The sequence below is a fragment of the Actinoplanes couchii genome, assembly GCF_016862075.1.
GTDB lineage: Bacteria > Actinomycetota > Actinomycetes > Mycobacteriales > Micromonosporaceae > Actinoplanes > Actinoplanes couchii.
On the sequence record NZ_BOMG01000080.1, the window covers coordinates 1 to 56348 of the forward strand.

The following is a 56348-nucleotide window of genomic DNA, read 5'->3' on the forward strand; positions in this document are numbered from 1 at the left end:
GGGGGGCGGCGGGCGGCGGGCGGCGGGCGGCGGGCGGCGGGCGGCGGGCGGCGGGCGGCGGGGACCGGAGGGTCGGAGTGGGGCTGCCGGGAGGGGTTATGGGGATGAGCGTTGTTTGCCGGCTGTTCGGGGGCGTGGGCGGCCTGCCACCGAGACGCAGATGCCGTGCACCCGGGGATGGCCGGTCCAGCCGTTGACCCGCCCGCGGTTGTTGCTGATCTGGACCCGGGATCGCTGGTGATCGATGGCGGACACCAGGTGCAGGTATGTGGTGCCGGCCACCCGGGCCAGGACGATGTCGCCGACCTCCAGGGCCGCAGGCCGCACGGGGGCGACGGTCACCGGGTCACCGCTGTTGATCAAAGGGATCATGGAGTTGCCCCGGGGGCGGAACGTGACGGTCTCGCCGGCGGTGACGCGGCGGGCCACGGAGTCGAGAGCTCCCATCGGCCCAGGCTGGCAGCGTTGTCGATGCACAGCAAGCGAATATCGTCAAGCTGTCCGTTCGGCCGGAGAACACCTAGGTTTGGATCATGAAGAACGTCCGGGAGTGGCTGCGTGAGCGTGGCACGGAGAGTGTCACGCATCCGGGTGGGACGCTCTATGCGCACCTGTGTCGGGTCGAGGAGCGGCTGGCGGCGATCGGCTACGACCCGGTGGTCCAGTCCGCGGGCCTGGCGCATGCCGCGTACGGGACGGACGGTTTCGATCTTGCCCTGGTCTTCTGGCAGGACCGGCAGACGCTGTCCGATCTGATCGGCCGGGACGCGGAGGAGCTAGTCTATCTGTACGGTTCGTGTGATCGCAAGGCGAGCTGGCCGGACCTGGCGGCGACGCACCGGGTGACGGATCGGTTCACCGGCGGGGTGGTCCGGCTGGCGGACTGGCAGGTGACGCCGTTCGTGGACCTGTCGGTGGTCAACGAGCTGGATGTCCTGGAGCACGATCCGGCGCTGCTGGCGAAGCACCGCGAATACTTCACCGACCTGTTCGCGTCGTGGGAGCCGATGATGTCCCCGGCGGTGGCGACCGAGGCCGCCCGCCTGTTCAGATAGCACTAAATCGTAAAATGTCCGAAAAATGTTTGAGCTGAGCCTCCCGCACCACCGCCGACTGCCCCTGCACCAGCAGGAACAGAGCCGACCGGGCATGCAACTGCGCGACGTCGTCATCGGCCAGCCCCCGCCCGGACCGCGCCGCCACGAGCGCGCGGGTGACCGTACCCAAGGCCTCCCCGATGTCGATTTTGATCCGCAGCCGTAGATCGAGCGCCCCGCCGGAATCGGTGAGCCGGTAGGCGTCGGCCCGCAGCCGCTCGATCCGGGGTCGCCAGGCAGCGGCGACGTCCCGGGCGAGCGGGTCGGCCGATGCGTCGAGTTCGCGAAGAACAGCGGCGGCCAGCCCGAAATGATGCGGTTTGGCATCACTGCTGTGCGCGAGGTCGGCGGCCCGCCAGGACGCCAGGTCCTGAACCGACAGCACATGCTCCTCGGGCACGACGACGCCGTCCAGGAGAACCCGCCAGGTGTGACTCCCGGTGACCGCACTCAACCGCAGCGGACTGGCCACCATCCGCGGCGTGACCGGCACCAGCGCGGTGATCACGCTGTCCTGGGCGGGGTCGACGGCGGCGACGGCGAGTGACCGGTTGAGTCCCCACCCGCTGACCCACGAGACCTGCCCGTCGAAGATCCACCCGTCAGGCGTGCGGGCGGCCTTGATGAACCGCTCCGGGTACCGCCGCACGTCACTGACGGCCGCCCCGACAAGCTCCTGTCCGCGAACGATCAGCGACGCCAGTTCACTGCGGGGTTCACCGATGCGCCCGGCGATCGGCGCGTGCTGAGCCCAGACGAGCCACGTGTTGAGACAGGCGCCCGCGATGATCTCGTGCAGGTGCCGGTCCCCGTGCACGTCGAGGCCGGCCCCGCCGTACGACTCGGGCGCCAGATGGTTGAGCGCCCCGATCTCGCCCAGCGCGCTGACGACGTCGGGTGAGACCCCGTCCCGATCGGTCTCCAGTGCTCTCGGTCGTAGCCGTGTGTCAGCGAACGCTTGCACGCGGTCGAGAAAACTACCAGTGGCGCCAGTCACGATTTAATCCTATCTTCTCTATAGGCTTTATAGTCTACGGCACACGCTGAACCTCGGGAGACATCTATGTCCGACCTCCGTAGTTCCATCGAGACAGCCGAATCCGGCCGCCGCAGATGGCCCTGGATAACCGGCGCCTCCGTGCTCGCCGTGTTGCTCGTGGCCGGCATCGGATTCGCTGTCACCCGCGGCGGCGAGGCCGGTGCCGCCGCCGGTGACAGCGGCGCTCCGGTCCGCGGCGGCACCCTCCAGTTCGCCCTGATCGACTACCAGCGCAGCCCCGACATCCACTGGGGCACCAACTACGCCGAATCGCTGATCGGCAACAACGTCACCGACAAACTGACCTGGCAGGACCCGCGGACCGGCGAGATCACCCCGTGGCTCGCCGAGAAGTGGGAGTACAACATCGACCTCACCGAGTACACCTTCCACCTGCGCAGGGATGTCACGTTCAGCGACGGCACCCCGTTCGACGCGGCGGCGGTCAAGGCCAATTTCGATCAGTACGTGCACGGCGACGAGAAGCTCGGCATCAACCCCAACGGCGCCGTCCTGCTGCCGGGTTACGTCGAGACGGCCACCCCGGATGCGTACACGGCGGTCGTGAAGTTCGAAAAGCCCCTGGCCAGTTTCCTGCAGGCGTCCAGTTTCACCGCGAACGCGCAGCCCGGTTTCCTGTCGCTGAACACGCTCGAGCTCAGCGCCGAGCAGCGCACCGACCCGACGAAGATCATCGGAACCGGCCCGTTCGTGTACGAGTCGTGGGAGGAGCAGGTCAAGACGGTCCTGGTGAAGCGGCCCGGCTACCACTGGGCGCCGCCGGCCATCGGGCACACCGGCGAGGCGTACCTCGACCGGATCGTCTTCAACACCATCCCGGAAGCCAGCGTCCGCACCGGCAGCCTCGCCTCCGGCACCGTCGACGCGACCCTGGACGTCGGCACCACCGACGAGAAGCCGCTGGCCGACCAGGGCTTCACCATCATTTCCAGGGGCGTCTCCGGTACGGCGATCTACTTCAACTTCAACTCGCAGTTGTTCCCGACCAACGACATCGCCGTCCGCAAGGCCATCCAACTCGGCTGGGACCGGACCGCCGTCGAGAAGACCGTGCTGACCGGCTCCTACCGGATCGCCACCTCGGTGCTGGCCGATTCCGTTCAGGGTTACGCCGACTACAGCAACAGCGTCCTCAAGTACGACCCGGCCGCCGCCGAGAAACTCCTCGACGACGCCGGCTGGGTCGAGGGCACCGACGGCATCCGCGCCAAGGACGGCAAACGCCTGCAGCTCAAGCTCCTCGGCATCAACAACCTGGTGGTCAACAAACCCGCCTACGAGTCGGTCCAGCAGGACCTGCAGAAGATCGGCATCGACCTGCAGCTGACCGTCGTCCCGATCCCCGATTACGCCGCCCAGATCGCCAAGGCCGAGACCGACTGGAACATCACCGCCGCCAACCGGTCCCGCAACGACCCGGCCGCCCTCAACCTGGTCTACGCCCCGACGCTCGGCAACAGCAGCTACCTGGCGGAGGGCAAGTCGACAGGCATCGACATCGCCGAGGTCAGCGACACCCTCGCCAAGCTGGAGACCACCCTCGACAAGACCCGGCGCGACGCCTACACCAAGGCCGCCCAGGACCTGCTCCTGGAGAAATACGCCCTGGTCAACCCGATCTACAACCCGTCCCAGGTGATCGCCCACTCGCCGAAGGTGCACGGGATCATCTTCGACGCCCAGTCCCGCAACCACTTCGTCGACGCCTGGAAGACCAAGTAGATGCTGCGCTACGTCACGTTGAAGGTCGGCCGGGCCTTGTTCGTGGTCTGGGCCGCGTTCACGGTCACCTTCGTCCTGCTCTTCGTCCTCCCGGCCAACCCGGTGGACCTGCTCTTCGACCCGGCGGAGATCAACAGCATTCCCGCTGAGGTACGCGAGCGGGTCGCCGAGAACTACGGGTTCAACAAGCCCGTCATCCTGCAGTACCTGGACCGGCTCGGGCACGCCCTGACCGGAGACTTCGGCAACTCGGTGCAGTCCGGCCGGCCCGTGGTCACCGCGATCACCGACGTGCTGCCCAGCACCCTGGTGCTCGCCGCCGCGGCGCTGGTGCTGGCCGTCCTGATCGCCTTCGGCATCGCCCTGGTCGCGACCGCCACCCGCCGGCCGTGGCTGCGCGACCTGGTCGAGGCGTGGCCGTCCGGGGCGGTGTCGGTGCCGGTGTTCCTGTCCGGGATCCTGATGCTGCAAATCTTCTCGTTCCGGCTCGGCTGGTTCCCGTCGTTCGGCGACGACGGCTGGCGCAGCCTGATCCTGCCGCTGGTCACCCTCGCCGTCCCGGTCGCCGGGCCGATCGCGCAGTTGCTGGTCCGCAGTTTCCGCACCGAGTTCGCCGCCGGTTACGTCACCACCAGCTGGGCCAAAGGCGCCACCCGCTCCGGGATCATCGTGCGCGACGTGTTCCGCAACGCCGCCCTGCCCGCGCTGACCATCGCCGGTGTCACGTTCGGCAACCTGATCGCCGGCAGTGTCATCACCGAGACGGTCTTCGCCCGCAAGGGCATCGGCCGGATGACCCAGACCGCCATCAACACCCTCGACGTGCCCCTGGTCGCCGGGATCGTGGTGCTGGTGGCGGCCACGTTCGCCCTGATCAACCTGATCGTCGACCTGATCTGTCCGGTCCTCGACCCGCGGCTGCGTGCCGCCCTCACCGCCGGAGCCCCGGCATGATCGCCCGCCGGCCGTTCCTGCTGCTGTCCTGGCTGGTCGTGCTCGTCGCGGTCGGCTGGGCGATCGCCCCGGGCCTGTTCACCTCGTTCGATCCGCTGTCCGGGGACTCGGCGGCCAGTTTCGCCCCGCCGAGCGCCGAGCACTGGTTCGGCACCGACCGCCTCGGCCGTGACCTGTTCGCCCGCAGTGTCCACGGCGCCCGCACCACCCTCACCGCCACCCTCCTCGCCGTCCTGATCGCTTTCGGCCTCGGTGCGGTCGTGGGCTTGGCCGCCGGGTTCGCCGGGGGAGTGGTGGACACCGCGATCATGCGGGTCGTCGACGTCTTCCTGGCCATCCCGAGCCTGCTGCTGGCGATGGTGGTGGTGTCGGTGCTCGGCTACTCCACCCACAACATCGCCCTCGCCGTCGGTATCTCGTCGATCGCGTCGTTCGCCCGGGTGATGCGCTCGCAGGTGCTGACGGTGGTCAACCAGGACTACGTGAAGGCCGCGTACGGGCTGGGGGTCGGCCGGTTCGCGGTGATGTGGCGGCACGTGGTCCCGAACTCGCTCAGCTCGGTGGTGGCGCTGGCCGCCCTCGAGGTCGGCGCCGGAGTCCTGGCGGTGGCGTCGCTCGGGTTCCTCGGCTACGGCGCGCCACCACCGCAGCCGGAGTGGGGGCTGCTGGTGGCCGAGGGCCGCGACTACGTGGCGGTCCACCCGTGGGCGTCGATCCTGCCCGGCCTGGCGCTGGCCGCCGTGGTCATCGCCACCCACCGCATCAGCACCTCGTTCCGTAGGGAGGCCGGCCGATGACCACATCGACGGACCAGTTGTTGACCGTCGGCGCGCTGGCCGTCGACTACCGCACCGGCCGGCAGTGGACCCCGGCGGTGCGCGGGGTGAGCCTGACCGTGCGGGCCGGCGAGTTCGTGTCGCTGGTCGGCGAGTCGGGCTCCGGCAAGACCACCCTCATCCAGGGCGCGCTCGGGCTGCTGCCGGACGCGGCGCGGATCACCGGCGGGTCGATCGCCTACGCCGACGTGGACGTGACCGGCTGGAACGACCGGAAGATGGCGCTCGTACGCGGCAATTACGTGGGTTTTGTCCCGCAGGATCCGAACACGTCACTGAACCCGGTCAAGCGCATCGGCACGCAGGTCCTCGAGGCGGTCCGGTTCAACCGGCCCCGCAACGACGCCACCGCTTACCGCGAGGCGGCTCTGGAGAGTCTGCGCACCGCCGGGCTGACCGACGCGGAACGGGTCTTCCACCAGTATCCGCACGAGCTGTCCGGCGGCATGAAACAGCGGGCCCTGATCGCGATCGCCCTGGCCGGCCAGCCGAGGATCATCGTCGCGGACGAGCCGACCAGCGCCCTGGACGTCACCGTCCAGAAACGGATCCTGGACCACCTGGCCGGTCTGCGTGAGCGGCTCGGCATCGGGATCCTGCTGGTCACCCACGATCTCGGGGTCGCGCTGGAACGCTCCGACCGGATCCTGGTCATGCAGTCCGGCGAGATCGTCGAAGAAGGCCCGGTCGCGCAGGTTCTCGCCGGGGCGACCAGCGACTACACGCGACGGTTGCTCGATGCGGCGCCCTCCCGGCACGCCGGCCGGCTTCAACCCCGCTTGCCGGTACGCCCGGCCGGCCCCGCCGGCGGCCCGGTGCTGCGGGCCGACGGGCTGACCCGTACGTACCGGCTGCACGGCGGCCGGCAGTTGCGGGCCCTCGACGACGCCGGCCTGATCGTGCGCCCGGGCACCACGCACGCGATCGTCGGGGAGTCCGGCGCCGGCAAGTCCACCCTCGCCGGGATCCTCGCCGGATTCCACCGGCCCGACACCGGGACCGTGCACGCCGGCGACCACGAGATCACCGCGCTGGGCCGCAAGCAGTTGCGGGACGTACGGCGGGATCTGCAGTTCGTCTTCCAGAACCCGTTCACCTCGCTGGATCCGCGGTTCACCGTGCGGCGGCTGATCGAGGAGCCGCTGAAGGCGTTCGGGTTGCCCACCGGCGACCGGGTCGGGGAACTGCTGCGGGCGGTGGCGCTCGACGAGGCGTTCGCCGACCGGCGGCCCGGCCAGCTGTCCGGCGGGCAACGGCAGCGGGTGGCGATCGCCCGCGCCCTGGCCCTGAACCCACGGATCATCGTGCTGGACGAGGCGGTCAGCGCGCTGGACGTGTCCGTACAGGCGCAGATCCTGCAGTTGCTCGTCGATCTTCAAGCCGAACGCGGCCTGAGTTACGTCTTCGTCACCCACGACCTGGGCGTGGTGCGGCTGGTCGCCGACGACGTCACGGTGATGAAGGACGGCCGGGTCGTGGAGACCGGGCCGGTCGGCACCGTCTTCCGTGAACCCGCGCACGACTACACACGGCAGCTGCTCGCGGCCGTTCCCGGGGCGGGCCTGACACCCGCCGGCCAGGTCTGAGGAGGCCCCGTGCTGCACATCAACGTCAACATCCTCAACGCCGGGGTCTTCGGCGGCTCGTGGCGCTACCCGGGCACCGACGGGCTGGCCGCGTACGGCATCGACCACTACACGAACATCGCCCGCAAGGCCGAGCAGGCGAAACTCGACGCGGTGTTCCTCGCCGACGGGCCGGTCCTGGACCCGAGCGTGCGGCACCGGCCGGGCAACAGCCTGGAACCGACCACGGTGCTGGCCCGGATCGCGGCGCGCACCGACCGGATCGGCCTGATCGGCACCCTGTCGTCGTCGTACAACGACCCGGTCGAGGTGGCCCGCCGCCTCGGCGACCTCGACCACGTCAGCGGCGGCCGGTTCGGCTGGAACATCGTCACCACCGCCGGGCCGGTCGCCGCCCGCAACTTCGGCCGCACCACCGAACCCGACCACGGCTGGCGCTACCGGCGGGCCGCGCAGTTCGCCGCCCAGGTCGTCGGGGCCTGGTCGCGGCGCACCGATCTGCCGTCGCCGCAGGGCCGGCCGGTGGTGGTGCAGGCCGGCGGCTCGAGCGACGGCCGGCGCCTGGCGTCCCGGGTCGGGGAGGTGATCTTCTCCGCCGACCAGGATCTGGACCACGCCCGCCGGTTCCGGCAGGAGATCCGGGCCGGGGCCGCCGCGTTCGGCCGCGACCCGGCCGAGATCGTGGTGCTGCCCGGGCTGTCCACGGTGGTCGGCAGCACCGAGGCCGAGGCCCGGTCCCGCCGGGAGCTTCTCGACGATCTTCTGCCCGCGGCGTACGGCCGGGGCCGGCTGTCCGCCCAGCTGGGTATCAGCCTCGACGGGCTGTCCGACGACGAACCGATCCCCGCCGCCCTGCTACCCGAACCGGACGACGCCGGGGGTTCGCAGACCTTCTACCGGGTGGTCAAGGACATCATCGACCGGGAGCAGCCCACCCTCGGTCAACTGCTGAAACGGCTGTCCGGCGGGGCCGGGCACCGGATCGTCACCGGCACCCCGGAACAGATCGCCGACGACATCGAGACCTGGTACCGGGCCGGCGCCGCCGACGGGTTCAACGTCATGCCCGACGTGCTGCCGTCCGGGTTCGACGACTTCGCCGACCACGTCGTCCCCGAACTGCAGCGCCGGGGCCTGTTCCGCACCGAGTACGAGAGCGCCACCCTGCGCGGCCACCTCGGACTCGGCCTGCCCGCTCCCGTGGAGGTGCCCGCATGACCGTCATCCAGCTCGCCCTCGCCGTCGGTGGCCCCGGTCTGCTGTCGCTCGCCGACGCCGGGATCATCGCGGCCGCCGCCGAACAGGCCGGTGTCGCCGCGATCCGGCTCGCCGACCACTCCCCGGCCGGAGCCGTCCTCGACCCGACGGTGACCGCCGCCTACCTGGCCGGACGGCACGGCGGCGTCGGCTACCTGCCGGAACTGCCGACCACCGGCAACGCCCCCTACAACGCGGCCCGCCGCCTGCTGTCGCTGGACCGGGCCACCGGCGGCCGCGCCGGGGTGGTCCTGCGCCCCGGCCACGGCGACGAGGTCAGCGAGGCGACCGTGCCCGACCCGGGCGCCACCGACCCGGTCCGGCGCTGGACCGAGTACGCCCTGGTCCTGACCCGCCTGTGGGAGAGCTTCCCGAGAACCGCCCTGATCGGCGACCAGCGCGGCGCGGTGGTCGCCGACGACAGCCGGATCGTCCCGGTCCGGCACGAGGGCACGTTCTACCGGGTCGCCGGGCCCCTCGACGGGCCGTCGTCGGTGCAGGGCCGGCCGCTGATCGTCGCCGACCTGGCCGACCTGGACGCCCCCGCGGTCGCGTCGGCCGCCGACGTGGTCGTCGTCGACCAGCACGTCGCCGCCGGCGCCGACGCGGTGCTGACCCAGGCGCTGCGGCACGCCGGCCGGTCCCGCGGCGAGGTGGCCCTGCTCGGGCGGATCCCGGTCACCGGCGTCGACGCGGCCGGCGGCCTGGACACCCGGCTGCGGGCCTGGGCCGACGAACATCTGCTCGACGGGTTCGAACTGGCCACTACCGGCGACGTCGACGCCGTCGTGGCGGTCCTGAGATCGCTGACCCCACGGGCGCCGGCACCCACCCTGCGCACCGCGTACGCCCTGCACGACCGGACGGCGGTCCCGGCATGACCGCCCCGGTGGTCGACAGCTGGACCGTCGCCGGGATCCGGGCGGCGACCACGCCGATCCTGGCCCGGCTCGCCGCGGACGCCGCCCGCCGCGAGGCCGGCCGGGACTACGCCTTCGACGACGTGCGCGCCCTGGCCGCGCAGCGGATCACCCTCACCGGGATCGCCGTCGCCGACGGCGGAGCCGGTGGAAGCCTGCGCGACGTGGTCGAACTGGTCGTGGACATCGCCCGCGCCGACTCCAACGTCGCCCAGGCGCTGCGGTCCAGTTTCCTCACCGCCAACCAGGTCGCCGGCCGGACCGACCTGCCGCACCGGGCGACCGTGCTGGCCCGGCTGCGGGCCGGGGAACTGTTCGCCGGCACCAACAACGAACGCAACGGCGGCGCCAACGGCACCATCAGCACCCGGATCCGCCGCGACGGCGACGGCTGGATCGTCGACGGGGAGAAGTTCTACTCCACCGGCGGGCTGTACGCGTCCTGGTTCACCGGGTCGGCCACCGGCGACGACGGCAGCGTGTACGGGTTCACCGTGCCGGTGGACCGGGACGGGGTGCAGCGGCTCGACGACTTCGACGCGATCGGGCAGCGGCTCACCGCCTCCGGCACCACCCGCCTGCACCGGGTGCGGGTCACCGACGACGAGGTGGTGCCCCGCGACTCACACCGGCTGGACAGCCCGTGGCTCGGATCGTTCGCGCAGCTGTACCTGGCCGCCGTGGAAGCCGGGATCGCCGCCGCGGCCCTCGACGACGCGGTCCGGTTCGTGCGCGAGAAGGCCCGGCCGATCAAACACAGCACCGCCACGCGCAGCACCGACGATCCGTACGTGCGGACCACGGTCGGCGAGATCGCGGCGCGTGCGCACACCGCCCGGTCGGTGGTGCTGGTCGCCGCCGAGCAGCTGGAACCCGTCCGGCATCTGCACGGGGACCGGGCCCGGGCCGCGGGCGCGGCAGCGGCGGTGACCGTCGCCCAGACCGGCGTGATCGCCATCGAATCGGCGTTGCGCGCCGCCGAACTGCTCTTCGACGTCGGCGGCGCCACCGCCACCGACCGTGCCCTCGGCTTCGACAGGCACTGGCGCAACGCCCGCACCGTCGCCAACCACAACCCCCGCCAGTGGAAGGCCGCCGTCGCCGGCGCGCACCTGTTGACCGGCGAGGAACCACCCACCACCGGCCTGTTCTGAGGAGACCCGCATGAGCATCGACATCGACCGCGTCCTCGGGCGCACCGGGGTCCGGCTGACCCCGCTGACGCTCGGCACCATGAACTTCGGCCGGCACCAGGGCGAAGACGAGAGCGTCCGGATCATCCACGCCGCCCTGGACGCCGGGATCACCGCGATCGACACCGCCGACGTGTACGGGCAGGGCGCCTCCGAGGAGATCACCGGCCGGGCGCTGAAAGGGCGCCGCGACGACGTGTTCCTGGCGACCAAGTTCCACAACCAGATCGGTGACGACCCGCGGCACGCCGGGAACTCCCGCGCCTGGATCGTCCGGGCCGTCGAGGACAGCCTGCGCCGGCTCGGCACCGACCACATCGACCTCTACCAGGCCCACCGGCCCGACCCCGGCACCGATCTGCTGGAGACACTGCAGACCCTCACCGATCTGGTACGGGCGGGCAAGATCCGTTACTACGGGACGTCGGTGTTCCCCGCCCATCAGCTGGTCGAAGCCCACTGGCTGGCCGAGAAGCACCACCTGATCGCCCCGCACACCGAACAGCTGCCGTACTCGCCCCTGGTCCGCGGCGCGGAACGGGAGGTCTTTCCGGTCGTACGCAAACATGGGGTGGGGGTGTTGAGTTACGGGCCTTTGGCGGCGGGGTGGCTGTCCGGGAAGTACCGGCTCGGGGCCGCACAGCCGCAGTCCGCGCGCGCCGACCTGATCCCCGGCCGCTTCGACGTCACCCTCGACCGGAACCAGCGCAAGCTCGCCGCCGCCGACGCGCTCGCGGTGCTCGCCGAACAGCACGGGCTGACCCTGATCGACCTGTCGGTGGCGTTCGCGCTGAACCATCCGGCGATCAGCAGCGTCATCATCGGCCCGCGGACCGCCGACCATCTCGACGCCTACGTCGACGCCGCCGGGGTGCGGCTGTCCGCGGAGATCCTGGACCGCATCGACGAGATCGTCGACCCGGGCACCCAGTTCCTGGAACGTGACACCGGCCGCGACACCCCGTCGCTGCAACCGGCCCAGCTGCGGCGGCCGTGACATGGCGCTCGGGCAGCCGTTCCGGCTCGGGTTCCTGCTGCATCTCGACGGTGACCTGCCGCCGGCCCGCGCCTACCGGCAGGCGATCGAGCTGTTCGTCGCCGCCGAGGAACTCGGGTACGACTCGGGCTGGGTGATCCACCGGCACTTCCGGCAAGGGAAGGAGCACGTGTCGTCGCCGCTGGTGCTGCTGGCGGCGATCGCCGAACACACCCGGCGGATCCGGCTCGGCACCGGCGTGTACGTGCTGCCGCTGGAGGATCCGCTCAAAGTCGCCGAGGACGCCGCCACCCTCGACGAACTCAGCGGCGGGCGCCTCGAACTGGGGGTCGGGTCCGGGCCGTTCCCCGGGGCCTGGGAGGCGTTCGGCAAGGATCTGGCCGACCGGCACCGGCTGTGGGACGTGGCGGTGGGACGGCTGCACGAGATCCTCGACGGATCGCCGGTCAACACTTTCGGTGAGGTGCTGCATCCGCCCGGGTCCGGCGTACGGCAGCGGCTCTGGCAGGCCACCACCAGCGATCCGCGGCATGCCCATGCCGCCGCGGCGGCGGCCGGGAAGGCCGGTGACGGGCTGCAACTGTCGCGGGCCACCACCTGGCGTGGTGGCACACTGCGGGAGGCGCAGCAGCGCAACGCCGACTGGATCGACACGTATCTGGCGGCGTTCGACGACCCGGTGCGGGCGCCTCGGGTGCAGGTGTCCCGGGCCGTCTACCCGCACCACGACCGGGACGAAGCCATCCGGCTGGTCACCCCGGGTGTGCGGCGGTGGCAGAGTTGGCTGCCCGCCGCGGCCGGGCCCGGCGTCTCCTCCGGCGGCCGCGCCGCCTCCTCGGCCGGCCTCAGTGTGGCCTCCCCGGCGGGCCTCAGTGTGGCCTCCCCGGCGGGCCTCAGCGTCGCCGACTACCTGCGGGCTGATCATGCTCTGCTCGGGCCGCCGGAGATCATCGCGGCCGCCCTGTCCGAGGATCCGGCGCTGGAACGGATCACCGACCTGCTGGTCAGCTTCGTGCCCGGTGTGCCCGCACTCGGCGAACACCTGCGACTGCTCACGACCACCGCCCGGGACCTGGCGCCCCGGCTCGGCTGGAGGCCGGCATGACCTTCCACCTCAACGTCTCGCTGATGACCCCCGGACATTTCCGGCACGCGTGGCGGCTGCCGCACGCCGACCCGCTCGCCTACCTCGACATCGACCACTTCGTCCGGCTCGCCCGGATCGCCGAAGAAGCACACATCGACGCGGTGTTCCTCGGCGACGGACCGGCCCTGCGCGGCGAGATCCAGGACGCGCCCGGCACCGGACTCGACCCGCTCGTGCTGCTCGGCCACCTCGCCGCGGTCACCTCGAACCTCGGCGTGGTGATCACCAGCTCGACCACGTACAACTCGCCGTACAACCTGGCCCGCCGTTTCCAGGCCCTCGACCACGTCACCAAGGGCCGGGCCGCGGTCAACATCGTCACCACCGGCACCCCGGCCGCCGCCGCCAACTTCGGGCTCGCCGAACACCCCGGCAAGGAGACCCGCTACCGGCGCGCCCACGAATTCCTCGACGTCGTCACCCGGCTGTGGGACTCGTGGGAACCCGGCGCGATCATCGCCGACAAGGCCACCGGCCGGTACGCGGTCCCGGAGAAGATCCACCGCATCGACCACGACGGCGAGTTCTTCACCGTCGCCGGGCCGCTGCCGGTACCCGCCGGGCCACAGGGCCGGCCGGTGATCGTCCAGGCCGGCGGCTCACCCGGCGGACTGTCACTGGCCGCCCGGTACGCCGACGTGGTGTTCACCGTCGCCCAGACCCGGGACCGGGCGGTCGCGTTCCGTGACGACATCCGGGCCCGGGCGGTGGCGGCCGGGCGGCGCGCCGACGACGTCAAGGTGTCCCTCGGTGTGGTGGTGCTGGTCGACGAACAGGACGGTCACCGGGAACGGGAACTGCATACGACGCTGCCGATCGAGAAGCTCAGCGCGGCGTTGACCGCCAACCTGGGGCTGCCGGCGGGACGGTTCGGGCCGGACGATCCGATCAGCGCCGCCGACCTGCCCGCCGGCGCGGCCGGCTTCTCCACCGGGTTCGCCGATTCCACCCGGGCGCTGATCGCCGAGGCGCCGATCACCGCGCGTGAGCTGGTTCAGCGCGGGGCGGGCGGCGCCGGTCACCGTCTGCTGTCCGGCTCACCCGAACAGATCGCCGACGACCTGCAACTGTGGTACGAGTCCGGAGCAGCCGACGGATTCACCATCATGCCGGCCGACACCACCGTCGACCTGCCCCGCTTCGCCCGCTCGGTGGTGCCACTGCTGCAGAAACGCGGGCTGTTCCCCACGGACTGGACCCATCCCACGTACCGCGGCCGGCTCGGTCTTTCTTGATCTGGCTCAGAGATCCACCTGGACCTCGACGCGGCCTTTCGGGGTGCGGCGGGCGACGGCGTGACCGGTTCTGATCTCGCCGTCCAGGCGCACGGACAGGGGGCCGCCGTCGCCGGTGAAATTGCGCCACCAGTTCTTGGCGTCCGGCATCATCACGTCGATCCGGACGCCGCCCGGGCGCCGGAAATAGGCGACCGGAATGCTGAACTCGCGGCCCGATTTGCGGCCGGTGTAGGTGACCACGGTCATCTTGCGGTTCACCAGTCTCCCGACCCGCGGTGAATCCTGCAGGGCCACCACACACCTGTTGAACCGGTTGACGGCCGTCCTCACTGAGCTGTGCATGACGGCGACCGTAGCGCGTGGCCGCCGGGCCGGGCCGCAAGTGACAGCGCAACCCGGTCCAGCGTCTCCACTTACGCGTTCTACGTTCTCTACGTCAGGGCTGCCTACGTCAGGGCTCTCTACGTCAGGGTGATCGACTCGAACAGCCTGGTGAACTCGCGCTGCTTTTCGGCGGTGTCCAGGTCGACGTAGTAGTGCAGCTTCGCGTAGTCGGCGTCGCTCGGGAACACCACCGGGCTGTCCGCCACCGCCAGCATCTCCGGGTCGCCGGCCGCGTCCGTGCGGATCCGCTCCCGCGCCGCCGGGACCGGGCACACGTAGTTGATGTACTCGGTCAGCGTCGCCGCGTTCTCCACCTCGTAGAAGAAATCGATCAGCGCAATCGCGTCCACCGGGTTCACGGCCGTCACCGGAATGGCGAAGTTGTCGGTCCAGATCGTGCCGCCCTCCTGCGGGATCACGAACTTCAGATTCGTGCCGTCGGACAGGTTCTTCTGGAAGATGTCACCCGACCAGGCCTGGCAGATCCAGATCTCACCCTTGCCGAGCGCGTCCAGATAATCCTGCTCGTAATAGTTGCGGACCAGTCCGGCGTCCTTCTGCTCCATCAGCTTGCCGGCCGCTTTCGCCCAGTCGTCGGCATCCGACCTGGCCGGGTCCAGGCCGCTGGCGAGCAGCCCGAAGTTCGCCAGTTCGGTCGGATCCGACAGCATGCCCACCTTGCCCTTGAACGCCGGATCCCACAGATCCGCCAGGCTGGTGATCGGCCGTTTGATCTTGGCCGGGTCGTAGGCGATGCCGGTGATCCCGGACGCCCACGGCACGCTGAACCGGTTACCCGGGTCGAAGGTTTCCTCGGTGTACTTGGGCGCCACGTTCTTGGCGAAGTTCGGCAGCCGCGCATGATCCAGCGGGGCCAGGAACCCGGAAGACTTGAACTGCCCGAACTGAATCCCGTTGGTGATCACCATCAGGTCGTAGCCGATCGGATCCCGTGCCGAAAGCTGCGGCTGCACCTTCGAGAACCAGGGCCCCATCTCCTGGATGACCTCGGAGTAGTTGACCCGGATCCCGGTCTTCCTGGTGAACCTGGCAAGCTCCGGCTTGGAAGGATCCATGTAGAGCGGCCAGTTGGCGAAGTCGACTTTCCCGTTCTGCGTACGCCCGTTCCAGAAGCTCTCCACCGACTCGGCCGACGCCGTGTTCCGGGGTGTACCGCGGCCTTGCACCCCGCAGGCGGCGAGGGCCGACCCGAGCGCGGACAGGCCGCCGATCCGCAGAGCGTCCCGCCGTCCGAGGCGCCTGCTGGTCAGGCCGCGGAGCAGGGCGGGGTCGGTGGTGGTGCGGTGGAACATCGTTCTCCGATCAGCGGGGGCCTTTTCATGATCAATCTATGCGGTCGGGTTCGCCGTGCCCGCGGGGATCCCCCTTTAGTTGATCTTGGGAGATGCCCGGTTCTGCAACCCGGCGGGCCGATCATGGGCGGGTGGCCCTCATCAGCCTGGACCATCGGCCCGTCTTCCGGGCGAGATGGCCGGTCGTCGCCGGTGCGGCCCTCGTTCTGATCCATCTCGGGTGTGCGCTGGCCGGCGCGCCGCCGGTGGTCACCGCGACGGTGTTCGTCGCCGGCACCGGGTCGGCCGCTCTGGCGATCTGCCTCGGGATCCGCCGGTATCGGCCCGCCACCCGGCTGCCGTGGGCCCTGATCGCCGCCGGCGCCGCGCTCAACGCCGCCGGCGACTTCCTGGTCTCGCTGTATCCGCTGCTGTTCGGCCCGCTGCCCGACATGCAGTGGGTGAACGTGCCGTACCTGCTGCGGTTTCCACCCCTTGCCGCGGGCATCGTCATCCTGGTCCGCAGCCGGACACCCGGCCGCTCCCTGCCCGCGATCATCGACGGCACCGTTCTGGCGGTCGCGGTGTCGCTGGTGAGCTGGGTTTTCGTGATCGCGCCGGTCCGCGATTCGATGGCCGGGACCGCGGTCGAGCCGCTGGTGGTTGCCGAGTCGATGGCGTACCCCGCGGGCGACCTGTTGCTGATCGTGCTCGGCCTGCGGCTGATGCTCGGCGGCGGGCCGTACCTACCGGCACTGCGGTTGTTCGGCGCCTACCTGGCGCTGTTCTGCGGCGCCGACACGTGGTACACGATCCGGCTGTTGGACGGGCAGATCGACTACGAGTGGGGCCTGCAGAGCGCCTGGATCATCGCGGCGGTGCTGCTCGGGCTCGCCGGTCTGCACCCTTCGATGCGGCTGCTGGGCGACCGCGGTGGCGCGGCCGGCCACAGCGTGTCGATGGGCCGTCTCGCCCTGCTCGCCGGCGCCGCCATGCTCGCCCCGGCCACCATGGTCGTCCAGCACCTGACCGGCGGAGAACCGCACGTGCTCGTCGTCGCCGGCTGCTGTGCCGTGCTGTTCCTCCTGGTGGTGGCCCGGCTCGCCGGGCTGGTGCGGGAGCAGCGCCGGGTCGCCATCACCGACGCGCTGACCGGCCTGTACACCCGTGGCTACCTCACCGAGGTGCTGCGCGCCGAATGTGCCCGCGCCCATCGCGGCGGCGAGCCGCTGACCATGATCCTGCTGGACGTCGACCACTTCAAGCGGGTCAACGACTCGTACGGCCACACCGCCGGCGACCGCGTCCTGGCCGAGGTCGCGAGCCGGTTGCGTGCCTCGGTCCGCGCCGGTGACGTGGTGGCCCGCTACGGCGGCGAGGAGTTCGCGGTCCTGCTGCCCCGCACCGGCTCCGGCGACGCCGCCCGCACCGCCGAACGGCTCCGCCTGGAGATCATGCGTCACGGCGTGGTCATCGGCCCCACCGACGTGATCACGGTGACCGTTTCGCTGGGCCTGGCCACCGTGCCCACCCAGGCGGGAACTCCCGACGAGTTGGTCGACCTGGCCGACGAGTTGCTCTACCAGAGCAAACGCTCCGGCCGGAACCGCCTGACCGTGCTGCCGGGATGACACCCGGCCGGGCCGGCCGGGTGCCCCGCGTCCCGGCAGCCCATCCCGGCAGATCCGTTGTCATCCAGGCCGGAGGAACGCGAGCCGGGCGGCGCCCGGGGGAAGGCCGCCGAGGTGCGGTGCGGGATCAACGGGGTCAGCGAGTAGGGGATGGTCGCCGAGGTGCGGTGCGGGGTCAGCGGGGTCAGCGAGTAGGGGATGGCCGCCGAGGTGCCGGGTCAGCCGATGGGCGGCCGGTGGAGCCGATTGGGGCTCGGGGCGCCCGGTGGCGGCCGGGTGCCCCGAGCCGGATCAGGTCTGGCGGTTCAGGCGGCGGTAGACCGGGGCCAGACGTTGGTGCAGGTCCTGATAGATGTCGTAGATCTCCAGGTAACGGTCTTGGTCGGGGCCCGGCGTGAAGACGTGGTCGTTGCGGGTCAGGGCCGGGATGTCGGCGAACGCGATCATGCCGGCGCCCACCGCTCCGATCCAGCCCGCGCCCCGGGCGTTCACCGTCACGGGGGCGGCGTCGCGGCGGATCTCCACGCCCAGGACGTCAGCGAAGATCTGGCACCAGGAATCCGAGCGGGCCGCGCCTCCGGTGATCACCATCGAGGACACGGGACTACCCAGGAACTTGTCCACCGCCTTGGCCAGCCAGCGGGTGTTCAGTGCCACCCCCTCGAACACCGCCCTCAGCAGGTCCGAGCGGTTGGTGTCCAAGGAGATGTTCAGGAACGCCGCCCGCAGGTGCGGGTCGTCCACGGGAGCGCGTTCGCCGTAGAGCCACGGGGTGTAGATGACGCCGTTGGCACCGGCCGGGACCGTGGGGATGATCTTGTCGAAGGCGTCGAAGATGGTGCCCTCGTCGCGGGTCACGTGGCCGGCGCTGACGATCGGGTCGTCGAACTCGACGATCTTGTCGCGCAGCCAGGTCAGGTTGGCGCCCGCGGTGGCCTGCAGCGCGGTCATCAGGTAGCGGTCCGGGATCGCGCACGGGATGGACGCGATCCCGGTGACGACGTCGGTCTTCTTGCGCGGCACGTGTGCGGCGATCCACGACGACGTACCCAGGTAGAGGTGGGTCTCGTTGTCCTTGATCGTGCCGGCGCCGATGGCGGCCGCGGTGTTGTCGATGGCCCCGGCCGCCACCTGGATGTCGCGGGGCAGACCGAGGTGATCGGCGGCATGGGGGGCCAATGCGCCGATCACCTCGGTGCAGGCCACGATCGGCGGGAACTTGTCGGCGTCGATCCCGCTGGCGGAGACCAAAGCGGGGGAGTACCGGATGGAGGGGGCCTTCCGGTTGTCCGTCACCCACGAGGTCAGGATCGAATCGACGGTCGCCACCGTGCGGCCGGTCAGCTTCAGATTGATCCAGTCGAGGACGTTGAGGAAGGTTTTGGTCTTTTCGTAAACGTCCGGCATCTCGTCCCGGACGAACAGCATGTGCGCAGCCGGGTCTTTTCCGGTCACCGAGGGCATTCCGCCCGTCAGGCGCAACCAGTTTGCGATCTTGACGACCGACAGCCCGTTGTACGCCGGGAACCCGCCGAACTGCCGCCGCAGGTGACCGGCCCCGCGCATGTCGAGCCAGCTGATGCACCGGGTCAGCGGCTCACCGGCCGCGTCCACCGCGATGGTGCCCTCGCCCTGGGTGGACGAGCAGATCGTCGTCACCGCCCGCAGGTGGTCGGGGAACGCCCGGCCGAGGTCGGCGACCACCTCGGCCAGGGCGTCCCACCAGGCGACCGGGTCCTGTTCGGCCCCGCCGCCGGGAATGACGATCAGCGGCACCGGGCGCTCGGCCCAGCCGGTGACAGTGCCGTCGGCCGCGACCAGTGCGGCCTTCATCCCGGACGTGCCGAGGTCGATCGCCAGGACCTGCGGGGCGATGGCCAACGTCAGACTCCCTCGACCTGCGCGAAGACCTGGTCGAAGCGGGACAGCGCGTCGTCGATGACCTCGTCGGTGTCGGCCATCGACGTGTACATCCGCGAGCCGGCCAAGGTGATGATGCCGTGCGCGGCGTACGCGGCGCCCATCTGCTCCATCAGCTGCTTGCGGCCCTTGTTCTCCTTGAGCAGCTTGATCGGGTTGCGCATGTCCAGCAGCATGACGCCGCTGGACTCCAGGTGCACGATCGAACCCTGGTTGTACGCCACGTAGGGCAGCCCGTACTTGTCGATCAGTTTCTGCAGGCCGCGGGTGAGCCGGTCACCGGCCTTGCCGGCGATCACCGGCGCGTTGGTGCGGGCCATCTCCTGGATCGCGAAGTAACCGGCCGCGCAGGACAGCGGGTTGGCCGACAGGGTGCCGCCGACCTGGATGTGCGCGCCGCTCTTGCCGTCCAGGCCGGAGCCGAACACCGACATCACCCCGGCCTTGCCGCCGACCCCACCGGCCATCGGGTAGCCGCCGGAGACCGCCTTGCCGAAGACCGTCAGGTCGGGGGTGACCCCGAAGTAGCCGGCCGCGCCGCCCAGGCCGGTGCGGAACCCGGTCACCACCTCGTCGAAGATCAGCATCGAGCCGAACTCGTCGCACAGCTTGCGGACGGCGGCGTTGAAGTCCTTCGGCACCGGGCGGGTGCCGGACTCCGGGCCGAGCGGCTCGACGATGATCGCGGCGGTGCCGCCCCGGGTCCGGTTCTCGATCAGCTTGCGCTTGAGGGCGCCCAGGTCGTGCGGGAACGCCTCGCGGGTGCGGCCGGTGGCGCCGAACGGGATGCCCTTGGCGTTCATCCGGAACGAACCGGGCACCCGCAGGCCGTAGACGACGGTGTCGGACCAGCCGTGGTACGCCCCGCCGAGCTTGATCACCATCTTCTTGCCGGTGTGCGCCCGCGCCGCCCGGACCGCCGCCATCACGGCCTCGGTGCCGGAGCCCAGCGACCGGTACATCTCGATGTGCGGCATGTACTTGTTGATGATCTCGGCAAGCTTCAGTTCATATTCGTGGAACAGGCCGGTGACCGGCCCGGACTCCTTGATCACCTCGGCGACCCGCTCGTTGACCGGGGCGTAGTTGCTGCCCAGGATCGTCGGCCCGCCGGCCTGCAGGAAGTCGATGTAGACGTTGCCGTCCCGGTCGGTCAGGTAGGCGCCCTCGGCCTTGTCGATCGCCAGCGGGAACGGGTAGTTGAAGGCCAGGTTGTGCTGCACGCCACCGGGGATGAACTTCTTCGCCCGGTCGGTGATCTCCTTGGACGCCGTGCACTTGGTGTCGAAGTAGTTCAGCGTGTCCAGCAGCGCGTCGTGCCGCAGCCCGCGCAGCGGCTGGGAGACCAGGGCCTTCAGCCGGCGCATGGTGTCGTCGACGTCGAGGTACTCGGTGATCGCATAGCCCAGATCGACACTGGAAGCAGTCTCCGCGGGCGTTTCGACCGCGCTCGAGGAAACCAGCTCCTCGTCCTCGGGCACGCGGACCGGAGGAACAGCCTCGGTGATCTGCGCGGCGATCCGCTTCTCGTCCTTGCGCAGCTTGCTGAACGCGATCTCCCGGATCGTGTCCGGAATCGTGTAGACCTTGCCGGCCTCGGACGTCAGCGCCATCAGATAGGCGATCGACACCTTCTCCAGCAGGGCCATGTTGAACACCGCGCGGTCCGGGTCGGTGCCCAGCGCCACCACGCCGTGGTTGGCGATGATGAACGCGTTGTCGCCGCTCGCGACCTTCTTCTGCACGTTCTTCGCCAGGAAGCCGGTGCCGGACGGCGCGTAGTCGATGATCGCGACCTGCTTGCCCAGGAACCGGACCTGCTCGTCGGTCAGCGCCGGGATCGGCTTGCGCAGGAACGCCAGGGCCGAGGCGAACGGCTGGTGGGTGTGCACGATCGCGTTCACGTCGGGGCGCTCGCGGTAGACGTTGGCGTGCATGCCGCACTCGATCGACGGGACCAGGCCACCCGCGCCGCCGGGATCGGGCACGTGCTTGCCGTCGAAGTCGACGATGCAGATGTCCTCGACCCGCATCTTGTCGTAGTCGTAGTTGCTCGGCGTCACCGCGTAGAGCTCGTGGCCGGGGATCCGGACCGAGACGTTGCCCTCGGTCGCCTTCAGATAGCCGCGGTCGAGCATCGTCCGGCACATGTCGACGACGTGCTGGCGGGAGAGGCGGTATTTCATCAGGCGGATCCGTCCGTGAGCGAGGGGCCCTTACCGCCACCATCGTCTCCCCGACCCGGGGACGAAGCATCGTCCGCGAATCAGCAAGAATCAGGCCGTGACTTATCACCGCGTGATAAAGCCGCCGTGGTTCTACGTCCCGGCGGACCTCGCCGCCGCGATGCGCCCACGCCTGCCCGACGCGGTCCGGGACATCGCGACGGCGATCAGCGCGTTCTCCGACGGGGCCGGGGAGAAATTCGAGCGCGACGTCCGTACGGCGGTGCAGGTGGCTCTGGACCGGTTCCTGGATCTCCCCGGCACCGGCGAACCGGCCCTGCCCCCGCGGATCCGGGAGGTGTTCGTGGCCCTGGGCGCCGCCGAGGCCCGGGAGAACCGCGGCCCGGAGACCCTGCTCGCGTCGCTGCGGATCGCCGGGCGCCTGCTGCTGCGCACCGCCACCGGCGCCCTGGACGAACAGCGCACGGTCAGCGTCGCCGAGGTCGTCGAACTGTCCGACGCCACCAACGCGTTCATCGACGAACTGGCCGCCGCCTGCACCGACGGCCTGGCCCGCCAGCTGCGCGAACAAGCCGGTGAGGGCGACCGGCGGCGGCGCCAGGTGGCCGATCTGCTGCTGCGCGGCGGCAGTTCGCCGGACGTGGTGCGCGACGCCGCCACCGGGATCGGCTGGCCGGCGCTGGACCTGATCGTGCCGGTGCTGCTCCCGGCCGACCAGGCCCGCGACGCCCGGTTCCGGTTCGGCGCGGACGGGGTGGTCGCCGAACGCGGCAGGGACGCGGTGCTGCTGCTGCGGGCCGGCCCCCGTGCGGAGCGTGCCGCGCTGACCGAGGCCCTGCACGACCGGGGCGCGGTGGTCGGCCCGGCGCTGACCTGGACCGAGGTCCCGCAGGCGGTCAGTCTCACCGAGCGGACCGCCGAGCTGGTCGCGCCCGGCCCGGAGCCGGTCTTCGTGGATGATCATTTTGCGACACTGGCGCTGCGTGGTGAGCCGGGTGCGCTGGCCGTGCTGACCGCCCGGCGCCTGGCGCCCCTGGCGGGGCTGCGGGACAGCCAGCGGGAGGCCCTTCTGGTCACCCTTTCCAGCTGGTTACGGCATTGGGGCTCCCGTACGGCGGTATCGGGTGAACTGTTCGTGCACCCCCAGACGGTCAGTTATCGCCTGAACCGCCTCCGGGAGTTGCTCGGGGACGACCTGGACGACCCGCGTATTCGGTTCGAGCTGCAACTGGTGCTCGCCTACCGGGCCTGACCGGCTCATCCGTACGTTCTCAAGATCACCCGGACGATGGAGTGCGACACTCAGCGCAGCCAATAACGTTCGAGTAGATCGCCATGAACGCTGACCCCACCCCCGCACCCTCGCCGCAGGCACTCGTCCGTAACTGGCACGACAGCCTGATCAGAATCGCCGGTATCGACCCCCTGCTCGACTTCACACTCGGCGCCCGGGGGACGGTCCGGATCCTGCGCCCGCACGGAGTCGACGTGCTGGCCGCGCTCGACTCCGGTCGTGCCCTGCGGCTGCAGCCCGCGGGCGATCCCGGGTTCGACGCCGAGGCGATGTCCACCGACCTGTCCCGCGACGACCTCACCGCGACCCTGGGGGACCTGCGGCGGCGTACCGGCGACGATCTCTTCCTGGCTCTGGGGTTCCGGACCTGGAACGGCGCGGACGGCACCCGGCACACCAGCCCGCTGCTGCTGGTGCCGGTCGAGATCGTGCCGGGGGAGCAGCCCGCGGTGCGCCGCGCCGACGGCGTCCCGGTGGTCAACCCGGCGCTGGACCTGCCGGACGCGGCCTACCCGCAGCTGCTCGCCACCGCCGGCTCGGTGGACCAGGTGGTGCTGGCCCGGTTCCCGGTCGGCGACCGCAGCATCGGCCGGCACCTGCGCGACGGCGAGGCCCGGATCGCCGCGCACCCGGTGGTCCGCGCCCTGGCCACCGGCAGCCCCGGCTTCCTGTTCACCGACGAGCCGCTGCCCGCCGGCACGCCGCTGCTGCTGGAGACCGACGCCGACCAGCGGGCCGCCGTCGCCGCCGCCCTGGCCGGCCGGTCGTTCGCCCTGGACGGCCCGCCCGGCACCGGCAAGTCACAGACCACCGCCACCATGATCGGCGCGCTGCTGCACGCCGGGAAACGGATCCTGCTCGTCTCCGGCAAGACCGTCGCCCTGGACACCGCCCGGCAGCGGCTGACCGACGCCGGGCTCGGCGCGTACCTGCTGGAACTGCACTCCGGGCACGCCACCGGGCAGCGGGTCGCCGCCGCGCTCGGCCGGGCCCTGGAGACCGTCCCGGACGCACCCGGCGACACCGGCGCCGACGACCTGCCACGCCAGCCGCTCGGCCTGTCGCCGCGGCAGGTCACCGCCATGATCACCGCGCTGGGGGAGGTGCCCGCCGCACCGGCCGACGGCCTGGACACCGCCGGGCTGACCCGGGCCGGGCTCGACGCGCTGCGCGCCGGCACCGCGGCACTGGCCCGCAACTGGCGGCCGGCCGCCGAGGGCCGCTCGTTCACCTGGCGCGGTGTCATCCACCGCGGCCCGCTGGACGCCCGCCTCTACGCGGCCGCGTCCGCCCTCGACGCCCTGTCCGGCGTGGCCATCCCGCACACCCGGCTGACCAGCGCCTTCGACGTCGGGCGGCTGCGGCAGGTGCCCGACCTGGCCCGGCTGCTGGCCCAGGCCGCCGAACGCCCGGACCACGTGCCCGACCACTGGCTGACCACCGGCGCCGGACTCGACGAGGTCCGCGCCACCGTCGACCGGCTCGCCGCCGACCTGCGCGAACTCGCCGGCATGCAGGAACACGCCGGGCGGGCCGCGTCGGCGCCGTGGGCCGGGCTGCCGACCACCGACGTGGTCCCGGTGGTCGACACCGCCGCCCTGGACTCGCTGCCGGTCGCCCCGATCCGGATCGGCTCGCTGACCTCGCACCAGGCCGCCTCCCTGGCGGTCTACTTCGAGCAGGACGCCGAGATGCTGGAGGCCGCCGCCCGGTCCCTCAACGGCCTGGCCGTGATGATGGGCCTGCCGCCGGTCGCGTCGTTCGCCGACGCCGACTCCACGCTTGCCGTCATCGACCTGGCCCACGCCCCGGAACGACCGGAACGCGCCTGGCTGTCGATCGACGGGCACACCGCCGCCGGCCGGGCCATGCAGACCCTGTTCGCCGCGATCACCGCGCTCAAGGACGCCGAAGGGGCCGCCGAGCTGTACTTCACCCCGGCCCTGCTCGGCGCCGACGTGGAGGGCCTGGCCCAGCGCCTGGCCGACGACCGCGGTCTCAAACGGTTCAGCCCCGCCTACCGGGCCGACCGGCGGGCGCTCGCCGACGTCACACACGCCGATGTCGATCCGGAGACCGCCCGGGAGAACCTGCACCTGGCCCTGGCCTGGAGCCGGGCCGCCGCCGGGCTGGCCGCCGCGGAATCCCGGCACGCGCCCGCGCTCGGCGCCTACTACTACGGCCGGACCACCGACTTCGACCGGATCAACCGGGCCCTCGCGGTCGCCTCGATGGCCATCCAGCGGGCCCGCACCCCGGACCTGAGCACCCTGGCCAACCACATCGCCCGCGACGCCGGGCCGGACGACGTCGCCCTCGCCGTCGCCGCCCGCACCCGCACCAAGATTCGCGAGTGGCGGGCCCGGCTGGCACCCGAACCCAACCCGGCGGCCCGGCCCGACCTGGTCCGGCACCCGATCCTCGCGGTCGCCGCCTGGCTGCGCGCCCACCAGGCGCCGCTGCGCACCGCCGCCGCGGCGGCCACCATCGCCAGCGAGGCCACCAACCGGGACCTGACCGTCGACGAGGCCTACCACCTGGTCGACGCGCGCGGCTCGATCGACGCCGCCTACGAACGGCTGCAGTCCCGGGCCACCGAGTACGTCACCGTCCTCGGCCCGCTCTACCGGGGTGAACACACCGCCATCACCACGGTCAGCGCCGCCCTGGACTGGGCGCTGCTGATGCGGGCCTGCCTCAACGGCTTCGACGAACCGCTCACCCCGGCACAGGCCGAGGCGCTGCAGAAGGTCGTGCCCACCCCGCAGTTCGCGCAGCTGGTCCGGCAGTGGGACGACGCCCGCATCGAACTGCTCGCCGCCTTCGACCCGGGCCGGCAGGCCGACATGCGTGCCGAACTCGACGACTACGCCGGGGCGGGCGCGCTGATCGCCGGGCTGCGGGCGGACACCACCGGGCAGGAGGAGTGGTTCGCCTACCGGGCCGCCCGCGCCGCCCTCGCCCTGGACCCGGTCGTCGACTTCTGCATCGCCGGGCGGGTGCCCGCCGCCCAGGTGCCCCGGGTCGCCGAACGCGCCGTGCTGGCCACCTGGCTCGCCCAGCACCAGGACGAACCGGCCGGTCGTGGGCGCTCCGGCGCGGCCGGGCAGATCATCGCCGCCCGCGCCGCGCTGCGCCCCCGCGACAACCTGATCGAGGCCGCGGTCATCCGGCGGGAGGCCGCGAAGGACCGGGATCATCTGCCGGTACGCCAACTGCTGGAGCACGCCCGCAACCACGTCCAGGCGCTCAAGCCCTGTTTCCTGACCACCCCCGCCGACCTCGGGCGGCATCTGCCGGCCGGGCTGACCTTCGACGTGGTGATCTTCGACGAGGCCGGTCAGATCAGTCCGGGCGCCGCGGCCGTCGCGATCCAGCACGGCACGTCGGTGATCGTCATCGGCGACCGGGAACAGCTGCCGCCGGACACCGCCGACCCGGTGTCGATCCTGGACCTGATGGCCGACTCGGCGGCGTTCCGGATGCTCGCCCTGCACCGGCACTACCGGTCCCGGCAGGCCGACCTGATCGCCTTCGCCAACAGTTCGTTCTACGAGAACCGGCTGATCCCGGTGCACGCCGGCGCGGACGGGACCGGGGTGGAGCTGTTCCCGGCCGCCGACGCCACCGCCGGGGCCGTCGAGCGCATCGGCCACCACCGGGCCACCCGGCCCGGCCAGACCCTCGGCGTGATCACCTTCTCCGCGGCGCAGGCCCAGGCGATCGAGGAGGCCGCCGGGATCCCGGTGCTCTGCGTCGACGACGCCCAGGGCCTGGAGTGGGACGTCGTCGTCGTGGTCATCGGCACCGACCCGGGACCGGCTGACCGGGCCGGTGACCGGCGGCGGCTCAACGTGGCGATCACCCGGGCCCGGCACCGCAACGAGGTGGTCAGCTCGGTGCCGGCCGGTGACCTCGGGGCGGGCGCGCGGCACCTGCGCCGTTACCTCGGCAGCCTGTCACCCGCGTAACGCCGACCGGTCCGTCGGGGCCAGGCGCATCCGCTCGACCCGGACACCGTCCGGGGCGATGGCCGTCTCCGGTTCCCGGGTGAACCGGACGATCGCGTGTTCGCCCTCGCGGACCGGCAGGGCGGGGAAGTCGTTGACGGCGTGTTCGGTCTCGAAGGACGCCAATGGCTCGGATGCTTCCCCGATGGTGAACGGGTGGTTCGACAGCCATATGGTGGCGTACAAAAAATTGCCCTTGATCGTGTCTCTCGGGCTTTGCGGCGGGGGGACGAGAGCCCGCAGCAGAAAGACGTCGTCGGAGTCGATCATCGTGGCGTTGGCGGCCGGTCCGTGTTCCTTCCACACCGGGCCACCATAAAAATCTTCCAGGCCTTTTCGCCGTACGTCCATGTCGGGGAACCCGCGCAACCAGACGAACCGGTCCGGCTGATCCAGGTCACGGAACTGTCCGAGAACGGTCATGCCGAGCGCTTCCTGGGACTCGACGAACTCCCGGTCGAACAGTTCGATCAGCTCGTCCCGCCGACCGGGACGCAACGTGTAGCGCCGCAATTCCACGATCATTGCAGAATCCTCTCCAGAACGTCGGCGATCGATTGCCCGGCCAGTTTCGCCCGGAACGCCGCCGTCGCCTCGTCGTAGACCTCGGCCAGGACCGGCCGGATCCCCGCACCCACCGGGCACTCCAGGTTGGGTTCGGTGTGGTGCAGCGCGATCAGTGGCTCGGCCGCCACGGCCGTCCACACGTCCAGCAGGGTGATCTCGGACGCCGGGCGGGCCAGCGCGAAGCCGGCCCCGGTGCCGCGGCGGGTGCTGACCAGCCCGGCCCGGCGCAGATCGCCGAGGCTGCGGCGCACGATCACCGGGTTGGTGTTGACGCTGGCCGCCACCTCCTCCGACGTCAGTTGCGCCCGGCCGCGGCGCCGGGCCAGCTCCATCCACGCCAGCGCGTGCGCCGCGATCGTCACCCTGCTGTTGGCCGCCATAGTAACCATTTCTATTACAGCGGGGCATCGATGGCTAGGGTGGACCCGTGATTGCCCTGCGGTCCGATGAGGACTTCACCCGTCAGCTGCTCGCGGCGTCACGTGCCCGCCGGGTGCTGGACTGCGGTGGCGCCACGGTCGACGCCGGTGAACTGCGGGCCGCCTGTCTCGCCCTCGGGGAGGCCGACCCGTTCGGGCTGGTCGTCGCCCGCGCGCTGATCACCGGACCGCTCGACCTGCGGGCCGGCGAGGTCCCGGTGGCGCTGCATTTCCCGTCGTGCGTCTTCACCGACCCGGTCGACGTGAGCGGCGCGGTCCTGCACGAACTCGGCATCACCGGCAGCGTCCTGCCGGGCTTGCTCGCCGCCGGAACCCGGATCACCCGCGACCTCGACCTGTCCGGAACGCGGATCACCGGCGACGTCCCGGCCCCGGCGAACGTGTGGCTCACCGAAGCCCACATCGGCGGCAGCCTGATCGCCCGCGACACCCGGATCCTGCCCTCCGCCGGGCGTGCCCTGCAGGCCGACCGGATCCGGGTCGGCGGGAACGTCCGGCTGCTCGACGGCTTCCGCGCCACCGGCGAGGTCCGCTTCCTGGCGATGCACCTGGACGGCGCGCTCGACGTGATCGGCGCCGAGTTCGCCCCGGCCGACGGGCGGGCCCTGGACCTGTCCGAGGCCGACATCGGCGGCAGCGTCTACCTGCTGCAGTCCCCGGGAACCGGCCGCCGGTGCCGGGTGCGCGGCCGGATCGAGATGGGTCACGCCACGATCCGGGGTGAGCTGTTCGTCCGGGACGCGGATCTGACCGCGCCACCGGCCGGGGACGGCGTGCACTTCTACAACGTCGCCTCGACCGTGGACCGGATCCTGCTGATGGCGCCCCGGCTCACCGTGCACGGCACGTTGCGGATCGAAGGCGACACCGTGGCGCGCGGCGGGATCCTGCTGCCCGGCGCCCGGCTGGACGGTGGTGTCAAGCTGGCCGGGGCGGTGTGGAACCCGCACGACACCGCGCTCGACCTGACCCAGGCCACCCTCGGCGGCGGCATCGACGCGTCGGAGGTGTCTTTCGAAGGCACCGTCCGGCTGGACAACGCCAGCGTCGGCGGCCCGGTCTTCCTGCGGGACACCACCCTGCTCCGGCCGGCCGGGCGGCGCTGCCTGTCCGCGGTCAACCTCACCACCACCGGCGACGTGCACCTGCGCGGACTGGCCGCGATCGGTGGCAGGCTCGACTTCCGGGGCGCGTCGATCACCGGGGTGTTCGACGCCGAGGACGCCTACCTCACCAACCCGGGCGACAAGACGATCAGCTTGCACATGGCACACGTGACCGGCAACGTCCGGATGTGCGGCCGGTTCCGGTCGGTGGGCCAGGTGGGGCTGCACCGGGCGGTGATCGGCGGGCGGCTGCGAGCTGACGGAGCCACCCTGACCAGTCACGACGGGAACGCCGCGGTGTTCGAGGCGATCTCCGCCGAGATCCGCGGTGGCGTCGACCTGGGCTGGCACGTCACCGCCGGAACCGTCGACTTCACCGGCACCACCACCTCCTACCTGGCCGACCGCCCGGACCGGGACTGGCCGGCCGGATCCTTCGCCGGCGGTTTCGTCTACGACCGGTTCGAGTCGGTGAACCGGCACAGCGACCCGATCACCGACCCCGGAACCCGGATCGCCTGGCTGGCCCGGATGGGGCAGTACGAGCCGCGAGCCTGGGAACAGTTGGCGGTGGTGCTGCGCGCCGCCGGCGACAACGACGGCGCCGACGACGTCCTGGTGGCCAAACGCCGCCGCGCCCGGCGACTGCGCCCCGCCCCGATGCGCGTCCTGGACCTGCTGCAGGACGTCACGGTCCGGTACGGGTTCCGCCCCCAACGCGCGGTCTACCTGCTGATGACGCTGATAGCGACGGTGACGGTGGCGCTGAGTCTGCCGGACGTCCAGGCCCAGATGCGGGCCACCGACCAGAACGCCCTGGTCTTCACCACGTCCGGCGCCCAGCCGTTGCCGGGCGAACACGACCCACCCGGCGACTGCGGCAACGGCCGGGTCCGCTGCCTGAGCCCGTTCTTCTACGCGGTCGACACAGTGGTCCCGCTGATCGACCTGCACCAGCGCTCCACCTGGTACCCGGTCACCGAACGCGGCGGCCTCCTGCTCGAGATCCTGCTCAACCTGTGCACCGTCCTCGGCTGGGTCACGTCCACAGTGTTCGCCCTGTCCTTCACCCGCCTCGGCCGCGCGGGCTGACCGGCCCCGGAGACCGCTCGTCAGGCGGTTTCCACCGAGACCACGTGTAGTTCGCGGCCGGTGGTCACGGTTACGTCGGCGCTGCCGCACGGGCACAACGGGATGCGGTCCGGGAGGTGTTTGTCGGCCTGGCAGGAGCGGCAGAAGACGATCGCCGGGCACAGGTCCAGGTCCAGGGCGGCGCCGTGTGCGGCGGTGCCCATGGCGGCCACGTCGAAGCAGAAACGCATGTCGTCGGGTACCACCGCGGTCAGGGCTCCGATCCGGACCGTCACCCGGCGGACGGGACGGCCTGCGGCTCGTGAGCAGGCCGTTCCGACGATGTTCTCGGCAATCGCCAGCTCGTGCATCGGGACTCCCGGCATCGGTGAACGGGGCGCGAACCAGTCTCACACGGGCATCGGGACCGCATCCGCCGTCGTCACACCATCGGGAGCATTTCGGCACGTGCCACGGTCCGCAGGAATCAACCGGCCGACACGATCGGGGGTCGGGGGTTTCAGGCGCGGGCGGCGATCGCGGCCAGTGGCAGGCCGGCATCGAGGGTGCCGTATTCCAGGGTGCGATCGGGGCCGAGCCGGGCGGCCACGAACGCGTCCGCGACGGCGTGCGGCGCCTCCCGGATCAGGACGGCCGCCTGCAACGCCAGAGCCAGGGACTCCACCACCCGCCGGGCCTGCGCGGGTGTCGCCCGCGCCACCAGTTTCCGGGTCGCGGCCACGTGCGTGTCGAAGTCGCGGTGCACGCCGAGCGCGGACGCGATCTCCCGGTCGAACGCTGCCACCGAGTCCGGTTCGCGGGACATCGCCCGCAGCACGTCCAGGGCGATCACGTTGCCGGAGCCCTCCCACACGGCCATCACCGGTTGTTCGCGATATCTCCGGGCCAGCGGGAAACTCTCGGTGTAGCCGTTGCCACCGAGACATTCCAGCGCTTCGTACGCATGATGCGGCCCCCGCTTGCACACCCAGTACTTCCCGACCGCCGTGGCCAGCCGCCGGAACGCCACCGATTCGGCGTCGTCCCGGTCGTAGGCAGCGGCCAGGCGCATCGCCGTCCAGGTGGCGGCCTCGGCCTCCAGCTGCAGGTCGGCGAGCACCGCGGTCATCGCCGGCTGGTCGATCAGCACCGACCCGAAGGCGCTGCGGTGCCGCACGTGCCAGGCCGCCTCGGCGACCGACTGGCGCATCCCGGCCGCGCTGCCCAGCACACAGTCCAGACGGGTCTGCGCCACCATCTCGATGATCGTGCGTACGCCGCGGCCCGGCTCGCCGAGCAGCCAGCCGGTCGTACCGTCGAGTTCGATCTCGGCGGACGCGTTCGACTTGTTGCCGAGTTTGTCCTTGAGCCGCTGGATCCGGAACACGTTGCGGTCGCCGCCGGGCAGCATCCGCGGCACCAGGAAACAGGACAGCCCGCCGGGGGTCTGCGCGAGCACCAGGAACGCGTCGGACTGCGGGGCCGAGCAGAACCACTTGTGCCCGGTCAGCCGCCATGTCCCGTCGTGGGCGTCGACGGCCCGGGTGGTGTTGGCGCGTACGTCCGATCCGCCCTGTTTCTCGGTCATCGCCATGCCGAAGATCGCCGACGTCTTGACCGACGGATCTCGCAGCTCCGGGTCGTAGTCACGGGAGTAGACCTTCGGCAGCCACTGCCCGGCCAGCTCGGGGGTGAATCGCAGCGACGGCACCACCGCGTGGGTCATGCTCACCGGGCAGGCGTGACCGGCTTCGACCTGCGCGAACAGCATGAACGTCGCGGCCCGGGCCACGTGCGCGCCGGGCCGGGGGCCGGCCCAGCAGCCGGTGTGCGCGCCGTGCGCGATCGCCGCGCCGATCACCCGGTGGTAGCCGGGGTGGAAGTCGACCGCGTCCACCCGGTTGCCCCACCGGTCGTGACTCGCGAACACCGGCGGCTGGGCGTTGGCCAGCTCGGCGTCTCGCTGGAAGTCCGCCCGCCCGACCAGCTGACCGATTTCGGTCAACTCCTCGACGGCCCACGAGGCGTCGTAGCGGTCCACCGCCCCGGTCAGCGCCGGGTTGATCAGGAACTCGTTGATCCCGGCCCGCGGCGGAGCCTGATTGAACACCTCGTGGGTCATCGGGGGTCCTTTCGGCGAGGGACGGTGCAGGCTGGGCGGGAACGAGCGGTTACAGCAGGAAACCCAGGCTGTCGCGGGCGGACGCCTCGGCGCCCTCCCGGGCGGCGCGCAGCGAGATCTGGTCGCGGTCCAGGCGGCCGGGCAGCGGATCCTGCAGCCGCGGGGTCAGCGCCAGGGTGCTCATCCCGTTCGACCAGCCGTCGCGGACCTGCTGCAACGTCTCCCGGTAGCGGTGCGGACGGCCCCGGTACGCCGCGGCCAGCTCGGGGTTCATCCGGCGCAGGTAGCGTTCCACCACCACGTCGGCGGCGCCGTAGGCGGGCTGGGTGCCCGGCGGCCGGGTGGCCAGGACGATCGCGTGGGTGGCGCCCCGGGCGGCGGCGGTCACCACCGGCACCGCCTCGACGATGCCGCCGTCCAGCCAGCGCCGGCCGCGCCACTGGACCGGATCCCCGGCCAGCAGCGGCAGCAGCCCGGACGCGTGCAGGCAGCTGATCAGGTCGTCGCGGTCGGCGAAATCGGTCAGGGCCTCGGCGCGGCCGGTCTCCACGTCGGTGGCGACCATGGCCAGGCGGCCGGCCCAGTCGGTGCCCGCGGCGGAGCCGATGTTCAGCAGGTGGTCGACGTGCTCCACGATGCGGGAACCGTCGATCACCGGGCGGCCGCGGGCGATCCGGCGCACGTCGATGAATTCCGGCGAGGCGAAGACTTCGGCGTACGACTCGGCCATCGCGCCCGCCGCGCCCACCGCCAGGGCGGCCGCGTTGACGGCACCGGCCGACGTGCCGACGATCATGTCGACGCTGTCCAGGATGCCCTCGCGCTCGATCACCGCGGCCATCGAGGCGGAGATGATGCCGCGCATGCCGCCACCCTCGATGACCAGGGCGACGGTGGCGCCGTCGTCGTTGTCACCGGTGCGGCGGCGGTCGGTGAGGACCTGCTGGATCGTCGGGGTGCCGATCCTGCCCAACCGTACGGCCGCGGCTCTTGTCGCCTTTTGCTCTTTCTCCTGCTGGGCCGGCGGCAGTTCCTCCGGCCCGGCCGGAAGCGGTGCGGCCGGAATCGGCACGGACGGGACCGGCGCCGTGAGGCTTCCTTGCGCGACCGCGACCAGGGTCTCGGCGCCGTCGGCGGTGACCGCGTGCAGCTCGCACCGGCAGGCCGCGCGGTCGCCGGTGACGCTGACGACCATGCCGTGCGCCCGCAGCGTGTCACCGACCGCCGGGGCGATGTAGTCGATGGTCAGCCCGGAGGTGACCACCTCCCGCCCGAGGGCCGCCCCGCCGGCGAACGCGAGCGCGGTGTCGGCGGCGTAGGCCACTATCCCGTCGTGCACCGCCCCGTGCCGGTTGGTGATCCCGGGCCGGATGTCGAGCTCGACGACGACACTCTGCGGACCGAAAGAGATCAGCCGGGTGCCGAACATCCGGGTCACCGACTGGTCGGCCAGGAACCGCTGCGCGGTGGCCAGGGTGGACGAAGTGCTCACGAGATTCCTCCGGGTACGGGCTGGGTGCCGAGCGCCCGGAAGCAGAACGACCGGATCCCCTCGATGACGCTTTCCTGCTCTGCGGGCGACGGCTCCGGACTGTCCGGCCGGATGAAACCGACGAGCGCCTCGGAGATCGCGCCCATCACCGCGCTGGAGGCCAGCCGCGGGTCCGGGGCGATGAAGATCCGGCCGGCCAGCCCGTCGGTGATGATCTGCTCGCCGAGATCGGTGTAGCAGCGGCGGTAGACCAGGCGCTCGGCCTCGACCACCGGGCTGACCGGCTCGAACAGCAGCGCCCAGGCCATCCGGCGGCCGTGCAGCGCCCGGCCGCTGAAGATCCGGATCAGCTCGCCGAGCCGCTGCCGGGCATCCCGCCCGGAGCCGGCGACGGCCTGCCGGACCAGGTCGACCTCGTGGCTCGCGGCGCTGCGGAACACCTCGGCGAGCAGGCGGTCACGACTGTCGAAATAGGAATAGACCGACCCGACGCTGGCCTGACAGCGCCCGGCGATGGCGGCGACGGTGGCCGCCCGAAAGCCGTCCGCGGCCACCAGGCCCCGGGCCGCACGAAGGAAAGCATCCCGCTTGTCCTCCGCGTTCTTCCTGGTCAACGCGGTTGCCCGATATGCCATCCGGTCGCCCCCCAAGCTCTGAATCCGGATTCAGTCCTAGGCTATCGGTTCCGTTCGGCCGGGCAACCTCGTGAGTCCCGAATCACGCCTGGTTCATCCGCGCCGCACCCGGGCATGGACAGACGTCATGACGAGGCCGATGAAGCGACCCAGGCTGATCACCGTCGATGGGGTGCCGTACCGCTGGCGCATCCGCCGCCGCCCCGCCCTGCAGGGCCCGCTCGCCTTCGCCGTGGAACGCGCCGACCGCCGCGGCACGGTCCTGCTGGCCAGCGTCCCCGCCCCCGGAACCCCACCACCGTCGGCGTCCGCCCTGGTCACGGCGGCGGTCAAGCAGGCCCGGGCGGCGGGCTGGCGCCCGGAGACCCCGGGCCCCGCCTTCTCCGTCACGGTGACCCCGGAGACGTGGCTCGAGCACCGGGTGCGCTGAAGTCCACCGCGGCCCGGCGCCAGGCGACTTACTTGAAACAAAGTTAATCGGAAATGTTGACATTGTTGAATATTCGCGGTGATGCTGTGAGAGCGCTCTCACCCTAGGGGGTCCCCGTGCATCTCAAACGCGCCGTCCTGGCGCTACTCCTCGCGCTCCCCGCAGTGCTGTCCATCCCCGCGACGCCCGCCTCGGCAGTCGGCCCGGACCTGCTGCCGGTCACGGTCACCAACAACTCCGGCCGGTCCGAGGCCACCTACCTCTACATCCTCGCCAAGAACATCAACACCGGGCGGCTGGGGTACGTCAACGGAGCCGGTCAGTACTTCGACTGGCCCGCCGGTGGACTGCCGCCCACCCCGGCCCCGGACGTCGCGATCGCCGGTCCGGGCAACGGTGGCAGCGTCACCGTCCGGTTCCCACGGTTCATCTCGGCCCGGCTGTACTTCTCGCTGGGCAAGAAGATCGACTTCCGGCTCACCCCGGACGGCCTGGTGCAGCCCGCGCCGTGGGCCGCCGGTGACCCCAACCGCGACACCCTGTTCGACTGGTCGGAGTTCACCTACAACAACGAGGGGCTGTGGCTGAACAGCTCCCAGGTCGACATGCTCGCCATGCCGCACGCGGTGGCGGTCACCGGCGCCGACGGCCGCACCATCCGCACCGGCGACCCGGTCGCCAACGGCCGCGAGAACATCATCAACCAGATCCGTGCCAACGGTGATTTCTCCCGGTCGATCTACACCCGGTCGGACGGTACGGTGCTGCGGGTTCTCGCTCCCGGGAAAGCGCTCGGCGCGGGACTGATGAACGCCAATTACCTGGACTCCTACATCACGTCGGCCTGGAATGCCTACACCAGCCGCACGCTGACCGTGGTCCCGCGGGTGAACGAGCCGAACCGCAAGTTCTTCGGCCGCACCAGTGGCAACAACATGGTCTTCACCGACGCGTCCGGCGCGCAGGTCGCGACGGTGGCCAAGCCGACCGGTGCGAACGTGTGGGGATGCGACGGCGTGTTCAACGCCGCCAATGTCCCGCCGTTCATCGAACCCGAGATCAAGCGCACCCTGTGTACGGCGTTGAACCGCGGAACTCTCGGCACCTCGACGCAGGAGCCGGTGCTCGACGCGGCCCAGTTCTACCGCAACAGCGGCGCCAACCACTACTCGCGGATCATTCACGAGAACATGGCGGACAAGAAGGCGTACGGATTCGCGTACGACGATGTCGGCGGTTTCGAATCGCTCGTGCACAGCCCGGACCCCCGCTCCGCCGCGGTGATCATCTCGCCGTTCACCGGTGGTGGCACCACGCCTCCGCCGGCCACCGGCAACGCCCTGATCAGCAGCCTGAACAACAAGTGCCTGGACGTGCCGAACGGCGATTTCTCCGACGGTGTCCAGGTGCAGATGTGGACCTGCAACGGCTCCGCCGCCCAGAAGTGGGAGGCCACCGGCGGCACGCTGAAGACCGGCAACAACAAGTGCCTGGACGTGGCGTGGGGCTCGGTCGACAACGGCGCGGCCATCCAGATCGCCAACTGTTCCGGCAACGCGGCCCAGCAGTGGGTGCTCAGCGGGGCCGGTGACCTGGTCAATCCCCAGGCGAACAAGTGCCTCGACATCGGCGCGTGGAACGCCAACGACGGCGCGAAACTGGTCCTGTGGGAGTGCCTCGGCGGGGCCAACCAGAAGTGGCGGCGCGGCTGACCACCGCATGACGTATGCTCCGGCGCGGCGAAGCTGTAGCGCAGAGGTCGTCGCGCCTTGGCATCGAGCAGGAGGACGCCGGTTCGAATCCGGTCGGCTTCGCCCCTGACGTGACCGGGGGTGGCGACGATGGCTGACGAGGTCGTCGTGCGCTGCCCCGCGATCAGCGACCCGGACGCGATGGGCCTGGCCGCCCCGGGTGACTTCGACGGCATCCTCGGACGGCTCGCCGCGCCGGAGCCGGTCACCGCGCCGGAGGAGTTCGCCCGCGGCCTGGTCCGCCCGGACGGCCGGGTCGACCTGTGTAAACAGGGTGTCGGCCCGGACCTGACGGCCACCATCGTGCGGGCCGCCGCCGGTTCCCCGCACGTCGCCCACCTGCTGCTCGGCACCAACGGGCTGGGCAGCGACGGGGCGCGCGCGGTGGCCGGAGCGCTGACTCCCGGGCACGGCGTGCGTACCGTCTACCTCGGCTGCAACCGGATCGGCGCGGACGGCGCCGGGGCCCTGGCCGAGCGGCTGGCCGGTGACACCGAGATCCGGGCCCTGTGGCTCAAGCGCAACCCGGTCGGTGACGAGGGGGTGCGGCGCCTCGCCGGGGCCCTGCACCACAACACCACATTGCGTACGCTCGACCTGGTCAACACCGGGCTGACCGTTTCCGGTCTGGAGGCGCTGGCCGACGTGCTGGCCGCCCGCCCGCCGGTTCTGGAGCGGCTGTTCCTCGGCGGCAACGGCCTGGGCCCGGCCGCCGTCGGAGTCCTGACCCGCCTGGTCACCGCCGGCGGAGTGCGGGAGTTGTTCCTCGGCGTCAACCGGCTCGGTGACGAGGGCGCCGCCGGGCTGGCGGCGAACCTGGCCGGCTACCCGATGACCCTCGGCCTCGGCGGCAACGGCATCACCGACATGACGGCGCTCGCCGCGAACCTGCACGCCTGGCAGGCCCTCGACCTGTCCCGCCCGCCGTCGGAACGTGCGCTCGGCGGGCGCCCCAACGTGGTCGGCGACACGGGCGCGGCGATCCTCGCGGCGGCCCTGCCGGGCGGTTCCCTGAAACGGCTCGACGTCCGGTTCACCGAGATCACCGGCCGCGGCGCGAAACTGCTGCTCACCGCCGGCGCCGACCTGGAATACCTGGGCATCAACGGCGGCGTTCCCCGGAAGATGCGCCGCCGGGCACCCCGCACCACCACCCCACCGCATGAGGACATCAACGCGATCGTGAGTATCTATCGATGAGTGGGCAGGACCAGCTGGCCCTTGCCGAATGGCAGCGGATCCGGCGGTACGCGGTGCCGGACCGGATGATCGCCGAGTGCACCGAGGCCCGCGAACGCGGCGACTGGCGGGCCGCGTGCGAGGCGGCCGAGGTCGACGTGCTGATCGACGATCCCACTCCGGTCGCGGACGAACTGGCCGGGTTCGCCCCGGACCTGCTGCGCTGGCACCTCCCGCGGGCGCTCGGCGGCTACACCACGCTGGTCACCAGCCGGCGGTACGTGCTGGTCCCGCACGACGGCGTGATCGGGCCGGACTCCACGGTGCTGGTCGTCGAGTCGCCGCGTTCCCTGATCGGCTCGCAGCGGCTCACCCTGCAGGCCGCCCGCTGGGGTGACGTGCCCGGCGACGACAGCTACCAGCTGTCCAAGGAGCTGCTGCTGCCCGCCTACCTGTGGGACGCCCGGCACGCGGGGGAGCTGCGCACCGCGGTCGGCGGAACCGCCGAGCGGCTGCCCGGCTTCGCCCCCGACGGCTCGCCGCTGCCCGACGGCATGCTGGGCGCCGGCGACGACGCACCGGCCCGGGCCGAGTCGGTCCGCGCGGAGACGACCCTGGCCGCCCGGTTCGCCGCCGCCGGATTCGAGACCGGCAAGGACTTCGGGGAACAGCTGCCGCCGTACGACAACGGCTGGAACATCCACAACGTCGATCCGTTGCGGGTCGCCCACGACGCCCGCCTGCTGGCCGACCGGTTCGGCACCGGCGAGTGGACCCTGTGGATCGACTACTACTGGTACATCCACTTGACCGTCGACGGCGGCACACCGCGGGCCGACTGGCACATCCTCGACCGGGCCGACCTGACCAACCCGGTCCGGTTGCTGCCCCGGCTGCACACCGATCTGACCCGGTACCCGGTCGACCTCGACCTGATCCGTAACGGTCGCCTGACTGCCGGAGACCTGCATCCGCTGGTACGCGCGGCGCTGTTCCCCGGCGTCCCGGCGGCTCCCGCGCGACCGGTTCCGCCGGCCACCCCGGCCCGGGTGCGCTGCCACGGCGCATGGCACGAGATCGGCGTACAGCAGGGGCGCCTGACCCTGCCCGGGCACACCGAGGCCGAACGGCAGCGCGAGCGGGCGATGCGGGCGTTCGGCGGAGCGGTCACCGGTTGTTTCGCCGCCGAACAGACCTGGTCCGGTACGGCGGGACGGCTGCCGAAGAAGCTGCGGGCCCATCGTGAGGACCTGTGGCAGCGAATGCTGCACGGCGGCACCCGGGTGGTGCGGGAGCTGCTCGAAGCGGGCATGGACCCGAACCTGCGCGACAGTCGCGGCCGGACCCTGGTGCACCGGCTCCGATCGTACGACCATCAGGTCCTGCTGCCCTTGCTTCTTGCCGCCGGCGCGGACGTGAACGCCCGTGACCTCGAGGACAGCACCCCGCTCTATCTGGCCGTGGTGTTCCAGGCACCCGCTGAGTTGATCATCGCCCTGGTGGAGGCGGGCGCCGACCCGCGCACGCCCAATCAGGACGGCATGTCGGTGCTGGACTATCTCGACGACGTCCTGGAGTACCGCGACGAGGTGGACCCCGAGTTCGAGCCGGCGGTCGCCTATCTGCGCGAGCGGGCCTGATCCACTCGCGTATGCTGCGGCGCGGCGGGGTCGTAGCGCAGAGGTCGTCGCGATCAGCTATCACCTGATAGGACGCCGGTTCGATTCCGGTCGGCCTCGCCACCTGAACACGGGGGACGCGGTGAACCGGAGCGACGGGACGGACATCCACCGGTTCCCGGTGCCGCAGTGGATGGTCGCCGCGTGCGCGGAGGCCCGGGCGATCGACAGGCTGCGCCGGATCGCCGGGCACTTCGGGTGGCTGCCCGGGCTCCGGGCGGCGTTGTTGCCCGCTGCTCCGGCCGAGCCGGTTTTCGCGGATCCGGCCGGGCTGCTGGCCGAGGAGCGGATCCGGGTCCGGTGCGGTGGCGGGTGGCACCTGGTGGCCGTCCGCGGCGGGCGCCTTGAACTCCTCGATCACACCGGGGCCGCGCCGGATCCCGCGGCCGGCTGTCTCCGGGCGCGGCAGGCCTGGGAGGGCGGCGACGGCCGGGTGCCCAAGGGCCTGCGGTTCTATCGGCGTGACCTGTTCCAGCAGCTGAACCACGATCCACCGGCAGTGGCCGTCCCGGTTCATCATCGCCCTGGTCGACGCCGGGGCACGTCTCGACGAACCGGCGCCCCGATTCCTCGTCGACGCCGAACGGTGGGGCGACCGGGACCTCAAGCGGGCGATCGCCTACCTCCGGAACGCCTGATCCACTCCCGTATGCTGCGGCGCGGCGAGGTCGTAGCGCAGAGGTCGACGCGCCCGGGCTGATCGGGAAGGACGCCGGTTCGATTCCGGCCGGCCTCGCCGCCCGAACCCGGGGGGAGGGAACGGGTCGTGTTTCTCGGTGGGCGCAGCGTCCGGGAATGGCAGCGGATCCGGCGGTACACGGTGCCCGGCTGGATGATCGCCGAGAGCACCGCGGCCCGGGACCGCGGCGACTGGCGGGCGGCCTGCGAGGCCGCCGCGGTCGAGGTGCTGTTCGACGATCCGGGACCGGTCGCGGATCTGCTCGCCGGGTTCGCCCCCGACCTGCTGCGCTGGCACCTGCCCCGGCCGCCCGGCGGAACCACCGGGCTGGGGTTCCGGCAGCGGTTCGTACTGACCCCCGCGTCGGTCACCGCCGACACCACGGTGCTGCTGGCGAGCACGTCCCGGGCCGATCGCCTCACCCTCGAACAGGTCCGGCTGCGGGACCTGCCGCCCGGCCCGGCGTTCCCGGTGCCGGACCACCTGTGGGACGCCCGCGAGTACGCCGGTCTGCGTGCCGCCGCGGAGGCCGTGCCGCCGGGTCGGGGCCTCGGCCACTGGGCCGCGGCGGGCTGGGAGGTCACGTCGAATCCGTGGTACGCCGACCACTATCTCCGGGACCTCGATCCCCGGCGGACGGCGGCCGATCTGCGCCGGGTCGCCCTCCGGTTCGGGATCGCCGACTGGCCGCTGGCCGAGTGGGGGACGACCCGGGTGTGCCTGACCGCGACCTCCGGCCGGCCGCGGATCACCGTTCACCGGAACCGGGACCACCAGGACCGGGGCGTGCTGATGCTGCACCCCGGCCTGCTGCGGCCGCCCGTCGACCTGGAACTGGTCCGCGGCGGGCACCTCGACGCCGCCGACGTGCACCCGTTGGTCCGTGCGGTCCTGTTCCCGGGCACACCGCGCGGATCGTCGTACGCCGAACCGGCCGGCTCTTTCCCCGGCGAACGGGTCCGGGTCCGCTGTGGCGGCGTGTGGCACTGGGTCGAGGTCCGCGCGGGCCGTGTCGAGCTGCCCGGGCACAGCGACGAACAACGGCGGCGCGAGCACAGCATGGCCGCCTTCGGTGGTGCGCTGAGCGGCTGTTTCCAGGCCGAGCAGGCGTGGAACACCGGTGGCGGCCGGTTGCCGAAACAGCTCCGGCGGCACCACCGTGACCTCACCCGGCGGCTGGAGCACGGCGGGGCCCGGGGCGTGGAGCGGATGCTCGACGCCGGACTGAACCCGTTGTTCCGGGACAGCCGCGGGCGCACCCTGATCCACATGCTGCACGACCTGGGCGATCCCGGTCTGCTGCCGCGGCTGCTCGCCGCCGGGCTGGACATCGGGGCGCGTGACCGGCTGAACCGTACCCCGCTGTTCGAGGCGGTGGATCAGCGCTGGCCGGCGCGTTACATCATCGCCCTGGCCGACGCCGGGGCGAGCCTGCGGACCTCGTTCCCGGACGACGACAGCATGGCGCAGTACCTCGACCGGATCGCCCGTGACGCCGACCGGGAACGTGCTCTCGCCATCGCCCACCTGCGGCGGTAATCGGCTGGCGGGAATGTCGGGGGTTCGGCGTATGCTGCGGCGCGGCGAGGTCGTAGCGCAGAGGTCGTCGCGCCCGGCATCAACCTGGAGGACGCCGGTTCGAATCCGGCCGGCCTCGCCGCCTGAGTGACACGGGGAGGGGCCGGGATGATCGACATCGGACACCACGGCTCGGTGGCGGATCTGCACGCCTGGCAGCGGGTCCGGCGGTACGCGGTGCCCGGCTGGATGATCGCCGAGTGCACCGCGGCACGGGAGCGTGGCGACTGGCGGGCGGCGTGCGAGGCGGCCGGGATCGAGGTCGGGTTCGACGACCCGGGGCCGTTGGCCGGGCTGCTCGCCGGGTTCGCCCCGGACCTGCTGCGCTGGCACCTGCCCCGGATACTGCACGGGTCCACCGGGCTGCTGTCGCACCAGCGTTACGTGCTGGCGCCGGAGGGCGAGGCCGGCACGGTGCTGCTGGTCCGGACGTACGGCAACGAGCGTTTGACCCTGGATCTGATGAACCGGCGCCAGCTGCCACCGGGCGCGAACATCGTGGTCCCGCCGCACCTGTGGGACGCCCGCCGGGCAATGGGCCTGCGGGAGCCGGCCACCTTCGAGCCCCAGCCAGGGCCGGCGCCGGGGTGGGCGGCCCAGCTGTTCGTCAAGAGCGGCTGGGCGGTCGAGCGTGAGCGGCCGGGTGCGGACGGGCAGTTGGCGCTGCTGCTGCGGTCCGACCTGCTGCGCCCGCCGGTCGACCTGACCCTGGTCCGGGCCGGTCTGCTGGCCGTCGACGCGGTGCATCCGCTGGTGCGCCGGGCGCTGTTCCCGGAGGCGGCCCCGGTGCTGCCGCTCACCGGGTCCGGGCTGCCGGCCGACGTGCTGACCCGGGTCCGGTGCCGTGGCGTGTGGCACTGGGCCGGTGTCAGCGCGGGCCGGATCGAGCTGCCCGAGCACACCGCCGAGGAGCAGCAGCGGGAGCACGCCCTGGCCGCGTTCGGCGGCACGATCAGCGGCTGTTTCCAGGCCGAGCGGGCGTGGAACGGCGGCGGTGGCCGGCTGCCCAGGCTGCTCAGAGAGTACCGGCGTGACCTGATCCTGCGGCTGGAGCACGGCGGCGCCCGGGAGGTGACCGGGTTGCTCGACGCCGGGCTGGACCCGCTGCTGCGCGACGCCGGCGGCCGCACCCTGATCCACATGCTGCGGACCTTCGGCGACCCTGGGCTGCTGCCCCGGCTAATCGCCGCCGGGGTCGGCATCGACACCGAGGACCGGCAGGGCTACACCGCGTTGTACGAGGCCGTGCAGCACCGCTGGCCGTCGCGCTACATCATCGCGATGGTCGACGCCGGGGCCACCCTCGGCCGGCTGTCCTCGACCCGGTTCCTCGACGTCTCCGCGCACCGTGCCTCCGACGATCTGCAGACTGCGATCGCCTACATCAGAAAGAAGAAACGATGACCACCGGGCTCGCCGCCGCCGACACCCTGCTGCGCCAGATCCGGGCCACCCGGACCGAGCCGGTCGTCGACCACCGGGCCGCCGCCCTCGCCCTGTGCGTGGCGGCGAACCTGCCGGTGCTGCTCTGGGGCGAACCGGGCATCGGCAAGTCGGCGACCCTGTCCCAGCTCGCCGACGGCCTGGACCTGCCGCTGGAGACGGTGATCGCCAGTGTGCACGAGCCGTCCGACTTCGCCGGGCTGCCGATCGTCGGCGACGACCCGGCCACCCAGGGCGTGCCGATGGCGCCGCCCGACTGGGCGGTCCGGCTCGCCCGCCGGGGCCGTGGGCTGCTGTTCTTCGACGAGCTGTCGTCGGCGCCGCCGGCCGTGCAGGCGGCGCTGCTGCGAGTCGTCCTGGAGCGGCGGGTCGGCAGCCTCACCCTGCCCGACGAGGTGCGGATCGTGGCCGCGGCCAACCCGCCGGCCAGTGCCGCCGACGGCTGGCACCTGAGCCCGCCGCTGGCCAACCGGTTCGTCCACCTGCACTGGACACACGACCCGCGGACCGTCGCCCGCGGCCTGGCCGGCGTGTGGCCGCGGATCGACGTGCCGGTCGTCGACGCCACCCGGGCGGCGAGCGCGCTGGCCCGGGCCCGGGGTGTCATCGCCGGTTTCCTCACCGCGCGGCCCGGTCTCACCCATCACCTGCCGTCCGACGCGGACGCCCGGGGCGGGGCGTGGCCCTCCCCGCGTACGTGGGAGATGGTGTTGCGGTTGCTGGTCTTCCATTTCTGCGCGGGCACCAGCCGGGAGGCGCTCGCCACCGCGGTGATCGGGGCGGTCGGCGACGGGGCCGGCCTGGAGATCACCACCTATCTGGAGGAGCTGGACCTGCCGGACCCGGAGCGGGTGCTGGCCAACCCGGCGGCGTTCGCGCTGCCCGACCGGGGTGACCGGCAGCTGGCGTTTCTCACCGCGATCGTCGCCGCGATCGAGGCGCGGGTGACCCGGGAGCGCTGGGAGGCGGGCTGGGAGGTGCTGGCCAAGGCGGTCGACGCCGGGGTGCCCGACGTGGCCGCGCGGGCCGCGTTCGACCTGGCCCGGATGCGTGACCCACAGTGGCCGGTGCCCGCGTCGATCGACGCGTTCCTGGACGTGCTGACCGTCTCCGGGATGCTGCCCGGTGCCACATAGCGTTCTGGACCGGACGAAACTGCTGGCGGCCCGGCTGAAAGCCGCCGGTGCGCAGCCCTATCTGGCGTCGGCGCTGTACAGCCTGACCGTGGTGCCCAGCGATCAGGTGCCGACGATGGGGGTGGACCGGCACTGGCGTTGTTACGTCAATCCGGGGTTCGTCGACCACACGCCGGTGCACGAGCTGGCCGCGGTGTGGGTGCACGAGGTGGCGCATCTGCTGCGCGATCATCACGGGCGGGCCGATCTGCTCGCGGCCGGGCTGCGGCAGGACCATCGCCGGGTGAACATCGCGCAGGACTGCGAGATCAACGACGATCTGTCGTCGTTGCCGCAGAACGCGGTGAAACCCGGTCTGTACGGGCTGCCGGACGGGCAGATGTTCGAGCAGTACCTCCCTGCCATCCCCTCGACCCCTTCCGGTTCCGGCCCTTCCGTTTCCGGTCCGGAATGTGGCTCCGGGGCGCATGGTCGGGCGATGCCGTGGGAGTCCTCGGACGGGCCGGTGGTCAGCCCGGTCGAGGCCGCCGCCATCCGCCGGCAGACCGCTCACGAGCTGCGGGCGCACGTCAAGGCGCGGGGCCGGGTGCCCGGTGGCTGGCAGCGGTGGGCCGAGGAGATCCTGGAACCGACGGTGGACTGGCGCCGGGCGTTGACCGGCGCGGTGCGGGAAGCGGCGTCCTGGGCGTCCGGGGCCGTCGACTACACCTATCAGCGGCCGTCCCGGCGGGGTGCCGCGGTGCCCCGGGTGGTGCTGCCCAGTCTGCGGCGGCCGATGCCGCGGGTGGCGGTGGTGGTCGACACGTCCGGTTCGATGGGCCCGGACGAGCTGAACGCGGTGCTCGGCGAGGTGGCCGGGGTGCTGCGGGCCGTCGGCATCGGGCGGAACCGGGTCAGTGTCCTGTCCTGTGACGCCGACGTGCACACCGTCCGTAAGGCCGCGACCATCGGCGACGTGGTGCTGGAGGGTGGCGGCGGCACCGACATGCGGGTCGGCATCGAGCACGCCCTGCGCGGTCCGGAGCGGCCGCACATCATCATCGTGCTGACCGACGGGTACACCCCGTGGCCGGACGCCCGTCCCGGTGGGGTGCGGGTGATCGCGGGGCTGGTCAGCGCCGATGTCCAGGCGCCTCCGGAGTGGATCGAGACGATCCGGATCACCACCGGCTGACGATCCATCGTTATTTTGCTATATTGGAGATAAGCAAAATAAGAGATGTGGTGGAGGCGGTCATGTCCGACGGTGTGTTCGCGGCACTCGCGCACCCCACCCGGCGGTCCGTCCTGACGCTGCTGCAGCGCAACGGCCCGATGGCCGTCGGTGACATCGCCGCGGCGCTGGGTGTCGTGGGCCCTACCCTGTCCGGCCATCTGAAGATCCTCCGCGGGGCGGATCTGGTGGACACGCAGCGACAGGGCACCACGATCCGCTACGTCACCAAGCTGTCGGTTCTGGAAGGCGCCATCGCGGACCTGATGGAGAACATGCGCCTCGGCGCCACCGGCGACGTCTCGTCGACCATTTCGGCCGGGAGGGAGCACGTGGATGGAAACGATTGACGAAGTGCGGGAGCAGAGGGCTCCGGTGGCAGGGTTCGTCGTTCTGGGCGTCGGCCTCGCACTCATGGCAGGGCTGTCCTGGCAGGCGGCCGGGGACCTGCCCGACCCGGTGATCCTCGCCGGCGCCGGGAAGAACGGGGCGGACCAGCAGGCCCCGAAGATGCTCGTCCTGATCGGGGCGCCGCTGCTGTCCCTGGTCCTCACCGTGGTGCTGCTGGCCGCGCAGCGATTCCGGCGTCTCACGGCCGCGACGCTGAAGGTGCCGCTGTGGCGGGACGACCGGACTCATCGCCGGGCGGTGAGTCTGGTCCTCGGCGTGCTGACCCCGGTCTTCCTCGGTCTGCATCTGATGCTGCTGCGAGCGGCCGTGGGAGAGATCGAGAGCACGCTCGGCTACCTGGCCGCCGCCGTGGCGATCGTCGTTGTCGTCGTCGGCAACATCTGGCCCAAGCAGGCGCCGGCCGTGCCCGGGATGCTCCGGGCGCGCCTCGACCCGGGCACGCGACAGCGGTGGGACGACGCCGTGGAGGCGCAGCGTCGCAACCTGCGCCCCGCCGGCATCGTCATGGTGGTCCTCGGGCTGGTGGCCCTCGCCTGCTCCTGGTCCGTGCCGATGGTGTCGTTCGGTCTCTCGATGGCCGCCATCCTCGCCATGGCGGCCATCACCTTCGGTACGTTCTGGCGGTCGGTGGCCGGTTCCGGTTCTTCTACGGCCGGCTGATCTGCACGGTGATGCCGAGAGCGCCGGTGTCCAGCTTGCCGTTGGCGTCGACGGTGAACTGCCACCTGTCGTAACGGGTCTTGCCGACCACGATCACGACCCACGCCGCGCCCGGCCGGTTCACCAGCGCCTGGGCCCGCTCCAGCTCCTTGGCGGCGGGCGTCGAACCGAGGATCAGCACACCCAGCTTGCGTTCGCTGCTGCTGCTGCCGCGCAGGGTGAAAGCGGCGTCCGAACCGTCGCCCTCGGCGGTGGCCAGGGCGTCGCGGGTGCTGACCCGCTCACCGCCGGCCAGGTGCGGGTCGAGATCACCGGTCACCACCTGCACGTGACTCGCCCACCAGCTGCCACTGAGTTCTGCCGCCCATGACGACACCAGTTCACGGGCCGTCGCGGCGTCACCGTGGATTCCGATCATTCCGGTGGCCTGCCCGAGGTCGACCAGCTCACGGACACCGTTCACGGTGCCCAGGGTCACCAGCCGCGGGCAGGGGGTGGGCAGGTCGTTGTTGACCGGCAGCGACTGCAGGTCCCGGAGTTGGGCCTGCCAGGTGCGCCCGCTCTCCAGTGACACCCACGGCACCGGCGCGGTCTCGTCCGGGGCGGCGAGTCGCAGCCAGATCCGGCTCTCGTCGATCGAGACACCGTAGATCGACGGGACGGCGATCCCGGCCTGATCGGCGCTGGTCACCATCACCTGTAGTGCGCGGTTGATGGTCCAGGCGGCGTCGGTGTCGAAGGCGCGGCCCGGTTCGGCCGGCTTCGTGGTCGCCTTGCGCCGCCGCAGAAACCACCAGGCACCGGCGGCGGCGCCGGCCAGCACGAGCACACCGGCGACGATCGCCAGGATCAGTCCGGTGTTCGTGGGGGCAGCCGGATCGGGCCTTCGGGGGCTACCCGGCCCACCGGGTCCGCCGGGGCCGCCGGCCGGTTCACCGGCCGGTGCCGTCGCCGGCGCCGATGACGCGGCGGGTGCGCCGGTGGGCGGCGGTCCGGTCTGGATGCCGTCGCCCTGCGCGTCCTCCGGCATGATCAGCACCCAGCCCGCGGTGACGGCCGCCGGATCGGTCAGCGCCGTGCCGTCGGCCTGCGGCCGGTTCTTGTTCAGCTCGAAGATCTCGATGTACCGATCACCGTCACCGAGGTAACGCTCCGCGATCGCGTAGAGGAACTCCGGTTCACCACCGAATTCCGGCTGGATCACGTACCACTTGGTGTCCGCCAGTTTCCGCTGGAACTCGGCGGCCACGTGCTGTGCCGGCCCGGCAGCGACGGCCGGCCCCGCGGCGGCGGCCGGTCCGGCGGCCAGCAGGCCCGCCGTGGCCACCGCCAGCCCGAGCAGGGTGACGCTGCCGCGACCCAGAGTTCGGCGATCCATGTGCATCTGTCCTCGCGCGCAGAGTTGATCGTGACGCGGACACCTTACATTCACAGTGCGCGATGACATTGATCGACCGTCCGCCCGGTCGCCTCAGCCCGGCCCTCCCGCCTTCGGGAGCTGCCCGGAGAACCCGGCCAGCCACTATCGACCACTGTGGATTCGAAGCGCGGCGATGCCTCGGTCGTTCCTGTGGTGAACCGCCGATCACGCTGAGCTACTGTTTCCTTCGGCGCGGCCGCGGACCAGTGGCAGGAAGACCTCGTCGACGATCTCGATCAGCACCTCGTCGGGGGCGGTGGGGGCGCCGCGCATCGCGTACTCGGCCCGCAGCAGCATCATCGGCGTGGTGGCCACCCGCGGGTGCACCGCGGCATCGGGCGCCTCGCCCCGGGCCGCGGCCCGCCGGAGCATCGTCAGCCAGGCGCGGTCCATCGCGTCGGTGCCGGACCCCTCGCGCATGAGGGTCAGCAGCTCGGGGTCGTCGGTGGCGGCGGCGAGCAGACTGCGCAGGATCGTCCCGTACGGCGAGGACCACGTCTCGTTCGCCAGCCGGAGCATCTCCAGCGCGTCGCCCCGGAGCGTGCCGGTGTCCGGATCGGGCATCACGTTCTCGGACAGGTGCCGGTACGCGGCGATCCCCAGCGCGGCCCGGTGCGGCCATCGGCGGTAGATGGCGTTCTTGTTCGTCCCGGCCCGGGCGGCGACCCGGTCCATGGTCAGGCCTGGATAGCCGGACTCCCGCAGCTCGTCGGCCGCTGCCAGCAGGATTGCCTGCTCCAGTTCCACGCCTCGCCGTCGTGTGCTCATCCCGTATAGGGTACGCCTCGTACCTTATTTGGGAGGGAAAGCGATGCGTGTCTTCGGCATGAACTACGACACCGGTTTCGTGAGCGGGGGATCCACGACCCACGAGCCTTTCGACCCCGCGACGGTACGGCGGGACCTGCACGTCATCCGCGAGGAACTGCACTGTGACGCGGTCCGGATCACCGGCGGCGTCCAGGATCGGCTGGAACTGACCGCCCGCCTGGCCGCCGACGCGGGACTCGAGATCTGGTACTGCCCGTTCACCTACAACCTCGACCGCGACGAGTTGATGGCGTTCGTGCTCGACGGTGCCGAGCGGGCCGAGCGACTGCGGCGCGACGGCGCCTCGGTCGTCTACCTGGCCGGCTCCGAGATCTCGATGATGACCAACGGCTTCCTGCCCGGGCGTGATCTGGCCGAGCGGGCGACCCTCTTCACCGACCCGGCGCGCCTGCGCGAGGCGGTCCCGGCAGCACAGACCGCGGTCCGCGAGTTCTTCGCCGAGGCGATGCCCGCGATCCGGGAGCGGTTCGCCGGCCCGGTCGGCTACGCCTCGCTCCCGTTCGAGGCCGTGGACGGGGCGGCGTTCGACATCATCGCCAACGACGCCGGTTACCGGGACGCGAACAACGCGGCGGCATTCCCGTAGACCCTGGCGGCCGCGGTCGGGCAGGGCAAACCGTATGCCGCGACCGAGTTCGGCTGCTGCACGTTCCGCGGCGCGGCGGACGTCGCGGGCTCGACGGAGCCGGTGACCTACGACCGGAACGGCCGGGCCGAGAAGATCACCCCCGATCTGGTACGCGACGAGGAGGGCCAGGCGCGATACGTCGTCGACCTGCTGCGCGACTACGAGGCAGGCGGCGTCGAGGCGGCGTTCGTGTACACGTTCGCCAACCGCCACCTGCCGACCACCGACGACCCGGACCGCGACTTCGACCTGGCGGCCCGCGGCATCGTCCGGGTCCTGCCGGACGGCTCCTGGACCCCGAAGGCCGCCTTCCACGCCCTCGCCGAGTACGGCCGCCGCCGGCAACTCCCCGCGGCCCGTCACGAGTCGGCCGAGGCCTGAAGGCGGACTGCCAGGGCGGCCACCTCGGTACGCAGCTCGGCCGGCGTCTCGACGGTGAAGTCCCAGCCCAGACCGGCGAGCATCTGGGCCATGCCGTCGAGGCGTTCGGCGCCGGTGGTCATCCGGACTCCCGCCGGAGTGCCGGTCAGGGTGGCCACCGACGCCGGGATCCGCCGGGCGGCCTGGTCCATGTCGGTGTGCAGGAGCACCGACACCTCGTACCGCCAGTTCCCGGTCGCCAGGCCCGCCGCCACCTGAGCGCCCGGGTCGAAGTCGGCCGGGACGTCGAACGTGCCGGGGAGAACGACGGCGTCGGTGATCCGGTCGGCCCGGAACGTGCGGACCGCGCCGCGATCGTGGTCCCGCCCGGTGACGAACCACTTGCCACGGTGGAAGACCAGGCCGTACGGATCCAATCGTCGGGGGGCCGGCCCGGCGCCCGGCTTGGTGTACTCGAACGCGACCGGACTCCGGTCGCCGGCGGCAGCCGCCAGGGTCAGCACGGTGCCGGTGGGCATGGCCGGGGCGCGCCCGGGCGCCGGGGTGGTGAAGGCCAACGTGGACAGCAGCGCGTCGATCCGCGGTCGCAGGGTCCCGGGCAGCACCCGCTGGATCTTCGCCAGCGCGGTCTCGCCCGCGGTCGCGGTGGTGTTCAACCCGATCCGGCGGCCGGCGACCAGACCGAGCAGCACGGCCACCGCCTCGTCGTCGGTGAACATCAGCGGGGGCAGCCGATAACCGGGGGAGAGGACGTACCCGCCGTACCGGCCGCGCCGCCCCTGCACCGGAATGCCCAGGTCGGCCAGGTGACCCGCGTACCGGCGCACGGTTCGTTCGTCGACGCCGAGCCGGGTGGCGAGATGGCCGACGGTGTGGCCGGAGGGGGCGGCCTGGAGCAGTTCGAGCAGGCCGAGCACACGACCGAGGGACTGTGGCATGAGCCACAAACTATACCGGGCGGAAGCTGTCCGGTATCGGTCGTAGCGTTACCGGCATGACGACATACGTACTGGTACCGGGGTTCTGGCTGGGCGCCTGGGCATGGGACGAGGTGGCCGCACCGCTGCGCGCCGACGGACACGACGTGCACACGATCGAACCGGTGCCGGCCCGGGGCACCACCGTGACCGACCACGTCGACCAGGTCACCGACCTGCTGCGCGAACTGGACGACGTGGTGCTGGTCGGTCACAGCTACGGCGGGCTGGTGATCACGGCGGCCGCCGACCGGGTGCCGGAACGGGTGGCGCGCCTGGTCTACGTCGACACCGGCCCGCTGCCCGACGGCATGTCACAGGCCGACTTCGACGGCGCGCCACCAGCGGCGGTCGACGGCATGGTGCCGGTGGCGGAGGCGGCGCCGCCCGTGGTTCACGAGCGGGGACGGCCCCAGCCGATCGCCACGGCGACCGATCCGGTTCACCACACCGGAGCGTGGCGCTCGGTACCCCGTACCGCGATCCTCTGCTCTTTCTCGAAGGCGCAGCTGGACGGACTCGCCTCGACCGTGCCCACGTTCGCCCTGATGGCGGGCGACGGCTGGACGCATGTCGAACTCGCGGGCGACCACTGGCCGATGTTCTCCGCGCCTACGGCGCTGGCGGCCCTGCTGGCAGCCGAGTCGTGACCGTTTCCGCCCAGGAGGCCAGCGCGGGCGCGGTCAGCGAGCCGAGAACGGTGTGGGCGTCCAGGTCGACGCCGGGCAGCGACGGGATCCCGACCACGTGCAGCCCGGCGGCCCGGGCGGAGGCGACACCGGTGCGGGAGTCCTCGAACGCGACGCTACGGCGCGGGTCGGCGCCCAGCCCGGTGCAGGCCGCCAGGTAGAGGTCGGGCGCCGGTTTCGGGTGGGTGACGTCCTCGGCGGCCAGAACCCGGGTGAACAGGTCGTCGAGGCCCGCCGACCGCAGCGCGGTCCGCACGAAGGCGCGGGGGCTGTTGCTGGCCACCGCGATCGGCACCCGCCCACGCAGGCTCAGCACCAGGTCACGGGCGCCGGGCAGCGCGTCGGCGCCGGCGGCCAACTCGGCCGCGACCAGGCCGTACAGCTGCGCGGCGAGCAGCGGCCCGTCGCCGGGCCGGCCGAAGTAGCCGGCCATCGCGCGCCCGGCGGCCTCCAGGGTGCCCCCGATGACGATCTCCTTCTGTTCGAGACCGAACTCGTGCCCGTGCTCGGCGAAGATCCTGGTCTCGGCCCGGGTCCAGCAGGTCTCGGTGTCCACGAGCAGCCCGTCGCAGTCGAAAACGACCGCGTCGACGTGGTTCGGAAGAGTCATCCGACGATTATGCGGAGTGCGCCGGTGAACTCCGGTTGGGTGCGCAGGTGGCCGTGCCGGTCGTCCCAGGTGCCGGATTCCAGGTCGGCGCGCAGCCGGTCGACGGTTCGGGTGGTGGCGGCCTCGTCGACGAAACCCCATGCGGACTGGGCGTCGCGTACCCGCTGGTTCAGGAACATCTCGGGCCGGGCGTAGTACGCCTCGGTGAACCCGTCCACGCAGTCGATCGGGATCGGCACCTCGCTCACCGCGCTGTTCGGGCCGAGCGCGGCGGCGATGGTGTCGATCGCCGGGTACCGGCGACGTTCGGCGGCGACGAGTTCGGGCGCGTACCCGGCGAGCCACAGCCGGTCGAGGGCGTCGCCGTCGAAGGTCAGCACGACCACCGGGCCGCGGGTGACCCGGCGTAGTTCGGCCAGGCCACGGGCGGTGTCGGTCCACTGGTGGACGGTGACGCATGCCATCGACGCGTCGAACGAGTCGTCGTCGAACGGCAGCTGCTCGGCGGTGCCGTCCAGTGCCGGAACCGCGGTGGAGGGCCGTTGGGCGCGCATCCGGGCCGAGGGCTCGACCGCCACCACGTACCGGTCGGCGGGTTCGTAGGATCCGGCCCCGGCGCCGACGTTCAGAACCGTGCGGGCGTCACCCAGCGCGGCGTGGATCCGTGCGGCGATCCGGGGGTCGGGGCGGCGCTGGATCGCGTACCCCTGGCCGTTGGTCTCGTAGTCGAAGTCGCCCCATGTCGTGGTCATGGGGGCACGCTAAACCTGTACCCCCGGGTCCGGGTCAAGCCTTTTACGATCGGGGCATGGATGATCTGATTCGGCCGGTGGTGGTCGCTCCGATGGCCGGTGGGCCGTCGACTCCGGCGCTGGTGGTCGCCGCGGCCCGGGCGGGGGCGGTCGGGTTCCTGGCCGCCGGTTACAAGACCCCGGAGGCGGTCGAGGCCGAGTTGCGGGCGGTCCGGGGCGAGAGCGTGGCGTACGGGCTGAACATCTTCGTCCCGATGGGACCGTTGCCGGACGTGGCGGCGGTGGACCGGTACCGGCGGTTGCTGCAGGCCGAGGCCGATCGGTACGGAGTGGATCTGCCGCCGGTGCGCCTGCGCGACGACGATCACTTCGACGAGAAGGTCGATCTGGCGGTCACCTATGCTCCGCCGCTGGTCAGCTTCGCGTTCGGGGTGCCGGAGAAGGGTGTGGTGGCGGCCTTGCGGGCGGCCGGGTCGGCGGTGGCGATCACCGTGACCTCGCCCGCGGAGGCGGAGCAGGCGCTGACGGCCGGGCCGGACGTGCTGATCGCGCAGGGCGGGACCGCCGGCGGGCACTCGTCGACCACGAGCCCGGCCGGGTACCGGGGGACGACCACGGCGGCGCAGGTCCTGGCCGGGGTGCGGGCGGTGACCGGGCTGCCGGTGATCGCGGCCGGTGGCACCGGGACGGCGGCCGACGTCCGCGACCTGCTCGCGGCCGGGGCGGTAGGCGTACAGGCGGGAACTGTCTTTCTGCTCGCCGATGAGGCCGGGACGCGACCGGCGCAACGGGCTGCGATGATCGATTCCGGTCGTCGCGAGACGGTGGTGACCCGGGCGTTCACCGGTCAGCCGGCGCGGGCGTTGCGGAACCGGTTCACCGACGAGTTCTCCGGGGCGGCCCCGATCGGGTATCCGGCGGTGCACCATCTGACCGCGCCGATCCGGGCGGCCGCCGCCGAGCAGGGTGACGCCGAGGCCTTGAACCTGTGGGCCGGCACAGGTGCCGGGCAGGCCCGGAACGCGCCGGCCGCCGCGATCGTGGACTCGCTGACAAGTTAATGGATCTTGTCCCCACCCAGGGGTCGCACGGTCAATGCGGAGGATCTGACCGCCCACATCCTGGCCGGAACTTCGTCCGCCGGCTGACTTGCCATACGTTAGGCGTATGCAAACCGTGGATGGCAGCCGTCGGCTAGCCTGGCCCGGTGAGCGAGCGCCCATTGGTATTCCTTGATGTCGACGGGCCGTTGATTCCGTTCCGGGAACGGCCGGGGACTCCGCCCGGCATTCCGCCCGCGGACCCGTCGGGCCATCCCTTGATCCACCGGCTCGATCCGGGCGATGGGGCTCGGCTGATGGGGCTGATGGGACTGGGTGGAGACCTGGTGTGGGCCACCACCTGGATGGAGACCGCGAACGAGATCGTCGCACCACGACTCGGCTTGCCGCGACTGCCGGTGGTGCCGTTTCCCGACGACCTGTCGACGGGCAACGGCCTGCACTGGAAGACGGTGCCGCTGGTGAACTGGGCCGCCGGCCGTTCCTTCGTCTGGCTCGACGACGAGGTGACCGAGGCCGACAGCCGCTGGATCGAGGACTATCACCCGGGGCGCGCCCTGGTGCACCGGGTGGATCCGTTCACCGGACTCACCGGGCCGGACTTCGACCGCGTAGAGCAGTGGCTGCGCGGACCAGACCCGCGACGATGATCAGAACCAGTTCTTATCCGGTGCGGCTGTCGCTTGCTATGCAACTCGTTGCATAGCAAGATTTGGGGATGGCCCTGGAACACGCGATCCTCGTCTCCCTGCTGGAACGGCCCGGCTCGGGTTACGAGCTGGCGCGCCGGTTCGAGCGGTCGATCGGCCGGTTCTGGACCGCCACTCACCAGCAGATCTATCGCGTGCTCAAGCGGATGGAGACCGACGGCTGGGTGACCGGCGAGGAGGTCGGGCAGGACGGCCGCCCCGACAAACGCAGCTTCACCGTCACCGGATCCGGCCGGGACACCCTCGTCGAGTGGTTGCGGGCTCCGGTTGCGCCGGAAGCCGTCCGGCACGAGCTGGCCGTCAAGATCCGGGGCGCGGCGTTCACCGACGACACGGGGCGCGCTGAGCTGCTGGCCGAGGTCGAGCGTTACCGGGCCGACCACGAGACGCTGCTGACCACGTACCTCAATGGTGAGAAAAGGGATTTTCCTGATCCGATGACACTCGACGCCGGGCAACGTCTCCAGCACGTGGTCCTGCGCGGCGGGATCGCCTACGAGCGGATGCTGCTCGACTGGCTCGACGACGTCCTCGACACCCTCCGGGCACTGTAGAAAGGACCGAACCGTGCTCTTCAACCCCACCACCTACGACCCCGCGCACCTCGATCCGGAGAGTCGCCGGCTGCTGCTCGCGCTCGTCCGGTTCTTCGAGGAGAGGGGCAAGAAAACCCTGGTCAAGAGCTACATCGATCGTACGTGGTATCAGGACTTCCTCGATTTCTCCGCCAAGGAGGGCCTGTTCGCGACATTCCTGACGCCCGCCGGGGACGGCGCCGGCGACAAGCGCTGGGACACCGCCCGGAACGCCGCGCTCAGCGAGATCCTCGGGTTCTACGGCCTGGACTACTGGTACACGTGGCAGGTCACGGTGCTCGGTCTCGGCCCGGTGTGGCAGAGCGCCAACCAGGAGCAGCGCCGGCGGGCCGCCGAGCTGCTCGACGACGGGCACGTGATGGCCTTCGCGCTGTCCGAACGCGGTCACGGCGCGGACATCTACGCCACCGACATGATCCTCACTCCGTCCGGGGACGGTGGTTTCACCGCGAGCGGCACCAAGTACTACATCGGCAACGGCAACGTCGCGGGCCTGGTGTCGATCTTCGGCCGGCGCTCGGACGTCGAGGGCCCCGACGGTTACGTGTTCTTCGCCGCCGACAGCCGGCACGAGAACTACCACCTGATCAAGAACGTCGTGAACAAGCAGATGTACGTCAGCACCTTCGAGCTGACCGACTATCCGGTGCGGGAACAGGACGTCCTGCACACCGGCAAGGCCGCGTTCGACGCCGCGCTGAACACCGTCAACGTCGGCAAGTTCAACCTGTGCACGGCCGCGATCGGCATCTGCGAGCACGCCATGTACGAGGCGGTCACCCACGCTCACCAGCGGATCCTCTACGGCAAACCGGTCACCGCCTTCCCGCACGTGCGCCGCGAGCTGACCGACGCGTACGTCCGGCTGGTCGCCATGAAGCTCTTCAGTGACCGGGCCGTCGACTATTTCCGCAGCGCCGGGCCCGACGACCGCCGCTATCTGCTGTTCAACCCGATGACGAAGATGAAGGTCACCACCGAGGGCGAGAAGGTCGTCGACCTGATGTGGGACGTGATCGCGGCCAAGGGCTTCGAGGCGGACACCTACTTCGACAAGGCGGCCATGGACATCCGTGGCCTGCCGAAGCTGGAGGGGACCGTCCACGTCAATCTGGCGCTGATCCTGAAGTTCATGCCCAACTACCTCTTCGATCCGGCTTCCTACGAGCCCGTGCCCACCCGGCACGACGCCGCCGACGACGAGTTCCTCTTCCGGCAGGGACCGGCCCGTGGGCTCGGCGCCATCCGGTTCCACGACTGGCGGACCGCTTACGACCAGCACGCCTCGCTGCCGAACGTCGCCCGTTTCCGGGAACAGGCCGACGGCTTCTGCGAGCTGCTGCGCCGGCACGCGCCGACCGGGGAACAGCAGAAGGA

General features: G+C 71.4%; 49 protein-coding genes and 3 tRNA genes (1 of these 52 running past the window's edge). 35 read left to right on the forward strand and 17 right to left on the reverse strand.

All coding sequences use genetic code 11. The features are described 5' to 3' along the window. Positions 1-96 precede the first annotated feature (96 nt). Positions 97-447 (reverse strand): S24 family peptidase, encoded by a 351-nt coding sequence (locus Aco03nite_RS31730; protein ID WP_203801430.1) that lies wholly within the window; start codon positions 445-447, stop codon positions 97-99. Positions 448-533: 86 nt separating this feature from the next. Here Aco03nite_RS31730 and Aco03nite_RS31735 point away from each other — a divergent pair, with 86 nt between their 5' ends. Beyond that, positions 534-1055: a DUF6817 domain-containing protein gene (locus tag Aco03nite_RS31735; protein ID WP_203801432.1), complete on the forward strand. Its 522-nt coding sequence runs from the start codon at positions 534-536 to the stop codon at positions 1053-1055. Here Aco03nite_RS31735 and Aco03nite_RS31740 read toward each other — a convergent pair. Then, the gene (locus Aco03nite_RS31740) at positions 1048-2061 is read right to left on the reverse strand and encodes an acyl-CoA dehydrogenase family protein (RefSeq protein WP_203801434.1); all 1014 of its coding nucleotides are present in this window, start codon (positions 2059-2061) and stop codon (positions 1048-1050) included. The two genes, Aco03nite_RS31735 and Aco03nite_RS31740, sit on opposite strands and share 8 nt — an antisense overlap. A gap of 99 nt (positions 2062-2160) precedes the next feature. On the opposite strand from Aco03nite_RS31740, the gene Aco03nite_RS31745 reads away from it, so the two are divergent. The 10 genes from Aco03nite_RS31745 to Aco03nite_RS31790 are packed head-to-tail and all read left to right on the forward strand — an operon-like array spanning position 2161 to position 14004. Beyond that, positions 2161-3879 carry an ABC transporter substrate-binding protein gene (locus Aco03nite_RS31745; protein WP_203801437.1) on the forward strand — a complete coding sequence of 573 codons (1719 nt, stop codon included), beginning with the start codon at positions 2161-2163 and terminating at the stop codon, positions 3877-3879. After that, positions 3880-4833 carry an ABC transporter permease gene (locus tag Aco03nite_RS31750; RefSeq protein WP_203801439.1) on the forward strand — a complete coding sequence of 318 codons (954 nt, stop codon included), beginning with the start codon at positions 3880-3882 and terminating at the stop codon, positions 4831-4833. It begins immediately after the preceding gene. Next, the gene (locus Aco03nite_RS31755; protein WP_203801441.1) at positions 4830-5630 is read left to right on the forward strand and encodes an ABC transporter permease; all 801 of its coding nucleotides are present in this window, start codon (positions 4830-4832) and stop codon (positions 5628-5630) included. The genes Aco03nite_RS31750 and Aco03nite_RS31755 overlap by 4 nt, the downstream gene beginning before the upstream one ends. Next, positions 5627-7255, forward strand: coding sequence for a dipeptide ABC transporter ATP-binding protein (locus Aco03nite_RS31760; RefSeq protein WP_239145608.1), 1629 nt, complete (start codon positions 5627-5629; stop codon positions 7253-7255). Before Aco03nite_RS31755 ends, Aco03nite_RS31760 begins: the two co-directional genes overlap by 4 nt. A 9-nt stretch (positions 7256-7264) precedes the next feature. Then, positions 7265-8473, forward strand: a complete 1209-nt coding sequence (locus tag Aco03nite_RS31765; protein WP_203801443.1) for an LLM class flavin-dependent oxidoreductase — start codon at positions 7265-7267, stop codon at positions 8471-8473. Further along, positions 8470-9393 (forward strand): LLM class flavin-dependent oxidoreductase, encoded by a 924-nt coding sequence (locus Aco03nite_RS31770; protein WP_203801445.1) that lies wholly within the window; start codon positions 8470-8472, stop codon positions 9391-9393. Before Aco03nite_RS31765 ends, Aco03nite_RS31770 begins: the two co-directional genes overlap by 4 nt. After that, complete coding sequence (locus tag Aco03nite_RS31775; protein WP_203801447.1) at positions 9390-10586, forward strand: acyl-CoA dehydrogenase family protein; 1197 nt, start codon at positions 9390-9392, stop codon at positions 10584-10586. Before Aco03nite_RS31770 ends, Aco03nite_RS31775 begins: the two co-directional genes overlap by 4 nt. Positions 10587-10596: 10 nt before the next feature. Then, a complete protein-coding gene (locus Aco03nite_RS31780; RefSeq protein ID WP_203801448.1) occupies positions 10597-11622 on the forward strand; it encodes an aldo/keto reductase in 1026 nt (341 codons plus the stop codon). Between the two features lies 1 nt (position 11623). Then, positions 11624-12727, forward strand: coding sequence for an LLM class flavin-dependent oxidoreductase (locus Aco03nite_RS31785; protein WP_203801450.1), 1104 nt, complete (start codon positions 11624-11626; stop codon positions 12725-12727). Beyond that, a complete protein-coding gene (locus tag Aco03nite_RS31790) occupies positions 12724-14004 on the forward strand; it encodes an NtaA/DmoA family FMN-dependent monooxygenase (RefSeq protein ID WP_203801452.1) in 1281 nt (426 codons plus the stop codon). The genes Aco03nite_RS31785 and Aco03nite_RS31790 overlap by 4 nt, the downstream gene beginning before the upstream one ends. Positions 14005-14010: 6 nt before the next feature. Here Aco03nite_RS31790 and Aco03nite_RS31795 read toward each other — a convergent pair whose 3' ends face one another. Together Aco03nite_RS31795 and Aco03nite_RS31800 are read right to left on the reverse strand one after the other, a co-directional pair. Then, on the reverse strand, positions 14011-14349 hold the full coding sequence (locus Aco03nite_RS31795) for a hypothetical protein (protein WP_203801454.1): 339 nt from the start codon (positions 14347-14349) through the stop codon (positions 14011-14013). Between the two features lie 119 nt (positions 14350-14468). Then, a complete protein-coding gene (locus tag Aco03nite_RS31800) occupies positions 14469-15704 on the reverse strand; it encodes a polyamine ABC transporter substrate-binding protein (RefSeq protein ID WP_203801458.1) in 1236 nt (411 codons plus the stop codon). A 131-nt stretch (positions 15705-15835) separates the two neighbouring features. Between Aco03nite_RS31800 and Aco03nite_RS31805 the strand changes: the two genes are divergently transcribed. After that, positions 15836-17314: a GGDEF domain-containing protein gene (locus tag Aco03nite_RS31805; RefSeq protein ID WP_203801461.1), complete on the forward strand. Its 1479-nt coding sequence runs from the start codon at positions 15836-15838 to the stop codon at positions 17312-17314. A 291-nt stretch (positions 17315-17605) separates the two neighbouring features. Here Aco03nite_RS31805 and Aco03nite_RS31810 read toward each other — a convergent pair whose 3' ends face one another. Both Aco03nite_RS31810 and Aco03nite_RS31815 read right to left on the reverse strand, forming a co-directional pair. After that, on the reverse strand, positions 17606-19195 hold the full coding sequence (locus Aco03nite_RS31810) for a xylulokinase (protein WP_203801462.1): 1590 nt from the start codon (positions 19193-19195) through the stop codon (positions 17606-17608). A 2-nt stretch (positions 19196-19197) separates the two neighbouring features. Beyond that, positions 19198-21420 (reverse strand): aminotransferase class III-fold pyridoxal phosphate-dependent enzyme, encoded by a 2223-nt coding sequence (locus Aco03nite_RS31815; protein ID WP_203801463.1) that lies wholly within the window; start codon positions 21418-21420, stop codon positions 19198-19200. A gap of 97 nt (positions 21421-21517) precedes the next feature. Between Aco03nite_RS31815 and Aco03nite_RS31820 the strand changes: the two genes are divergently transcribed. Further along, positions 21518-22672: a PucR family transcriptional regulator gene (locus Aco03nite_RS31820; RefSeq protein ID WP_239145609.1), complete on the forward strand. Its 1155-nt coding sequence runs from the start codon at positions 21518-21520 to the stop codon at positions 22670-22672. A gap of 83 nt (positions 22673-22755) precedes the next feature. Further along, a complete protein-coding gene (locus tag Aco03nite_RS31825) occupies positions 22756-26685 on the forward strand; it encodes an AAA domain-containing protein (RefSeq protein ID WP_203801464.1) in 3930 nt (1309 codons plus the stop codon). Here Aco03nite_RS31825 and Aco03nite_RS31830 read toward each other — a convergent pair. Together Aco03nite_RS31830 and Aco03nite_RS31835 are read right to left on the reverse strand one after the other, a co-directional pair. Then, on the reverse strand, positions 26674-27249 hold the full coding sequence (locus Aco03nite_RS31830) for an NIPSNAP family protein (protein ID WP_203801465.1): 576 nt from the start codon (positions 27247-27249) through the stop codon (positions 26674-26676). The two genes, Aco03nite_RS31825 and Aco03nite_RS31830, sit on opposite strands and share 12 nt — an antisense overlap. Then, complete coding sequence (locus Aco03nite_RS31835) at positions 27246-27671, reverse strand: Rrf2 family transcriptional regulator (RefSeq protein WP_203801466.1); 426 nt, start codon at positions 27669-27671, stop codon at positions 27246-27248. The genes Aco03nite_RS31830 and Aco03nite_RS31835 overlap by 4 nt, the downstream gene beginning before the upstream one ends. A 47-nt stretch (positions 27672-27718) precedes the next feature. On the opposite strand from Aco03nite_RS31835, the gene Aco03nite_RS31840 reads away from it, so the two are divergent. Then, a complete protein-coding gene (locus Aco03nite_RS31840) occupies positions 27719-29929 on the forward strand; it encodes a hypothetical protein (RefSeq protein ID WP_203801467.1) in 2211 nt (736 codons plus the stop codon). A 20-nt stretch (positions 29930-29949) separates the two neighbouring features. Here the strand turns inward: Aco03nite_RS31840 and Aco03nite_RS31845 are convergent, their stop codons facing one another. From Aco03nite_RS31845 to Aco03nite_RS31860, 4 genes are all read right to left on the reverse strand, one after another. Continuing rightward, positions 29950-30279, reverse strand: a complete 330-nt coding sequence (locus tag Aco03nite_RS31845) for a hydrogenase maturation nickel metallochaperone HypA/HybF (RefSeq protein ID WP_203801469.1) — start codon at positions 30277-30279, stop codon at positions 29950-29952. 149 nt (positions 30280-30428) lie between these two features. Further along, positions 30429-32030: an acyl-CoA dehydrogenase family protein gene (locus tag Aco03nite_RS31850; RefSeq protein ID WP_203801472.1), complete on the reverse strand. Its 1602-nt coding sequence runs from the start codon at positions 32028-32030 to the stop codon at positions 30429-30431. A 49-nt stretch (positions 32031-32079) separates the two neighbouring features. After that, positions 32080-33522, reverse strand: a complete 1443-nt coding sequence (locus Aco03nite_RS31855; protein ID WP_203801475.1) for a patatin-like phospholipase family protein — start codon at positions 33520-33522, stop codon at positions 32080-32082. Then, positions 33519-34157: a TetR/AcrR family transcriptional regulator gene (locus Aco03nite_RS31860; RefSeq protein WP_203801478.1), complete on the reverse strand. Its 639-nt coding sequence runs from the start codon at positions 34155-34157 to the stop codon at positions 33519-33521. The genes Aco03nite_RS31855 and Aco03nite_RS31860 overlap by 4 nt, the downstream gene beginning before the upstream one ends. Positions 34158-34296: 139 nt before the next feature. On the opposite strand from Aco03nite_RS31860, the gene Aco03nite_RS31865 reads away from it, so the two are divergent. From Aco03nite_RS31865 to Aco03nite_RS31925, 13 genes are all read left to right on the forward strand, one after another. Next, on the forward strand, positions 34297-34587 hold the full coding sequence (locus Aco03nite_RS31865) for a hypothetical protein (protein ID WP_239145610.1): 291 nt from the start codon (positions 34297-34299) through the stop codon (positions 34585-34587). 116 nt (positions 34588-34703) lie between these two features. Then, complete coding sequence (locus Aco03nite_RS31870) at positions 34704-36299, forward strand: beta-1,3-glucanase family protein (RefSeq protein ID WP_203801484.1); 1596 nt, start codon at positions 34704-34706, stop codon at positions 36297-36299. A gap of 29 nt (positions 36300-36328) precedes the next feature. Beyond that, positions 36329-36401 (forward strand) — tRNA-OTHER (locus Aco03nite_RS31875). A gap of 27 nt (positions 36402-36428) precedes the next feature. After that, positions 36429-37538, forward strand: a complete 1110-nt coding sequence (locus Aco03nite_RS31880) for a leucine-rich repeat domain-containing protein (protein WP_203801486.1) — start codon at positions 36429-36431, stop codon at positions 37536-37538. Continuing rightward, on the forward strand, positions 37535-39157 hold the full coding sequence (locus Aco03nite_RS31885; protein WP_203801488.1) for an ankyrin repeat domain-containing protein: 1623 nt from the start codon (positions 37535-37537) through the stop codon (positions 39155-39157). Before Aco03nite_RS31880 ends, Aco03nite_RS31885 begins: the two co-directional genes overlap by 4 nt. 26 nt (positions 39158-39183) lie before the next feature. Beyond that, positions 39184-39259: transfer RNA gene (locus Aco03nite_RS31890), tRNA-Asp, on the forward strand. Positions 39260-39860: 601 nt separating this feature from the next. Further along, positions 39861-39932, forward strand: a tRNA-OTHER gene (locus tag Aco03nite_RS31895). A 30-nt stretch (positions 39933-39962) separates the two neighbouring features. After that, entirely contained in the window at positions 39963-41414 is a 1452-nt protein-coding gene (locus tag Aco03nite_RS31900) for an ankyrin repeat domain-containing protein (protein ID WP_203801490.1), read from the forward strand. A gap of 147 nt (positions 41415-41561) precedes the next feature. Beyond that, on the forward strand, positions 41562-42857 hold the full coding sequence (locus Aco03nite_RS31905) for an ankyrin repeat domain-containing protein (protein ID WP_203801492.1): 1296 nt from the start codon (positions 41562-41564) through the stop codon (positions 42855-42857). Further along, positions 42854-44032, forward strand: coding sequence for an AAA family ATPase (locus Aco03nite_RS31910; RefSeq protein WP_203801495.1), 1179 nt, complete (start codon positions 42854-42856; stop codon positions 44030-44032). The genes Aco03nite_RS31905 and Aco03nite_RS31910 overlap by 4 nt, the downstream gene beginning before the upstream one ends. Further along, positions 44022-45206: a vWA domain-containing protein gene (locus Aco03nite_RS31915; protein WP_239145611.1), complete on the forward strand. Its 1185-nt coding sequence runs from the start codon at positions 44022-44024 to the stop codon at positions 45204-45206. Before Aco03nite_RS31910 ends, Aco03nite_RS31915 begins: the two co-directional genes overlap by 11 nt. A 62-nt stretch (positions 45207-45268) precedes the next feature. Next, a complete protein-coding gene (locus Aco03nite_RS31920) occupies positions 45269-45595 on the forward strand; it encodes a metalloregulator ArsR/SmtB family transcription factor (protein ID WP_203801497.1) in 327 nt (108 codons plus the stop codon). After that, positions 45582-46316 carry a hypothetical protein gene (locus Aco03nite_RS31925; RefSeq protein ID WP_203801500.1) on the forward strand — a complete coding sequence of 245 codons (735 nt, stop codon included), beginning with the start codon at positions 45582-45584 and terminating at the stop codon, positions 46314-46316. Before Aco03nite_RS31920 ends, Aco03nite_RS31925 begins: the two co-directional genes overlap by 14 nt. Here Aco03nite_RS31925 and Aco03nite_RS31930 read toward each other — a convergent pair. Together Aco03nite_RS31930 and Aco03nite_RS31935 are read right to left on the reverse strand one after the other, a co-directional pair. Beyond that, entirely contained in the window at positions 46303-47694 is a 1392-nt protein-coding gene (locus Aco03nite_RS31930; protein WP_203801502.1) for a LysM peptidoglycan-binding domain-containing protein, read from the reverse strand. The genes Aco03nite_RS31925 and Aco03nite_RS31930 overlap by 14 nt on opposite strands. 207 nt (positions 47695-47901) lie before the next feature. Then, positions 47902-48504 (reverse strand): TetR/AcrR family transcriptional regulator, encoded by a 603-nt coding sequence (locus Aco03nite_RS31935; protein WP_203801504.1) that lies wholly within the window; start codon positions 48502-48504, stop codon positions 47902-47904. 43 nt (positions 48505-48547) lie between these two features. Here Aco03nite_RS31935 and Aco03nite_RS53290 point away from each other — a divergent pair, with 43 nt between their 5' ends. After that, positions 48548-49153 (forward strand): hypothetical protein, encoded by a 606-nt coding sequence (locus Aco03nite_RS53290; RefSeq protein WP_239145612.1) that lies wholly within the window; start codon positions 48548-48550, stop codon positions 49151-49153. Positions 49154-49255: 102 nt separating this feature from the next. After that, complete coding sequence (locus tag Aco03nite_RS53295) at positions 49256-49576, forward strand: hypothetical protein (RefSeq protein ID WP_239145613.1); 321 nt, start codon at positions 49256-49258, stop codon at positions 49574-49576. Here Aco03nite_RS53295 and Aco03nite_RS31945 read toward each other — a convergent pair. Beyond that, positions 49555-50514, reverse strand: coding sequence for a helix-turn-helix transcriptional regulator (locus Aco03nite_RS31945; protein WP_203801506.1), 960 nt, complete (start codon positions 50512-50514; stop codon positions 49555-49557). The genes Aco03nite_RS53295 and Aco03nite_RS31945 overlap by 22 nt on opposite strands. 56 nt (positions 50515-50570) lie before the next feature. Here Aco03nite_RS31945 and Aco03nite_RS31950 point away from each other — a divergent pair, with 56 nt between their 5' ends. Next, positions 50571-51203: an alpha/beta hydrolase gene (locus tag Aco03nite_RS31950; RefSeq protein ID WP_203801508.1), complete on the forward strand. Its 633-nt coding sequence runs from the start codon at positions 50571-50573 to the stop codon at positions 51201-51203. Here the strand turns inward: Aco03nite_RS31950 and Aco03nite_RS31955 are convergent. Further along, positions 51166-51852, reverse strand: coding sequence for an HAD family hydrolase (locus Aco03nite_RS31955; protein WP_203801509.1), 687 nt, complete (start codon positions 51850-51852; stop codon positions 51166-51168). The genes Aco03nite_RS31950 and Aco03nite_RS31955 overlap by 38 nt on opposite strands. Further along, positions 51849-52604 carry a class I SAM-dependent methyltransferase gene (locus tag Aco03nite_RS31960; protein WP_203801510.1) on the reverse strand — a complete coding sequence of 252 codons (756 nt, stop codon included), beginning with the start codon at positions 52602-52604 and terminating at the stop codon, positions 51849-51851. Before Aco03nite_RS31960 ends, Aco03nite_RS31955 begins: the two co-directional genes overlap by 4 nt. A 56-nt stretch (positions 52605-52660) precedes the next feature. On the opposite strand from Aco03nite_RS31960, the gene Aco03nite_RS31965 reads away from it, so the two are divergent. The 4 genes from Aco03nite_RS31965 to Aco03nite_RS31980 all read left to right on the forward strand — a co-directional run. Beyond that, on the forward strand, positions 52661-53665 hold the full coding sequence (locus Aco03nite_RS31965; protein WP_203801517.1) for a nitronate monooxygenase: 1005 nt from the start codon (positions 52661-52663) through the stop codon (positions 53663-53665). A 146-nt stretch (positions 53666-53811) separates the two neighbouring features. Then, positions 53812-54315, forward strand: a complete 504-nt coding sequence (locus Aco03nite_RS31970) for an HAD domain-containing protein (protein ID WP_307837663.1) — start codon at positions 53812-53814, stop codon at positions 54313-54315. Positions 54316-54383: 68 nt separating this feature from the next. Then, on the forward strand, positions 54384-54929 hold the full coding sequence (locus tag Aco03nite_RS31975; protein WP_203801519.1) for a PadR family transcriptional regulator: 546 nt from the start codon (positions 54384-54386) through the stop codon (positions 54927-54929). Positions 54930-54942: 13 nt separating this feature from the next. Continuing rightward, on the forward strand, positions 54943-56348 hold the 5' portion of the coding sequence (locus tag Aco03nite_RS31980) for an acyl-CoA dehydrogenase family protein (protein WP_203801520.1). It continues 289 nt past the right edge of the window; the window shows 1406 of its 1695 coding nt (coding positions 1-1406); the start codon lies at positions 54943-54945; the stop codon falls past the right edge of the window.

What these genes read in the sequence shown, in the direction of transcription:
- Aco03nite_RS31815 (WP_203801463.1), bottom strand. Translation starts at nt 21,420, where the DNA reads ATGAAATACCGCCTCTCCCGCCAGCACGTCGTCGACATGTGCCGGACG.
- Aco03nite_RS31830 (WP_203801465.1), bottom strand. Translation starts at nt 27,249, where the DNA reads ATGATCGTGGAATTGCGGCGCTACACGTTGCGTCCCGGTCGGCGGGAC.
- Aco03nite_RS31925 (WP_203801500.1), top strand. Translation starts at nt 45,582, where the DNA reads ATGGAAACGATTGACGAAGTGCGGGAGCAGAGGGCTCCGGTGGCAGGG.
- Aco03nite_RS31935 (WP_203801504.1), bottom strand. Translation starts at nt 48,504, where the DNA reads ATGAGCACACGACGGCGAGGCGTGGAACTGGAGCAGGCAATCCTGCTG.
- Aco03nite_RS31965 (WP_203801517.1), top strand. Translation starts at nt 52,661, where the DNA reads ATGGATGATCTGATTCGGCCGGTGGTGGTCGCTCCGATGGCCGGTGGG.
- Aco03nite_RS31790 (WP_203801452.1), top strand. Translation starts at nt 12,724, where the DNA reads ATGACCTTCCACCTCAACGTCTCGCTGATGACCCCCGGACATTTCCGG.
- Aco03nite_RS31780 (WP_203801448.1), top strand. Translation starts at nt 10,597, where the DNA reads ATGAGCATCGACATCGACCGCGTCCTCGGGCGCACCGGGGTCCGGCTG.
- Aco03nite_RS31920 (WP_203801497.1), top strand. Translation starts at nt 45,269, where the DNA reads ATGTCCGACGGTGTGTTCGCGGCACTCGCGCACCCCACCCGGCGGTCC.
- Aco03nite_RS31930 (WP_203801502.1), bottom strand. Translation starts at nt 47,694, where the DNA reads ATGGATCGCCGAACTCTGGGTCGCGGCAGCGTCACCCTGCTCGGGCTG.
- Aco03nite_RS31775 (WP_203801447.1), top strand. Translation starts at nt 9,390, where the DNA reads ATGACCGCCCCGGTGGTCGACAGCTGGACCGTCGCCGGGATCCGGGCG.
- Aco03nite_RS31735 (WP_203801432.1), top strand. Translation starts at nt 534, where the DNA reads ATGAAGAACGTCCGGGAGTGGCTGCGTGAGCGTGGCACGGAGAGTGTC.
- Aco03nite_RS53290 (WP_239145612.1), top strand. Translation starts at nt 48,548, where the DNA reads ATGCGTGTCTTCGGCATGAACTACGACACCGGTTTCGTGAGCGGGGGA.
- Aco03nite_RS31755 (WP_203801441.1), top strand. Translation starts at nt 4,830, where the DNA reads ATGATCGCCCGCCGGCCGTTCCTGCTGCTGTCCTGGCTGGTCGTGCTC.
- Aco03nite_RS31730 (WP_203801430.1), bottom strand. Translation starts at nt 447, where the DNA reads ATGGGAGCTCTCGACTCCGTGGCCCGCCGCGTCACCGCCGGCGAGACC.
- Aco03nite_RS31785 (WP_203801450.1), top strand. Translation starts at nt 11,624, where the DNA reads ATGGCGCTCGGGCAGCCGTTCCGGCTCGGGTTCCTGCTGCATCTCGAC.
- Aco03nite_RS31955 (WP_203801509.1), bottom strand. Translation starts at nt 51,852, where the DNA reads ATGACTCTTCCGAACCACGTCGACGCGGTCGTTTTCGACTGCGACGGG.
- Aco03nite_RS31835 (WP_203801466.1), bottom strand. Translation starts at nt 27,671, where the DNA reads ATGGCGGCCAACAGCAGGGTGACGATCGCGGCGCACGCGCTGGCGTGG.
- Aco03nite_RS31905 (WP_203801492.1), top strand. Translation starts at nt 41,562, where the DNA reads ATGATCGACATCGGACACCACGGCTCGGTGGCGGATCTGCACGCCTGG.
- Aco03nite_RS31880 (WP_203801486.1), top strand. Translation starts at nt 36,429, where the DNA reads ATGGCTGACGAGGTCGTCGTGCGCTGCCCCGCGATCAGCGACCCGGAC.
- Aco03nite_RS31825 (WP_203801464.1), top strand. Translation starts at nt 22,756, where the DNA reads ATGAACGCTGACCCCACCCCCGCACCCTCGCCGCAGGCACTCGTCCGT.
- Aco03nite_RS31950 (WP_203801508.1), top strand. Translation starts at nt 50,571, where the DNA reads ATGACGACATACGTACTGGTACCGGGGTTCTGGCTGGGCGCCTGGGCA.
- Aco03nite_RS31945 (WP_203801506.1), bottom strand. Translation starts at nt 50,514, where the DNA reads ATGCCACAGTCCCTCGGTCGTGTGCTCGGCCTGCTCGAACTGCTCCAG.
- Aco03nite_RS31850 (WP_203801472.1), bottom strand. Translation starts at nt 32,030, where the DNA reads ATGACCCACGAGGTGTTCAATCAGGCTCCGCCGCGGGCCGGGATCAAC.
- Aco03nite_RS31865 (WP_239145610.1), top strand. Translation starts at nt 34,297, where the DNA reads ATGAAGCGACCCAGGCTGATCACCGTCGATGGGGTGCCGTACCGCTGG.
- Aco03nite_RS31770 (WP_203801445.1), top strand. Translation starts at nt 8,470, where the DNA reads ATGACCGTCATCCAGCTCGCCCTCGCCGTCGGTGGCCCCGGTCTGCTG.
- Aco03nite_RS31960 (WP_203801510.1), bottom strand. Translation starts at nt 52,604, where the DNA reads ATGACCACGACATGGGGCGACTTCGACTACGAGACCAACGGCCAGGGG.
- Aco03nite_RS31750 (WP_203801439.1), top strand. Translation starts at nt 3,880, where the DNA reads ATGCTGCGCTACGTCACGTTGAAGGTCGGCCGGGCCTTGTTCGTGGTC.
- Aco03nite_RS31975 (WP_203801519.1), top strand. Translation starts at nt 54,384, where the DNA reads ATGGCCCTGGAACACGCGATCCTCGTCTCCCTGCTGGAACGGCCCGGC.
- Aco03nite_RS31745 (WP_203801437.1), top strand. Translation starts at nt 2,161, where the DNA reads ATGTCCGACCTCCGTAGTTCCATCGAGACAGCCGAATCCGGCCGCCGC.
- Aco03nite_RS31760 (WP_239145608.1), top strand. Translation starts at nt 5,627, where the DNA reads ATGACCACATCGACGGACCAGTTGTTGACCGTCGGCGCGCTGGCCGTC.
- Aco03nite_RS31885 (WP_203801488.1), top strand. Translation starts at nt 37,535, where the DNA reads ATGAGTGGGCAGGACCAGCTGGCCCTTGCCGAATGGCAGCGGATCCGG.
- Aco03nite_RS31845 (WP_203801469.1), bottom strand. Translation starts at nt 30,279, where the DNA reads ATGCACGAGCTGGCGATTGCCGAGAACATCGTCGGAACGGCCTGCTCA.
- Aco03nite_RS31910 (WP_203801495.1), top strand. Translation starts at nt 42,854, where the DNA reads ATGACCACCGGGCTCGCCGCCGCCGACACCCTGCTGCGCCAGATCCGG.
- Aco03nite_RS31795 (WP_203801454.1), bottom strand. Translation starts at nt 14,349, where the DNA reads ATGCACAGCTCAGTGAGGACGGCCGTCAACCGGTTCAACAGGTGTGTG.
- Aco03nite_RS31860 (WP_203801478.1), bottom strand. Translation starts at nt 34,157, where the DNA reads ATGGCATATCGGGCAACCGCGTTGACCAGGAAGAACGCGGAGGACAAG.
- Aco03nite_RS31800 (WP_203801458.1), bottom strand. Translation starts at nt 15,704, where the DNA reads ATGTTCCACCGCACCACCACCGACCCCGCCCTGCTCCGCGGCCTGACC.